The following is a 57671-nucleotide window of genomic DNA, read 5'->3' as shown; positions in this document are numbered from 1 at the left end:
CATCAGGGCGCGGTTGGCGTCATCGTTTTCCAGGAACGGGATGAGCGATGCCGCGACCGAAACGAGCTGTTTCGGCGAGACGTCCATCAGCGTGACCGTTTCACTCGGAGCCATCAGGTTGTCGCCGGCCTGACGCGCCGAGATCAGTTCCTCGACGAAAGTGCCGTCCGGATTCAGTTCGGCAGACGCCTGCGCGACAGTGTGCTTCTGCTCTTCCATCGCGGAGAGATAAATCACATCGCCGGTGACGCTGTTGCCTTCGACCTTGCGGTACGGGGTTTCGATAAAGCCGTATTTGTTAACCCGGCTGAACGACGCCAGCGAGTTGATCAGACCGATATTCGGGCCTTCCGGCGTTTCAATCGGGCAGATGCGGCCATAGTGGGTCGGGTGAACGTCGCGGACTTCAAAGCCTGCGCGTTCACGTGTCAGACCGCCTGGGCCAAGCGCAGAGACGCGGCGTTTGTGCGTCACTTCTGACAGCGGATTGGTCTGATCCATGAACTGCGACAGCTGCGAAGAGCCGAAGAATTCACGAACAGCAGCAACAGCGGGTTTCGCATTGATCAGATCGTTCGGCATGACAGTCGAAACATCGACGCTGCTCATGCGCTCCTTAACGGCGCGCTCCATGCGCAACAGGCCGACGCGGTACTGGTTTTCCAGCAGCTCACCGACCGAACGCACCCGGCGGTTGCCGAGGTTGTCGATGTCATCGACTTCGCCCTTGCCGTCCTTCAGGCCGACGAGTTCCTTGACCACGGCGAGGATGTCTTCTTTGCGCAGGGTGGTCACGGTGTCTTCGGCGTCGAGTTCGAGGCGCATGTTGAGTTTCACGCGGCCAACAGCGGACAGGTCATAGCGTTCGCCGTCGAAGAACAGGCCTTCGAACAGGGCTTCGGCGGTTTCCTTGGTCGGTGGTTCGCCCGGACGCATGACCTTGTAGATAGCCTCAAGGCCTTCATCACGGTTTTCCGCCTTGTCCACCGCAAGTGTGTTGCGGATCCACGGCCCGGTGTTGATTTCATCAATGTCGAGCAGTTCGAGGCTGTCGATCCCGGCATTATCGAATGTCTCGACATGCTCAAGCGTCAGCTCGTCGCCCGCTTCAACATAGATGCGGCCGGTGCTTTCATCGATCAGGTCGCGCGCAGCATAGCGACTGACCACCTCTTCGGTGGGCAGGAGCAGATGGGTCAGGCCATCCTTCGCAGCCTTGTTGGCGGCGCGCGGACTGATTTTTTGACCGGCCGCGAAAATTTCCTCGCCGGTTTTTGCATCGACCAGGGCGAATGCCGGTTTTTGGCCGCGCCAGTTTTCAGCGACAAACGGGATCTTCCAGCCGTCTTTCGCACGTTCCCACGTTACTGTGTCGTAAAAGTGGTGCAGGATGCCTTCGCTATCGAGGCCCAGCGCATAAAGCAGCGCGGTGACCGGCAGCTTACGCTTACGGTCGATGCGAACGTTGACGATATCCTTGGCATCGAATTCAAAATCGAGCCAGCTGCCGCGATACGGAATGACGCGGGCAGCAAACAGCAGCTTGCCCGAGGAGTGCGTTTTACCGCGGTCATGATCGAACAGCACACCGGGCGAACGGTGCATCTGCGAAACGATCACACGCTCAGTGCCGTTGATGATAAAGGTGCCGTTATCCGTCATGAGCGGCATGTCGCCCATGTAAACGTCCTGCTCCTTGATATCGAGGACGCTGCGGGTTTCGGTTTCCTGATCGACTTCGAACACGATCAGGCGAAGGGTTACCTTCATCGGAGCAGCATAAGTAATGCCGCGCTGACGACACTCGGTCGTGTCGTATTTCGGCTCTTCCAGAACATAGTGGACGAAATCAAGCTCGGCAGTTCCGGCGAAATCGCGGATCGGGAAAACGCTGCGGAGCGTTTTTTCAAGACCGGAGACATAACCTGTCTCTTTGTCAGAGCGGAGGAACTGTTCGTAGCTCTCGCGCTGCACTTCGATCAGGTTCGGCATGTCCACCACTTCGTGAATGTCGCCAAAAATCTTGCGGATACGCTTCTTCGCCGTGCCCTCTGCCTTGCGGCTGCGGAGCTTGTTCGAAGTGCGCAGTGCCTTCGCCTTGGTTGCCATGGAGGAGATTCGCCTCTTTTTTAATGCGCGCAGGAAGGAGACCCGCTCGCTGGGATGTGTTCACGTCACGCGAAACGGAGGGCCATATGAGACGCAAAAGAGCCGCACGCCTCTGCGCAGTCCTGTCCGGACTGCCGGGGTGCAGCTATCGATAACGTCGCGAATATGGCTAGCGCCGCTTCTATTCTGGGACCGATCCCCGCGTATGAATCGGCCTGTCTCGAAGGTGGCGTGTGCACACTATGTAGGATTGCTGGACCGAAGCGTCAACAGGCTGATGAGATGAGCGCTGGTCTCTTGCTTGTTTGCCTTTTCACGTAGCATCTGCCGGGCGGCCAATACTGAAAAACGATACCTCTCATATTGTTTTTCAATATTATTGATTGACAATAAATCGAATCGCTCATAGATCGTGATTATCGATAAACAATATCACACATCAAGGAGTTCGATATGTCACCGCTTTTCAATCAATCGCTCGCCGTTTTTGGGGCGCTGCTGCTTACGCTCAGTTCTATCGGCGCAATCGTCACCGTCCCGCCGGCCCACGCCGCGCCCGCTTTTCCAGCCAGCATCGAACTGGCCTGATTGGCCGGAGACAGGAGAATGGAAATGCGTAGCAAACCCAATGACGTCCTCTTGCTCGCCGGAAAGGTTCTGACATTCCTGATGCAGGGTTTCATGGCAATCGCGGCTGTGGCGATTCCTATCGCTGCAGCTGTGGTCCTCTTCATGTCGGACACGATCAATGACGAAATTACAGCGGAGTTTGCCGGCGCTGTCGGACCTCTACCTTTGCTTGCTGTGCTGGGGTTCCTGGCGCTGGCTCTGGCGGCTGTCGTGATCATCTTTGTCTTCTTCGGCAAATTGCGGGCCATCATTGAAACTGTCGGAGACGGTGACCCGTTCGTGCCCGAAAATGCCGAACGTCTTACCGTAATGGCTTGGCTGCTGTTGTTTGTTCAGGCGCTTTCGATCCCGATGGCCGGACTCCTCCTGCTCGTCGCAAAATGGGCAGCGCCGATGGAGAATGCAGACGTGACCGTGGATGCCGGTTTCGATCTGGTCGGTATCACCATGGTTGTGGTGCTCTTCATCCTCGCCCGTGTGTTCAAGCATGGCGCCGAAATGCGCGATGATCTGGAAGGAACCGTGTGATGCCAGCTGACGAAGAAGGAGCAACGATCATGGTCAAACTCGATGACCTGCTGCATGACCGGCGCATGACGCTGACCGAACTGGCAGAACGCGTCGGCCTCACCCTCGCCAACCTCTCGATCCTGAAAACCGGTAAGGCGAAGGCGATCAGGTTTAGCACACTTGCCGCCATATGCCGCGAACTGGAATGCCAGCCGGGCGATTTGTTGAGCTACGCCGACGGCAGCGAAAGCGTATAATAACTTGACTCTCGGGGCGCGGCGTCTATTTGCCCGCCCCGACTGCTTTGTCTTTGGATCAGGCAGTCATCCGTCCAAGACAGTTGGTGAAGGCAATTGGGTCTTCTTAATTTCCAGCCTAGACGGGGAACAGAGATTTACCGGCTCGCTTCAATGCGGGCCAACCTGATGCCGGATCGGCATCCTCCTTCCCCATCATTGGACCTTCGGCCTTGTCGGTTAGCGGCAGGGCCAGATGTGAGCCGGTCGTCTGGACTGTTTTCAGACGGCCATAGTGAAGGAGTAAGGCATGGATCGTTCGCAAAAAGCCGACGCGGTTGCTCAGCTCAATGCTGTTTTCAACGAGGTAGGCGTAGTGGTTGTCACCCGCAATCTCGGCATGACGGTGGATCAGTCCACCGACCTGCGCTCGAAAATGCGTGATGCTGGTGCTTCCTACAAGGTTGCGAAAAACCGTCTCGCCAAGCTCGCCCTGAAAGACACCGATTACGTCGGCATCGATGAGTTTCTCACCGGTCCGACTGCACTGGCTTGGTCGGAAGACCCGGTCGCAGCTGCAAAGGCTGCTGTCGAATTCGCAAAGTCGAACGACAAGCTGGAAATCGTCGGTGGATCGATGGGTACGCAGGTGCTCGACGAAGCAGGGATCAGGGCGCTTGCCTCGATGCCGAGCCTCGATGAGCTGCGCGGCAAACTGGTTGGTCTCGTCAACGCCCCGGCAACGAAAATTGCCCAGGTCGTCAACGCGCCCGCCAGCAAGCTTGCCCGTGTATTTGGTGCCTACGGCGCCAAGGACGCTGCATAAGAGCCTTTGGACAAGACGATTTCGCAAACGCGATTTTGAACCACGTTTTTGGGTTGGCGAACTGAATTTGCCGCCCTGTATATATTGGAGTGAACATCATGGCTGATATTGCCAAGCTTGTTGAAGAACTTTCGAAGCTGACCGTCCTTGAGGCAGCTGAACTTGCAACCGCTCTCGAAGAAGAGTGGGGCGTAAGCGCCGCTGCTGCAGTTGCTGTAGCCGGCCCAGCTGCTGGCGGCGCTGCCGAAGCAGTCGAAGAGAAAGACGAATTCGACGTCATTCTCACCGGCGACGGCGGCAAGAAGATCCAGGTCATCAAAGAAGTCCGTGCCATCACCGGCCTGGGCCTCACCGAAGCCAAGGGTCTTGTCGAAGGCGCACCGAAGCCTATCAAGGAAGGCGTCAACAAGGCGGAAGCCGAAGAGATCAAGGGCAAGATCGAAGCAGCCGGCGGTACCGTCGAGCTCAAGTAATCTTGTTACAAGTTTTGCAGGTGTCTTGAAGCGCCTGCAGATGGGGGGCGGCGCCAGCAATGGCGTCGCCCTTTTTGTTTCCCGCGCCGTTCAATGGTGTTTGTGACAGCGCCCTGACATCATTTCCAATCGGCGTAAGACTGGCTGGATCGCACCTGCGCGCTGTTAACTACTTGAGTTACCTTTAAGATGCCCGGCCAAGGTGCGCTTTAACGAACCACATCAGGGGCGCGACTGCGGTGATTCGTGGTTTATTCGCGATGATACATGGCAAAAACACGGCAAACTGATCCAAAGTTAACTGCGAACGTTAACACGCCCCCCGACTAACCCCTTGTTTTGGAAAGGACTGTAACCCGACTAAATTTTGCATTTAACCAATGCCTAACAAATCGTGAACTCTCAGGGTGTTCCAAAAGTACAGAGCGCGTGAAGCGGCGTGAGCCGTTTAATAAAAATAAGGTCGCGCCGATTCTCCGCAATGAACCAAATGGAATGGGACGAGCCGGAAATAGAAGCCGGAGTTCCAACCGATTTGAATGCCCGGATCACTTCCGGGTCACATGTGAGGGAAAATACCATGAACACCATCAAAAACTTCGTCCGTGACGAATCCGGCGCTTCGGCTGCTGAATACGCTCTGATCCTCGCAATCGTAGGTGCAGGCATCGCTGGTGCAGCTCTGACCCTTGGCAATGCAATCAGCGGCTCAATGAGCAGTGCTGCAAGCACGATCAATAGCTAATCGCTGAAGTGGGCCTGCGGATCGTTCGGTCCGCGGGCCCATTTCATCAAATGATTGTGTGAGCTTACAATAAACTTTTGGGGGGAAGCGTGATGCAGACCAGAAATCTGGTCGCCATCGGCGCGGCGCTGGTTTTGGCGCTAATCGCAGTGTTTTTGCTGAACAGCTATTTCAGCGGCTACGAAGCCGCGCAGGAACAGACAGCAGAAGAACAGCAGATGGCAAGGATTGTCGTGGCCAGTCAGGACCTGACTTTTGGCGAGACGATCACGTCGACAAACTCCCGACTGGTAAACTGGCCCGGTAACTCGGTGCCGACCGGCGCTTTCTCCACACTCGAAGGCGCATCACAAGGCGGCCGGGTCGCATTGCGGCCGATGGTAGCCGGTGAACCCATTTTATCGAGCAAGGTCAGCGGCGAAGGCGGCCGCGCCACGCTCTCATCCATCCTTCCCGAAGATCGCCGTGCGATTTCCATCCCGGTCAACGCCGTTGCGGGTGTTGGCGGGTTTGTGCGTGCAGGCGACGTCGTGGACGTCATGCTGACCCGCCAGATCCCCGGTGACGGAGCAACGTCCATCGACAAGATGACTACGGTTGTCCTGGAAAACACGCTCGTCCTGGCGATCGACCAGATTGCCGATGAGAACAACACCGAAGCAGCCATCGCAAACACCGCCACATTGCAGACGGATGCGTTTGGCGCGCAGAAACTGGCGCTGGCAACGCAACTGGGAACACTCAGTCTCGCTCTGCGAAACGTTGAGAATCAGGTCGTTGGTGAAAGCCGGGCGGTCCTGCCGCGCGATCTTGGCGGCGAAGGGATCTTCATCGCAGACCGCTCGAACCGCGCGGCCACAGTTGCCCGTTCCGCGCCCGCGCGTACCCAACAAACGCAGCCAACCCAAAATACGGCGGTCTACCGCCCCTCAGGCCCGTCCATGACAGTCGTGCGCGGCGTTGAAAGTGAACAATATCAGGTGAACCGCAATGTCGGGAATTAAGAACATTCGCAATTTGGCAGGGGCAGCATGCCTCGCAGTGACAGCCATCGCCGCTGTCCCGGCCTACGCCCAGGATGACACCGTTTCGGTTCATGTTGGCGCGGTCGAAATCCCGATGAACAAGAGCCAGGTCGTGTCGGCAGACCGGCCCATCGCGAGGGCGCTGATCGGGAATGACGAGATCGCCGATATCTTTCCGATTTCGGACCGGTCCGTCTATGTCCTGGGCAAGCAGATGGGCACGACCAGCCTGACGCTGTATGATCGCAGCAACAACGTGATGGCGGTGATGGATATCGCAGTCGGTCCCGATGTGATCGGCCTTCGCGACCAAATCGGCTCGCTGATGCCCAATGAAGAGATCGACGCCCGCATATCGAACGAATCCATCGTGCTCAGCGGACTTGTCTCCAATATCGGCAGCGCCGACCGCGCTGTGCAATTGGCGCGGGCCTATGCCGGCGATAACGTCGTCAACTTGATGACACTAGGCAGCAGCCAGCAGGTCATGCTGGAGGTGCGATTTGCAGAGGTTTCGCGCAATGTCGGCAAAGAGCTTGGCGTAAGTTCATTTTTCCGGTCCAACGGCGGCGCATTTGATGGCGCGTTCGGAAATGGCGCGCAGCTGGTGCCCGATCCCGATACCGGACAGGGCATTTTCCAACTGGATTCCATCACTGGATCGTTCGGCATTTTCCGCCGTCTGTTCAGCGATGTTGCCGGCCTCGATATCGATCTCGTGCTCGACGCGCTTGAAGATAAAGGCCTTTCAAAAACGCTCGCCGAACCAACCCTCGTGTCGCTCTCTGGCGAACGTGCATCGTTCCTTGCAGGCGGAGAATTCCCGGTTCCGATTGTTCAGAACAATGGCGGCGGCGGCGGTGGTGACGGCATTAGCGGTGCGGTCACGGTCGAGTTCAAACCATTTGGCGTCAGCCTCGCTTTCACCCCAACCGTGCTTGGCGATGATACGATCAACCTGCTTGTCGAACCGGAAGTCAGCTCAATCGACCCGACCGCTTCGCTGCAGCTGAACGGCGTCAGCATTCCTGGTCTGCAGACCCGCCGGGCAAGCACGGTGCTGGAACTGCGCGATGGAGAAAGCTTTGCGATTGCCGGGCTTTTGCAGCGCGATTTCCAGACAACGGTGCGTCAGGTCCCGCTGCTCGGCTCGCTGCCGATCATCGGCTCGCTGTTCCGCTCAACCGAGTTTCAAAAGGGCGAGACCGAATTGCTGATTGTGGTCACGCCGCGGCTGGTCGCCCCGATCAAACCTAGCCAGGTGCGCCTGCCGACAGATCGGATCGAGGATCCGGTGCAGGCAGACGTCCTTCTCAACGGCACAGCCTATCGTCCGAAAGCGGACGCCGCCGGCAGCACCGCAACTGAAAGCGAAAGCGATGACTATGAATACTAAACCCATCTTCGCCATCGCGCTGCTCGCCGTGCCTCTGGCAGGCTGCTCCGTCTCCGATAAGGAATTCCTCGGATATCAGGACCCGACCTTTGGAGAGGCCAACAGGGCAACGATGGCCGCGCAGGTGATCAATCCAAACCCCGAATACGACACGCTCGTTCCGGAAACGAGCGCCAACAATGCCGTGCAGGCAATCGATCGCTACCGTGATGGCACCGTCGAACAGCCTGAACGGCAGAGCACAACAGACCCGGTCTCCGGCGGACCGAACTAAGTGGAGCCTTGCAGCTGTGAAAAACGGAATTCCATCCCAGTTCTATCGCGATGAAAGCGGTGCGGTTGCCGCGACTTATGGTCTGGCGCTGATCGGCCTGGTTGCGGTTGCCGGTGTCGGGTTCGATTATTCACGGCTCGCAGGGATGGATTCAGAATTGCAAAACGCGGCAGACCAGTCGGCTCTGGCCGCCGCGACGCAGCTGGATGGCAAGTCTGGCGCCTGCGCACGCGCATCGGCAGCCGCTGTCAGTCTGGTCGCAAACGAAACGCTGCTCGCAAGCGGAGCAACTGCCATCACCGTCCCGTCCGAGACGACCTGCGATGCGACGGGTCAGATCCGATTCTGGCAGGACAAGGGAAAAGCCACTGCGGCAACCAATGATTCCAACGCGAATTACGTCGAAGTGTTCGTGAACGCACGATCGGTAGATTATGCGCTGCTCCCCGTTACCGGACTGCTGCGGTCCGATACCATTCAGGGTATTGCATTGGCCGGGCTGGGTTCGGCCATCTGCAAGGTTCCGCCGGTCATGATGTGCAACCCGCAGGAAAGCTCGGACCCCAATTTCACAATCGCAAATTACATCGGGGACGGCGTCAGGCTCGTCGCGAACGATGGCGGCGGATACACACCGGGCAATTTCGGTTATCTTGAAACCAACGCCGGCAATGGCGCCATCGCCACTGGACGAACGTTGGGCCGATTGGAAGTGCCGGGGGACTGCATCGCCGCCGATGGTGTCACGACGAAGCCGGGTCAGCAGATCAGCGTGCTCGACGCGCTTAACACGCGGTTCGATATCTTCGAAAACGGTCTGAACAATACGTGTGCAAACGCAGCGGAGTGCCCGCCGTCCAACAACACACGCAAAGACCTACTGAAAAAAGGCGGTCCCACTTGCGGCATCGGAAAGAATGGCTGGCAGGTCGGGGCTAACCCGTACCGCCCGGCATCTTCCACCGTTCCGCTGAGTGCGACCGAGGTCGCAGCGCTAGACCCGATGGGTTATCCGCGCGATATGTGCCACGCCGTCAGTGAAGAGGGCAGCTGCGCCCTTGACCGCGTTGGCGACGGCAATTGGGATCGCAACGCCTATTTTTCCAGCAATAGCCACATTTATCCGACCGCACCCGGCAACTCGACATTCGGATCGACCAGCGCACCAACGCGCTATCAAGTCTATAAATACGAGGCGCAAAACGCATCGCTGCTGGCCAGCACGATGTCCGGCGGATTGACTGCAGCCGGGGCCCCGATCTGCGCGGCGTCTGGCGTGGCAGGAGGCGGCGCGAACCCTGATCGCCGCGTTCTGAGCGTCGCTGTGATCAATTGCCAATCCGAAGGCGTGATCGGCAAAACAGTAGACGTGGATGTCGCCGCATGGGTGGATGTATTTCTGGTCGAACCGTCTGCCACTCGCGGACAGGGAAATGACCGCATCACGGAAAAAAGCGATGTCTATGTCGAGATCATCGGTGCGACCACATTGGGCGGCGGCTCAACAGCAGGGCAGGAGATCCGCAAGGATGTCCCGTATCTGATCGAATGATGCGGGCGCTTCACCTTTTCCGGCGCGATCAGCGCGGGGCAGCAGGCGCTGAAATGGCGCTTATGCTTCCGCTGATGCTCGTCTTGATCTTCACCACATTCGAAGCGGGCCATTATTTCTATTCCGAGCACAAGATCATCAAGTCTGTGCGGCAAGGTGCCCGATATGCCGCACGGTTGCCATTCGACAATTTCACCTGCCCCGCGAGCGTGGATGCAGGTGCGGTCACTCAAATCCAGACAGTGACGCGGACCGGCAGCCCGAACGGGACAACTTCGCGCATTTCAGGCATGGAAAACAGCAATATAACCGTCACGGTCGCCTGCAACAGCGGGACGACGACTGGAATATATCAAGGCAAAGCAGGCGGCGCGCCCGTCATTACGGTTGCCGCCCGCACCAACTATACCAGCCTGTTTTCGTTCTTGCTCGACGAGGGTGAAATGCCCGTCATCCGGGCCTCGGCGCAGGCAGCGGTGAACGGCATATGATCAGGCATTCTCTCCTCCGCCGTTTCGGCAAAAACCAGACCGGGGCAAGTGCGGCTGAATTCGCGCTGGTGCTGCCGCTGCTGATCCTGTTCCTTATCGGCACGATCGACGTCGGCCTTTACAGCTGGTCGATCAATCAGGCGGAAAAGGCCACGCAAGTCGGCGCACGGCACGCCGTTGCGACCGATATGTTGCCGGGCGGCCTTGCCACCTACAGTTTCGCAGTCTCTGGCGGCATACCGCAGGGCACAGTCGTCCCCGTCAGCGCGTTTCCGGGGGTAACCTGCACCGAAACCGGCTGCACCTGCAACGGATCCTGCGCCTTTGGCACGGCGATGAATGACGCAGCCTTTACCGGCATCGTCACCAGAATGCAGCGCATCAAAAGCGATATAGAACCGTCTAACGTCACGGTCCGATACGACCATTCCGGCCTTGGTTTTTCGGGTGATCCGAACGGCCCCGATGTCGCCCCGATCGTGACTGTCGAGCTGAACGACATGGAATATCAATCCATCACGACCGTCATGTTCGCCGCGACGCTCGATCTACCCGACCTCAGCTATTCTCTCACAGCAGAGGATAGCGAGGGCACAGTATCCAATTGAGGCAACCCGAACGTGACCAGAATCGACAAGGTATATGAGACATCGATGAACCGAGCGATTGAATTGCCCGGCCGCGTTACTGTCGCTGCCCGCCGACCAACCCTATCCGGCCTGCAGGAGCTCGCCTCCAGCGTCGAAATGATCGAATTCGCATATCAAATGCCAAAGCCAGAAACGGTTGCGACAGGCGATATCATGGTGGTCGAGGTAAACCCTGACGACCCTGTTTCGATGAATTGGCTATCCGAATTGAAAGCCATTGCGCCCGGCAGCCCGCTGATCGCGGGGGTGGCAGAGTTGGACATCGCAAAGACACGTGCCCTTTTGAAACGCGGTGTCGATGATGTGCTCAAAATTCCGTTTTCGATCGATGAATTTCTGGGCGCGCTCGCCGATGTCGATCAACAGGCGCTCACCAAAATGCCGAACGTAGCGCACCGCGCTCCGCTCGTGGCATGCCTTGGCTCATCGGGCGGTATCGGCACGACCACTGTGGCGACGCATCTGGCCGCCGCGTGGCAAACAGACGGATCGAGCGCGACCGTGCTCGACCTTGATCTTCAACAGGGCGATGCCAGCAGCTATCTCGGCTATAGCCACAGCTTGACGCTTCAGGATCTGCTCGATGCCGACAAACGGCTCGATGCGGAAATATTCACATCTGTTCTGGCGAAGAAGCCCGGCGCGCCCAGCATCGTGCTCGCGCCCGATGACATCCTCCCGATCGAAGAGATCAATTTCGACCGCCTCTCACCCATTTTTGAAGCGGCACAGGCGCAGACCGATCTCGTCGTGCTCGACATGCCGGTGTGCCTCACGAATTGGGGGCTTTCGGCGCTTTTTGCTTGCGACAAGATCGTGCTTGTCGGGGCCCTTTCAGTACATTCGCTTCGTAAAGTGCGGCGGCAGCTCGATTTCCTCGTGTCGATGGGCATCGCCCGCGCGAATATCCTGATCGTTCTCAATCGCGCGTCATCGGGCCTTTTCAAGCCGATCAAGGTGGACGAGGCAGCAGACGCTTTGAAACATTCGGTTTTCGCCGTTTTGCCTGATGAGCCAGCCCCCTTGTCCGAAGCGCAAGATCGCGGTGAATTCGTCTGGGAGGTGAGCAAGCGGGGCAAACTCAGCAAGGCGTTTTACGCGCTTGCCGACGACCTCCATTCGATACTGGATGAAGGGATTTGTAGATGTGGAAGGTTAATCGCAAGCCGGAAGAAACCGAGCTTCAGAGCGACAACGAAAGCCAGGAAATCGCGGCAAGCGAAGACCCTGCCGTGTTGCTGCACCCGTCATCAAACAAGCGCGATGAACGCCTGCTCGAAATCAAGATGGCGATCCACCAGGGTCTGCTGGACAAGATCAATCTGTCGCTGCTCGACAAGCTGCCGCCGGATCAGGTCAAGTCGGAGGTTAGCGGCCTCATCCCTGAACTGCTCGCCGAATTCGATCATCCGCTCAACCGCGACGAAAGGGCCGCTCTTGTCCAGGATGTAATGGACGAGCTTCTTGGCCTTGGCCCGATTGAGCCATTGCTGAAAGACGAATCTGTTACCGATATTCTGGTGAATGGCTGCGAGACTGTGTTCGTTGAGCGCCAGGGCGTCCTGAGCCGTGTCAACACACGGTTTCAGGATGAAAAGCACCTGATGCGGATCATCCAGAAAATCGTTAGCGCCGTCGGCCGCCGGATTGATGAATCCTCGCCATTTGTTGACGCGCGCCTGGCCGATGGCTCGCGTGTGAACGCGATCATCGCACCGCTCGCTTTGGATGGATCGCTGCTGTCGATCCGTAAATTCGCCAAAGTGCCGATCACGATGGAGAAACTGGTCAGCCTTGGCAGTGTGCCGCGTGAAGTTGCAGTGGTGCTGGAAGCGGTGGTCAAATCGCGCCGCAATGTCCTGATTTCAGGGGGTACCGGCTCGGGTAAGACAACTATGCTCAATGCCATGTCGTCTTACATCGATTCCCGCGAACGTATCGTCACGATCGAGGATTCTGCGGAACTGCAAATGCAGCAGGAACATGTCGCACGTCTCGAAACGCGTCCGCCCAATATCGAGGGCCGCGGCGAAGTCAGTCAGCGCGATCTTGTCAAAAACGCGCTTCGTATGCGCCCTGATCGCATTATCGTTGGCGAAGTCCGCGCCGGGGAGGCATTCGACATGCTTCAGGCCATGAACACCGGTCACGATGGGTCAATGACCACGGTTCACGCAAACTCGGCCAGAGATGCGCTCTCGCGTGTCGAACAGATGATCGGGATGGCCGGGATCGACATCACCGCCAAATCCAGCCGCAACCAGATCGCCTCTGCCGTGCACATCGTGCTTCAAGTCGCTCGGCTCTCCGACGGCAAACGCCGTGTTCGCAGCGTCTCGGAAATCACCGGCATGGAAGGGGAAACCATCACCATGCAAGAGATCTTCCGCTACAAGACAACCGGAGTTGGCGATAATGGCGAGATTATCGGCCATTTCGAGGCGACCGGCATCCGGCCGCGCTTCCTCTCCGTGGCTGAGGAACATGGCATTCACCTGTCGGCGGACTTGTTCCGTCCAGATATGCGGTTTTCCTGATCATGAGCCCGGACATCATCCGCATTCTAATTCTGCTTACAGTCTTTGCCGCGCTGTTTCTGATCCTGAGCCTGGGCCTGGACGAGCTTGCAAAGCGCCGCTCCCGGTCAAAAGCCGTCAATCAGCGCATGGATCTGATCGGCCGCGGCGTGGAGCGCGAGAAAGTAGTGGGCGAGCTTATCAAACAGCGGCCCACAGATATGACCGGTGTGCCAGACTTTCTACGCAGCCCTCTGCTGAGTTTGCAGCGCCTAATATTCGCCTCGGGCATCCAGGCGACTTTCAGAACCGTGATCATCGGTATCGCAATCGCGATTGTCGCTGCATTCTTCCTGGTGCTGATTGCGATGCTGGTTGGCGGCATTGCGATCACATTTGGCGCGATACAACTTGCCATGATTTTCGCGATCGCAATCGGCGGGGTGCTGCCCGTTCTCATCATTCAGCGCATGGCCCAAACGCGGCGCAAAAAGATGGAGCAGCAATTCCCGATCGCTCTCGGCATATTTGTGCGCGCACTCAAGACCGGGCACCCTGTTGCATCGGCCATCGACTTGCTCACCACAGAAATGGAAGATCCGATCGGCAGCGAATTTGGCCTGGTTTCGGATGAGGTCGCGTACGGCGCGGACCTTATCGACAGCCTGCAATCCATGGCGGAACGCTGGGACATCGATGACATGCGCATGTTCGTGGTCTCGCTTTCGCTTCAGGGGCAGACCGGCGGCAACCTTGCCGAAATCCTCGAAAACATCTCCAAAGTCATCCGGGACCGGGCAAACATGTTCATGAAAGTCCGGGCGCTTTCATCGGAGGGCCGCATGACCGGCTGGATGCCGACCGTCCTGCCGATCTTTGCCTTCGTGATGATCTTCGTCACTTCGCCCAGCTATTATATCGACGTGATGGACGATAATATTTTCCGGGTGGGGAGCATCGGGCTGCTGTGCGTCTACGCGCTTGGCGTCTATATCATCCGCCGCATGATCGATCTGAAGGTTTGATATGATTGACCTTATTGTATCGAACTGGATTTACCGTCTCGTCATCCTGATCGCGGTTTTCGCTGCGGTGACGGTCGTGGCTGTCTTCCTCGTCAATTATGTCTCCAACCGGATCGCGGTCCACCGGGGACTAAAAACGATCAAGGACACCGATGTACTTGGCCGGAGCGCGGTATTGACCAACCGTACAAAAGAGACGGCGTGGTCCAGAATTGTCGAACGGATTGAATCAGGCGGGTTAAACCTGGATGACACGCGCAATTCCGAACTGCAGGAACTGATGCGCGCTGCAGGTTACGACGCCTCGCATTCGGTCAGAATTTATACACTGGCGCGGATTTGCATGATCTTCGTCCTGCCAGGATTGTATCTTGCCTATGCGTTTCTGATCGCAAGCGAACCGCCGTCTCTTCTCGTTTTGTATCTGGTCTGCGCGACCCTTGCGCTCCTCGGCATTTACTTGCCGCTGCTGTTTGTCCGCCTGAAAGCGCGCGGCAGACAGCGGGCCATTTTGAACGCGTTCCCCGACAGCCTCGACCTGATGCTGGTGTGCGTCGAAGCTGGCCTTGGACTGGAGGCCGCTCTTGACCGGGTCAGCCGCGAAAGTGCGACCACCCATCCGCAGATCGCCGCTTTGTTTTCGGAAACAGTACTGCTCATGCGGGCCGGTGCCTCACGCGATGATGCCATGCGCAAACTGGCTTATAATGCGGGCATCGATGAAGTGCGGTCGTTTACCACACTGATGATCCAGTCGGACAAGCTGGGAACCAGCATCGCCACGACCTTGCGCGTATATTCCGCCGAGATGCGCGAAGCGCGCAAGCTTCGGGCCGAAGAAAAAGCGCACCGGCTTCCCGTTCTGATTTCCATTCCGCTGGTGGTTTGCATGCTGCCAACGATGATCGGCGTGCTGGCGTTACCTGCAATTGTACTTACCATCCGGGATGTTCTCCCCGGACTGGCTGGAGGAGGATGACTATGAAGACCTCGATACGGTTCCTGATGTGCGGCCTTGCCGCTGTCAGCCTGAGCAGCTGTCAAAGCCTTTGGTCCGATCTGGGCTTTGGCCCGAAAAAATCGAACGACGAAGCCGCGATGGCATCGGATACGCTACGTATTGATCGGGGCCGTCAGGCGCTTCGGATGCAATCTCCCGGCACAGCAATCCATCATTTCGAACGCGCAGCACTGGATGCAGAGCACGCGCCTGAGGCTTTCAATGGCATGGGCGTTGCCTACGCGATGCTTGGCCGGGAAGACCTGGCCGAGCGGTTTTTCAATGCAGCTCTAATGCTCCGTCCGCAAGATGAACGCTACACGCGCAACCTTGCCCGCCTCTACAATTCCGACATTGGCAATTCACGGCGCGCCCGCGCCAAGGTCCAGACCGACACCTTGCAAGCCTTGGCCGATGCCAAGGCGGCAGCGATTGGCGACGGGCTGCTTCCTGCTGCGGTGAAAGATACAGGCCGCCGCGGCGCGATCACCATCGGCCAGCCCCGCCGTGCATCGGTCCGCAGGACTTCAAGCGGGGAAATCCTGATCCGGAGCGCGCAATCAACCCAGTCAGCGGCATCCTCCATCGAAGTCGCATCGCGGCGCAAGGCGGAGCCTGCACCCCCTGCCAAGAATGATGCCGCGATCGTTGAAGATGCCGAGGCCGCTCCACCGAAGACGGCCAGCGCCCAGCCCAAAACGGTCCGGTTCGCGCTGGATCGCAGCGCATCGGCGATTTCCGCAAAGCCTCTTAAGGCAGGCCAGGCCGGCAATCCGGTCAAGATCCAGATCGGCGCTGATTGACACGTTTGATCGGAAACCAGCCGAAATGACTGATCGAAACAGCAGGGTCTGCTGATGGAAATGACTGCGCCGATTATCGCGACGGCATTGCTGCTGGTCGCGGCCTGGCTTGATGTGAGCAAACGGCTGCTGCCCAATTGGCTGGCACTGATCTTATTCCTTGTCGGGATTGGCGGAGCACTGCTCGGCTCGACCATGGAAGGTGCAGGCTTGAACCTGCTTCATTCGGGCATCGCACTTGCCGTGGGTTTCGGATTGTTTGCAATCGGTTGGATCGGGGGCGGCGATGCAAAAACATATGCCGCGCTCGCAGCGAGCTTTCCTCTCGCCCAGGGTTTCTCGCTGCTGGGACTGGTCGCGCTTTGCATGGGTGTCATTTCGTTTTTCTGGATAGTAATCGCGCGCTGGCGGCGTAGGCGAAAACGGGCAGAAGGTACGCTCCCGAAAGACCAGCAATTTGCAAAAGTACCCGTCGGCCTCGCCATTGCGGCAGGTGGTATCACGATGTTCTGGGGTCACCTGACCCCGTAATACGGACATTTTTCTGGCGCTGGTACACGCGTCCCATACGCATCACTTCTCATGGGTTTAGTCGGCGGCATCCAGTTTCCGCTTTCCGAGAGTTAAGCGCAGGCGTAGTCGCACCGGCTGAATGGCCAAGATTGCAGACCTTGAAACGCCCAGTTGGCGGCAGGAATTGCGCGCGACGACATTGCTCGCCGCGCCCCTCGCACTTGCCAATCTTCTGCAAATGCTCACCTACGCGGTGGACGTCATCTTTATCGCCCGCCTCGGCGATGAAGAACTGGCCGCATCGGCGCTGGCCGTTTCGCTGTTCGGCCTTGTCCTGTGGGCGATGACTGCACTTACGGGAGCGGTCGCACCGCTTATCGCAGAGGCGATCGGATCGCGTTCGCCTTCCTTTCGCCCGGTGCGAAGGGCCACCCGGATGGCTTTGTGGCTGGCAGTCATCGCAGGCATTATCGGGATGGGCATTTGCCTGCTGCTGGAGCCGTTGATGCGCGTGACAGGTCAGCAGGAAACCATCATCGGCTTAGCTGCTGAATACAACGCCGTTATCATTTTTTCGATGATCCCGATGCTGCTGGCGGGTGTCCTGCGCAATTACGTGTCAGCTCTTGGGCGGCCGATTTTTGCGACTGCAATCACCGGGCTGGGAATCTTTGTGAATGCCCTTGCCAATTACGCGTTTATTTTCGGCAATCTCGGGGCGCCTGAAATGGGGCTGACCGGGGCGGCAGTGGCAACCATCATCACCGCGATCTTCACGCTCGTCATTTACATTCTGGCGATCTTTGCTGACCCGGCGCTGGCGCGGTACAATATCTTTTATCGTTTCTGGCGGCCCGACTGGCAACGGTTCTGGCTGATCATCCGCATCGGCACGCCGATTGCCCTGACGGTCACAGCCGAGGCAGGCATTTTCGGCGCAGCGGCATTCATGATGGGCCGGTTCGGAGCCGCTGAACTGGCGGGCCATACCGTCGCCTTGCAATTGGCGGCTCTCGCGTTTCAGGTGCCATTCGGCGTTGGCCAGGCGGTGACGATCCGGGTCGGTTATTTCTATGGCGCACGCGACCGCGAAGGTATCCGCCGCGCCGGGTGGGTCGCTCTCGCCCTTGGCACCGGATTCATGACTTTGACGGCCAGCGCAATGCTGCTCGCACCGCACGCGCTCTTATCAATCTATGTCGATCCCTATGCTGCAAAGAACGCCGCGCTGGTGGCTTTTGCCCTGCAATACCTCATGCTCGCCGCGGCATTCCAGATCGTTGACGGTATTCAGGCCGTCGCAGCGGGTGCTCTGCGCGGATTGCAGGACACACGGGTGCCGATGTGGATCGCGATTTTTAGCTATTGGGTCCCGGGTATTGGCTTTTCAATCGGCCTAGGGTTTTTCACGCCGCTTCAAGGGATCGGTGTCTGGATCGGCCTTGCAACGGGCCTTTCCTGCGCAGCAGTCTTCATGACGTGGCGCTGGATTTTGCGCGAGCGGTTGAACCTGACGCTGCGCCCGGCCTGATCGCATTTCGACCGCCATCCGCGGGCGAGGAAAAAAGCGCAAATTTTTCACATGGGCACCTGTTGACTCCGTCAACGCGCATTCACATATGCAAGTCGCTGGCACTCTTAAGAGGAGAGTGCCAATCGACACATCAACTCAATTGAAAGGTCATCAAATTATGGCATTTCGTCCGCTGCACGACCGCGTAGTCGTCCGCCGCATCGAAGCCGACCAGAAAACTGCTGGCGGTATCATCATCCCAGATTCAGCCCAGGAAAAGCCGAGCGAAGGCGAAATCGTCGCAGTTGGCGAAGGCGCCCGTGACGACGACGGCGACCGGATTGCTCTCGACGTGAAAGCCGGCGATCGCGTCCTTTTCGGCAAATGGTCCGGCACCGAAGTCAAGATCGACGGTGAAGACCTGCTGATCATGAAGGAAAGCGACATCATGGGAATCATCGGCTGAGCCGATTGACCCGCACGCTGTTCCAATTAACCAAGAATTTCAGGAGAAACAATCATGGCTGCTAAGGACGTAAAGTTCGGCCGCGATGCCCGTGAAGGCATCCTTAAGGGCGTCGATACGCTCGCAAACGCTGTTAAAGTGACGCTCGGCCCGAAAGGCCGCAACGTTGTCATCGACAAAAGCTTTGGCGCACCACGCATCACCAAGGACGGCGTTACCGTCGCCAAGGAAATCGAGCTTAGCGATAAGTTTGAAAACATGGGCGCGCAGATGCTCAAGGAAGTTGCGTCCAAGACCAACGACCTCGCTGGTGACGGCACCACAACCGCAACCGTACTGGGTCAGGCCATCATCCGTGAAGGCATGACCGCTGTTGCAGCTGGTATGAACCCGATGGATCTGAAGCGCGGCATCGATGCTGCGGTGACCAAAGTCGTCGAAAACCTCAAAGGCCGTTCGAAAGAAGTCGCTGGATCGTCGGAAGTATCGCAAGTCGGCGTTATCTCTGCCAATGGCGACCGTGAAGTCGGCGAAAAGATCGCTGAAGCCATGGAAAAAGTTGGCAAAGAAGGCGTGATCACCGTCGAAGAAGCGAAGGGCCTTGAATTCGAGCTCGACGTTGTCGAAGGCATGCAGTTCGACCGCGGTTACCTGTCGCCGTACTTCATCACCAATCCGGACAAGATGACTGTCGAACTCGACAACCCGTACATCCTGATCCACGAAAAGAAGCTGTCGAACCTCCAGTCGATGCTGCCCGTTCTCGAAGCGGCAATGCAGAGCGGCCGGCCGCTCCTCATCATCGCTGAAGACATCGAAGGCGAAGCACTTGCGACCCTCGTCGTAAACAAGCTGCGCGGCGGCCTCAAGGTTGCTGCGGTCAAGGCACCGGGCTTTGGCGATCGTCGCAAGGCGATGCTGCAGGACATCTCGATCCTTACCAAGGGCGAAATGGTCAGCGAAGATCTCGGCATCAAGCTTGAGAATGTCACGCTCGGCATGCTCGGCGAAGCCAAGCGCGTCACCATCGACAAGGACAACACGACCATCGTCGACGGTGCTGGTTCGCAGGATGACATCAAAGCCCGCGTCGGTGAGATCAAGGCTCAGATGGAAGCGACCACCAGCGATTATGACCGTGAGAAGCTGCAAGAGCGTCTCGCAAAGCTGGCTGGCGGCGTTGCCGTGATCAAGGTTGGCGGCGCTTCGGAAGTTGAAGTGAAAGAACGCAAAGACCGCGTCGATGACGCGCTCCACGCAACCCGCGCCGCTGTCGAAGAAGGCATCGTCCCGGGCGGCGGCACTGCGCTGCTTTACGCTTCGAAAGTGCTCGAAGGGCTGAAGGGCGAGAACGACGACCAGACCCGCGGTATGGACATCGTCCGCCGCGCGATCCTGGCGCCGGTCCGTCAGATCGCTGAAAACGCCGGTCACGACGGCGCGGTTGTCTCTGGCAACCTGCTGCGTGAAGGCGACGAAACGCAGGGTTTCAACGCTGCGACCGACACCTATGAAAACCTGGTGGAAGCTGGCGTGATCGACCCGACCAAGGTTGTCCGCACCGCGCTGCAGGATGCAGCTTCGGTTGCCGGCCTGCTCATCACCACCGAAGCGGCGATCACCGACGCTCCGGAAGACAAGAGCAGCGGTTCAGGCATGCCCGATATGGGCGGCATGGGCGGCATGGGCGGCGGCATGGGCTTCTAAGCCCACACGCCATCCGGCCAATCTGGCTGATACCAAAACAACCCCGGGGGACATTCGTCCCTCGGGGTTTTTTGTTCGCCGATTGACACCTTCCCATTTGTCCCTGCGTATCGCATGATCGCGGCAGGATCGTATTATTGAAGGGGACTCACATTGAAGACGAAATTCGCAGCAATTCTGCTCGCATCGGTTACGCTTACGGGATGCGAGGCAGTGATGGGCGCGCCCACTGCAACCGTCGAATGCACAGCGACACAGACAGAATGCATCAACACGTGGTTTGACGAAAAGTTCGAGGAATTCCTCGCCTTCAGTCCGATCCAGCAAACTGCCCTTGGCCGTAAGACGGATTACGACAAGATCGACGATCTCAGTCTTGAGGCGCAGATGGAGCAGCTCGAATGGATGCGCGCTGCCACCGCCGAAATGGAAGCAAATTTCGATTACGATGAGCTTTCGCCAGACGCAAAACTATCGTGGGACGTTTGGCAATATCGCCTCGACCAAATGGAAGCCGGCGCCAAGTTCACCGATCAGGCATACATCCTCCATCAGATGAGCGGCGCGCACACGTCGCTGCCAAGTTTCTTGTTGAGCCAGCACACCGTCGAAGATGAAAGCGATATGACCGCCTTCATCGCCAGGCTTGGCGCGATGGGCACGGCGATGGATCAATTGCTCGAACGCGCGCAAAACAATGCCGAGGCCGGCGTTCGTCCGCCGCGTTTTTCATACGATGCGGTCATTGCAGAAACGGTTAAACTGACAACCGGCGCGCCGTTTGATGACGGTGAACCATCCGCGCTTTGGACTGGCGTCCAGGGGCATCTTGCCAAACTGGTCGAAGACGGAACGATCACCGAAGATCGCGCCGGCGAACTGCGCGAAGAGGCTCGCACCGCGCTCGTGGAACAGATGGCTCCCGCGTATCAGCGGGTCAATGAATGGTACACGAAGGACCGCGCGAACACCGATGAAGTCGCGCGCGGCGTCACCACGCTGCCAGGCGGCGAGGAATTTTACGCCTACAATCTCAACCAGATGACCACGACGGATCTCACCGCTGATGAGATTCACGAGCTTGGCCTGTCGGAAGTAGCCCGCATCCGGACCGAGATGGAAGCCATCATGGACACCGTCGAGTTTGACGGGACATTGCAGGAGTTTTTCGTCTTCACCCGTGAAGATCCGCAATTCTTCTTCTCTCAGGACGAAGCGGGCGCGCAGGATTACATCGACCGCGCGACCATGCACATCAATGAGCTGACGGAGCGCCTGCCAGAGTTTTTCGGTACCCTTCCCAAGGCTCCTCTGGAAGTGCGCCGGGTCGAGGCTTTCCGCGAACAGGATGGCGCTGCGCAGCATTACCGCGCGGGCACCCCTGACGGATCGCGTCCCGGCATCTATTACGCGCATCTTTCCGACATGAGCGCGATGCCAATCCCGCCATTGGAGGCGATTGCCTATCACGAAGGCAATCCGGGTCACCACATGCAGGTATCAATCGCTCAGGAGCTGGAAGGCGTGCCCAAATTCCGTTCGCAAGGCGGATTCATTTCTGCCTATGGCGAAGGCTGGGCGCTCTATTCCGAAGCCTTGGCAAAGGAGATGGGCGGATACGAAGACCCCTATTCCGATTTTGGCCGCCTACAAAGCGAAATGTGGCGTGCCATCCGGCTCGTGGTAGATACCGGCATCCATGCCAAAGGCTGGACCGAGGACGAAGCGGTTGCGTACTGCCTTGAAAATTCGCCCAATCCCGAAACGGTCGCCCGCAGCGAGGTGCAGCGTTATTTCGTGCTGCCCGGACAGGCGACATCGTACAAGATTGGCATGATCCGCATTCAGGAGCTGCGCGCGAAGGCCGAGCGAGAGCTTGGCGAAGACTTCGACATTCGCGGTTTCCACGACACGGTGCTGGGCGGCGGTGCTGTCCCTCTCTCCATCCTTGAAAAGCAGGTCGATAACTGGATCGCCAGCGTCAAGGAAACCTGAAGCAAGCGCCGATACGGCAACGAAAAAGGGCGGGATGGTCAATGCCATCCCGCCCTTTTCTTACGCCAGTGGCAACCGCGTTAGCCGCCTTTGCGACTTGCTACGGCAGCTTCGATTGTGGCGTCATCCCATGTGACCTGCGTCTGGGTCTGGGGATTAAAGCGGGTGTTGGCGTACGATGCCGCCTCGGCCGCTGCGATTTCCGCTTCGGTCAGATACTCGCTCGGCTCAAGCGCGAACACGTCGATCCCGCGGGTGATCTCAGTTCCGTAGATCCGGCCATTGTACCAGTATGACGACCAGTAACCGCCAACGACCAGCTGTTCGTCATTGATCGGCCCGCGATCGAAGAACGCGATCTCTTTCGGGTTTGCGCTGTCGGTGAAATCCATCACGCTGATGCCGCCCTGATACCACGACTGGACGAACAGGTCGCGGCCCGGAACCGGAATGATCGAGCCGTTGTGCGCGACGCAGTTTTCCTTTTCACCCTGCGGTCCGGGCATCTTGTAATGGCTCTGGAATTCCAGCTTGCCATCCTTGATGTCGTAAATTGCATTCGCACCCCAGGTCATAGGATCAGAGGCACGGCAACGCGGACGCCCGCCGCCGCCCCACTCGTCGGTGAAGATCACTTTCGTGCCGTCATTGTTGAATGTGGCCGAGTGCCAGTAGGCAAAGCCTTTATCGAACACCGCATCGATCCGAACAGGGTTCATCGGGTCGGAGATATCCATCAGGATGCCGTTGCCCGAACATGCGCCGGCGGCAAGGTTCAGGCTGGGGAAGACCGTGATGTCGTGGCACTGGTTAGTCTGAGCGGTGCGCTGAGTGCCCTCTCCGCTATCGCCGCCGAGCCAAAGGCCCGCAATTTCGCCCGTTTCATTGTCGGCGAATACGCGCGGGCTGCTGATGATGCGAGAAGCGGCAGGATTTGCGACCGGGATTTCGATTACGTCGATGCTGAACAATGCGGTGCGCGAATTGCTGGGATTTTCGATGCAGCGCGCCAGCTCTTCCTGATCGCGAACACGCGACGTGCCTGAATTGTAGACGATGATCTTTTCGTCATCGGCGCTCACGACCGAGTGGGTGTGACTGCCGCGGCAGGTCTGCACCTGGCCCACCTGGCGAACTGCGCTCAGGTCAGAGATGTCGAACACACGCAGACCGCGAAAACGCTCTTCGCTGACATCGCCCTCGACCCCCTGCAGGCCGCAATCGACACGCCCGCGCGTCTGCTCCACGCTCATGATAAGGATGTCGCCAACGACGGAGACGTCGCCTTGTCCTCCGGGACAGACAACCGAGCTCATCAAGTTCGGCGTGCCGTCCGCGCCAAGGCGGTAGATGTTGAAACCGTGATAATTGCCAGCAACCATGATGTCGTCAAAGAACGCCATGTCGGTGTTTGCAAAGTCCAGCAGCGGGCTGCGCTCTGCGAACTGCGTCAGGCTGTCCTCTTCCTCGCGTTCAGGGTCTGCGGCCTCTGGGTCTGCCGCAGCCACGGTCTCGTCATCCGCATCGCCGGTTTCGACGGCAACCATATTGCCATCGGCAAGCTGTGCCTCCTCGATGATTGCTTCGACTTCGGCTTCGCTTACTTCGTCTTCGCTTTCACGCGGAGGAACCACGGCGCGCAGGTCCGCAGGGTTGGCCGGATCGAAAAAGCCGGCCGGTTTACGCAGGCTTGCGACTTTGCGCAGGTTCATGATTGCCTCACCGGCATCTTCGAAACCCGAAGCCAGCATTGCACGCGGATCGGTTGACAGGCTGGCCAGCGCACCGTCCATCCGGTCCAGCTCGGCATTCTGGTCACTTTCGACATCACCGATAAAGCGGAACAGGATCGGATCAGACGCGCTGCCCGGCTGACGCAGCAGATTGTCGACCATGTCGATTGCGCCTTCGTGATGGGCAATCATCAAGGTCAGGAACTGGCGGTCGAATTCGGTGCCCTGAGCCGCTGCCAGAGATGCAAGCTGGTCGGCGGTTGCCATACCGGCCATCTGCATGTGCGCGTCGTGGTCATGCCCTGCGCCATGCATTGCTGCCATCATCGGTTCACCGCGGGCGGCGAGCCATTCTTTCATGAACTCGATCTCATCAGCCTGGCTGGCGAGGATGCGGCCGGATATTGCCACGATATCTTCATTGTTCGTCCGGTCACCAACCAGCTCTGACATTGCAACGGCCTGCTGATGGTGGACGATCATGTCCTGCATGAATTTGACATCGGCAGGGGTGTATTTCGAACTGGCCAACTGGACGGCTTCGTCGGCGCTAAGCGTTTTGCTCGATTGTCCCGGGGCACCCGGCTGCAAGATCGGGGCGCTCTGCGCAAATGCCAGGCTGGAGGTGCCCAGCAGCATGGCAGAGAGAATGACGCGGAATCCGCGAACGGCGTGGCTTTTGTTGGTCATGAAGTGTCCTGTTGTCGAAAAGTCCTCGCATAAACAGCGTTGCCCGACCTCCCAGTCAAGGCCAATTGCGCGTCAAGCCACATTGAAAGGCGCGGCGCGCAATCAACGGTCTTCAATAGCGTGAAAATCGGCACTTTCGTACTTTGTGGGCACTCGGTCGCTCTTCTGCCTCTTTTCAGCGTTAGCGCCCAAATGAAGGGTTGCCGCGACGAATCGCCGCCGCGTAGAGCCTGTCATTAAGTTTGCCGAAACCATGATGTGAGTATCGTAGACCCATGAAATCAGTGAAACGTTTCTCCATAACCGCAGCTTTGGCGGCCGGTCTGGCCCTGTTGACGGCCCCCTCGGCCGCCCATGCCGAAACCGCCCAGAGAGGCGATCTTCAGGCCACTTTCGATGGTGCGTTTGGCACCGATATCCGCAATCCGCAGACATTCGAGGCGATTTACGAAACCGCTTTCGAACAGCGGATCGCCGAGCTGGCCAATGGCGACAAGGGGCGCATCGGCGTCGCCGCAGTTGACCTTGAAACAGGTGAAATGCTGACTGTTCTGGGGGATCAGATGTTCCCGATGGCATCCACCAGCAAAATCGCCGTTGCTGCCACATATCTGGAAATGGTCGAGCAAAACAAATATTCGCTCACGTCCGAATTTCCGCTGCTGATCCCGGTCCGCTCCGCAAAGTATTCCTCGCTCGCCGCGCCGGTGCGCAACGGGAAATATATGCCGGCAATCGACTTGATCGAAATCATGATCACCCGGTCCAGCAATCCCGCGACCGATGCCTTGCTGAAAGCGGTCGGCGGACCAGCGAAGGTCAATGACTGGATGAAACGTCAGGGAATCACTGAGTTCAGCATCGACCGGGATATTGCGACACTGGTGCGCGACGACGGCGAGTATGACCCGGCCACCTGGATCGACGAACGCGATGCCGCGACACCAGCAGCGATGGTCCGCCTTTTACAGGGCCTTTATCGCGGCGATTTCCTGTCGGCTGAAAGCCGGCGGGTGCTGCTGGGCGCGATGAGCCGCACAGTGACAGGCAAACGGCGTATCGTCGCCTATATGCCTGATGAAGCGCGTGTCAGTCACAAAACCGGCTCACTTAACAACACCTCGAGCGATATTGGCATCATCGAATACCCCGATGGCCGCGCAATCGCGGTTGCAATCTATGTCACGGGTCAGGGCGCACGGCGCGCCCGCGAAGCAAAGATCGCCTCGATTGCCCGCGCGCTTTACGACGGGTTCGATGCAAGAGCGCGCGCACGCCAGCGGCAGCAAACCTGGACCAGCGCCCCGCGCACAGGCGGCTGAGCTTTCCACACTTTGAATAGAAGCAAAAAAGGCGGCGCCGTAAGGCACCGCCTTTCTTGTTTTAAGCGCCTTCCGCCATGCGAAAGGGCGAAAACGTCTGAGACTTAGTCTTCAGCAGCTTCCATTTCGGTTTCGCCTTCGATGGCGGCTTCTGCGTCGACAGCAGCTTCTTCAGCAGCCATGCCAGCTTCGTCGGCAGCGCTGTCGACTTCAGCAGCAGCTTCGCCGGCAGCAGCTTCAACTGCTTCAGCGTTTGCTTCGGCGTCTGCAGCCATCGCGTCACCCATTTCGCCAGCCGAATCAGCGGTTTCGCCGCATGCAGCGAGGCCGAGAGCGGAAACTGCAACTGCGGTTGCGAGAACGATCTTACGCATAATATTAAATCCTTATTCAACTCGTGAATGAAGCAACGCAGCTAAATTTCTGCCCTGCTCAAGCCGGTTTCTGACCCCGGCCTGCGCTTCCAAATAGTGGCAACATTGTGGCATTGCAAGCGAATTGAGGCAGTCCTGCCCTATTCCAGCCGCTTTGCCGCCATATTTGAGGCGGGCCGTGTGCGCTGTGCGATACATGTCAAACTGGCTTACGCAAGGCTGCGGCGGGTGCTAGCACCGCCCCATGTCCAAGCAGCAACAGCACCTCTATCTCGTCGATGGATCATCGTATATTTTCAGGGCGTATCACCGCCTTCCGCCCCTCACCGATCCCGAAGGCACACCGGTTGGCGCGGTCTATGGCTACACGACCATGCTGTGGAAGCTGGCGGACGATCTGGATGCCGCCGATGGCCCCACTCATCTTGCTGTCATCCTGGACAAGGATTCGAAGAGTTTCCGCAATGAGATTTACCCGGAATACAAGGCCAATCGGCCCGAACCGCCCGATGACCTGCGCCCGCAATTTCCTCTGATCAGGGATGCGACCCGCGCGTTCAGCCTTCCTTGTATCGAAGAGCAGGGGCTGGAGGCGGACGATCTGATCGCATCCTATGCCCGCGCGGCCCAACGCGAAGGTTGGAACGTGACAATCGTGTCGTCGGACAAGGATCTCATGCAGTTGATCGGCGAGGTTGATGGCGCGCGGATCGACATGCTCGACACGATGAAGAGCGCGCGAATTTATGTGCCAGAAGTAGAAGAGAAATTTGGCGTCGCGCCTGAACTGGTGGGCGATGTGCTCGCATTGATGGGCGACAGCGTCGATAATATTCCAGGCATTTACGGCGTCGGGCCGAAAACCGCGAGCAAGCTGATATCGGAGCACGGATCGCTGACCGCCGCGCTCGATTCGGCCCCTGATATGAAAAAGTCCAAGCTGAAAGAGCGCCTGCTGGACGGGCGCGGCGATGCCGAACTCAGCCGCATCCTTGTGACGCTGAAAGAGGATTGCGACCTGCCGCAGGCTCTGGATGAAATGCGGATTGAGAAAATCCCGGAAGAGCCGCTCACAGCGTTTCTCGAAAAGCACGGGTTCACGTCGCTGCTAAGACGGCTCGGCACCGGGTCAGGAAGTCCCGAGCGCACCAACAACCTCCATCCCGCTGCCGCAGATAAGGCGGGTGATGCCGGAGATGCCGAAGGAAATCGCCAGCCGCTGCCGGAAATGCCTGGAGTTGATCGGTCTGCCTATGTGACCGTGCAATCGTTGGACGAACTGCAAAAATGGGCTGACAGGTCGGTCAAGGCGCGCCTTGTCGCGGTTGATACCGAAACCTCTTCGCTCGACGCGATGCGCGCGGACCTCGTCGGGATGAGCCTGGCCCTGGGGCCAAACGATGCCTGTTACATTCCGTTTGATCATGGCGGCGCTGACATGTTCGATGAACGGCCAGAGCAAGTGGACCGGGCCAAGGCGCTCGAAATCTTGCGTCCGATGCTGACCGATCCCAGCGTCGTGAAGGTGTTCCAAAACGGCAAATACGATCTCAACGTGCTGGCGCGTTACGACACCGAAGTCTCGCTGATCGAAGACACAATGGTCGCCAGTTTCGCGCTTGATGCGGGACGCGGGCAGGACGGGATTGGCGGCGGTCACGGGATGGACGAGCTTTCACAGCGCCATCTTGATCACAAACCGCTCGCTTTCAAAGACGTGTGCGGAACAGGCAAGAAAGCGATCCCGTTCGGCCAGGTGCCGTTGGACCGTGCGACCGAATATGCGGCGGAAGACGCCGACGTCACATGGCGATTGTTTCGGCACCTGAAACCACGCCTCGCCGAAGAAGGCGGCACCCGCGTTTATGAGCGTGTAGATCGTCCCCTGATACCTGTAGTCGCCGCAATGGAGCGCGAAGGCATCAAGGTAGACCGCGCACAGCTTGCCAAGCTTTCAGAGGAGTTTGCCAAAGAGATCGGCCGGCTCGAAAAGGAAATTCACGCCGATGCCGATCAGGAATTTTCGGTTGGCAGCCCCAAACAGCTTGGCGAGATATTGTTCGACAAGCTGGGCTATAAAGGCGGTAAGAAAGGTAAGAGTGGGCAGTATTCTACGGATCAAAGCGTGCTGGAAAGGCTGGCCGGTGAGGGCGCGCCAATCGCCAATAAAGTGCTGGAATGGCGCCAGCTTTCAAAACTGAAATCAACCTATACGGACGCTCTGCAAGAGGCGATCAATCCTGATACGGGGCGCGTACATACAAGCTATTCGCTGGTCGGCGCGCAGACAGGCCGGCTTTCTTCGACCGATCCCAACCTGCAAAATATCCCGATTCGCACGGCGATAGGCCGCCAGATCAGGGAGGCATTTGTGCCGGAGACGGGCAACATCCTGCTCGCGGCTGACTATTCGCAGATCGAGCTACGCCTTGCGGCGCACATGGCCGGGGTGGACACCTTGAAAGAGGCATTCGCGAACAATGAGGACATCCACTCGCGCACCGCGCGGGAAATGTTCGGCGAAGTCGACCGCGATACCCGCGCCCGCGCAAAAACCATCAATTTTGCGATCCTTTACGGCATATCGCGATGGGGTTTGGCCGGACGACTGGAGGTCGAGCCGGATGAAGCGCAGGACATGATCGACACCTACTTCAAACGCTTCCCCGGCATTCAGCGTTACATCATGGAGACGCTGGAGACTGTGCGGGAGCGGGGGTATTCCGAAACGCTGTTCGGCCGAAAAACCTGGTTTCCGCGCATCAAATCAAAGAACCAGGCCGAAAGGCAGGGCTCGGAACGCGCGGCAATCAATGCGCCGATCCAGGGCACCAGTGCCGATATTATCAAGCGCGCAATGGTGCGCATGAAACCTGCACTGCGCGAGGCCGGGCTGCCCGATGTACGCATGTTGCTGCAGGTGCACGACGAACTCGTGTTTGAATTGCCTGAAGGTGACGCAAAAAAAGCGGCGCCGATTATCGAGCGTGTGATGGCGGAGGCTGCGCTTCCCGCGGTCGAACTGGACGTGCCGCTTGCGATTGATATCGGGACTGGCATGTCATGGGATGCCGCGCATTAGGTTGTATTGACGCAGCGATACCCATAGGGGCGCAACCATGTTTGATGATTTTGATCCGACCGGTTGGGACATAGACTGGAACCTGCTCGTATATGATGCGGCGGTATCGGCGCTCGTCGTCCTGATAGCTGTCGTATTGTCCTACACTACATACCGGCTCGTGTTCGCAGTTGTGAACCGGTTTACTCACATGTCCGAAAACGATGTCGACGATCACATCATCGACCGTGTGCGCGGCCCGATAAAATGGTCATTCATCGCCATCGGGGTCACAATGGCGGCACAATTAGATGAGTCGCTAGGCTTGCTGTGGGAGCCGTTCGCCCAATTCCTTCGCCCCGCTCTGCTTGGCTGGATCGCATACAATGTGGTGCGCGGGCTGACCGCCGCAATGGAAGCGCGGATGGAGATGCACTCCGATCCGGTTTCAATCCGCAGCAGACGGACCCGGATCGCCGTTTTCTCACGCATTGCAACTTTTGCGATCATCCTGATCACCATCGGTTTGATGCTATTTTCGATCCCCGAGGTGCAAGCCATCGGGACCACGATGCTGGCGTCTGCGGGTCTGGCCGCGCTCGCCATTGGCGCGGCCGCCCAGCCTGCCCTCAAATCGCTGATCGCAGGGTTGCAGGTGGCCCTGACCGAACCGATGCGCATTGGCGACCTTGTGAAAGTGGATGGCGATGCAGGGCGCGTAGAGGAAATTCACATGAGTTTTGTGACGGTCAGGACTTGGGACGAGCGGGTCATCATTGTGCCAACCTCACGGTTTCTCGATGACAGTTTCGAAAACTGGTCACGCCTGAGTGAGCGGTTGACCGGACCGGTGTTTCTGCACCTCGATCCTGCTACGACGGTGGCACCGATCCGGGAGGAATTTGAACGTTTCGTGCGAGATCACGAGCTGTTTGACGGGCGCAATATCGGCGCACTGCTGACCGAGGCCTACCCCGAAAGCATCGAATTGCGCCTGTCGATGAGCGCAAAGACAATTGGCGAATTGTGGGCTCTTCGCTGCGAAACGCGTGAGCATATGGTCGATTGGTTACGGGAAAACATGCCGGATGCGCTGATCCGCCACCGGCTCGAAGTGCCCGGCGGACATGAAAAAGCAGGCGAAGCCGCCTCGCCTTAAAGGCAGGCGGCCCGGCATCGCGCCGGACCGCCCGAACCATTTTATGAGTCGTGTTTTTTCGCGCGAACGGGTTCCAGCGTATCGGGCGCAAAAAACCCAATTGGATTGGCCTCTGCCGCGCGCTTTTTTAGCTCGCCGCGCATCTTGCGATATTCGGCTTCCATTTTGGCGGTCACGGTCGCTCGCGAATCTTCCAGCGCGCTGGCAAAGTCTTCCGCTGCAACCTCGCTAACTTCATCACCGACGCGGCGCAGCGCGCCAAGTCCGGCGCGCCGTACGACATCTTCGAGGTCCGCACCGGTAAACCGGTCGGTCTTGGCGGCGACCGCAGCCAGATCGACATCATCCGCCAACGGCATGGCCGATGTGTGGATTTTGAGGATATGCTCACGCCCTTCGACATCGGGTGTGCCGACGTAAACCAGCTCATCGAAACGCCCCGGCCTCAAAAGCGCAGGGTCTACCAAAGTCGGGCGGTTGGTCGCCCCCATGACGACGACCGATTGCAGTTCTTCAAGCCCGTCCATTTCGGCAAGGATTGTGTTGACCACGCGGCCCGTGACCTGCGGCTCTCCCTGTCCAGACCCGCGTGCAGGCACGAGGCTGTCGATCTCGTCGATAAAGATTATACAGGGCGCGACAGCGCGGGCACGCGCGAACAGGCGGGCGATCTGCTGCTCACTTTCGCCATACCATTTCGACAGCAGGTCGGAGCTTTTCATCGAGATGAAATTCGCTTCCGCCTCCTTGGCGGTGGCCTTTGCGAGCAACGTCTTTCCGGTTCCCGGAGGGCCATACAGTAGGAACCCCTTGGCGGGCCGAATCCCGAGACGGCGAAACGCTTCGGGTGTCTTGAGCGGGAGTTCGACCCCCTCTTTCAGCTTGTCGATTGCGTCCGCGACACCGCCAATATCGTCCCACGTGACATTGGGGACCTGCACCATAACTTCGCGCATGGCCGATGGCTGGATACGTTTAAGCGCAGAGAAGAAATCCTCGCGGGTGACGCACAGATCTTCGAGCACGTCCTGCGGGATTGTGCGCTCGTCGAGATCGAGCCGCGGCATGATCCGCCGAACCGCATCGATGGCGGCTTCACGGGCAAGTGCGGCGATATCAGCGCCGACGAAACCGTGCGTGACCTTAGCCAGCTCATCCAGTTTCACCGCGCTTTCCAGCGGCATTCCGCGCGTGTGAATCGCTAGGATTTCCCGCCGGCCGCTCTGATCAGGCACCCCGATAACGATCTCGCGGTCGAAACGGCCCGGACGGCGCAGCGCCTCATCAATGGCGTCAGGCCGGTTGGTGGCCGCAATCACGACAAGATTTGCGCGCGCCTCAAGTCCGTCCATCAATGTCAGCAATTGCGCGACGAGGCGTTTCTCAGCCTCTCCCGGCACCTGCGTGCGTTTGGGCGCGATGGAATCGATTTCATCGATGAAGACAATTGCGGGCGCAGCGCGGGTGGCTTCTTCAAAAACTTCACGCAGGCGTTTTTCGCTTTCGCCGTAACCCGATCCCATGATTTCGGGACCGTTGATGGTGAAAAACTCCGCGTCGCTTTCATTCGCGACCGCTTGCGCAAGGCGAGTTTTGCCGGTGCCGGGCGGGCCGTGCAGCAACACACCCTTGGGCGGATCAACGCCAAGGCGGGTGAACAATTCGGGATAGCGCAGCGGCAGCTCAACCATTTCGCGCAGCTGGCGGATTGTCTCCTCCATCCCGCCGACATCGTCGTAATTGACTGCCGCACGGGCATCGCGTGGTTCTTCGAATTCGGTGCGCAGCTCCACCTCGGTATTCTCGTCGATATGGACGATACCCTTGGGGCTGGTGGAGGCGACAGACAGCCTGATCTGGGTCAGCGCATATGCAGGCGCGCGCAGCAATTGACGCACGTCAGGCGGCATGTTCTGCACGGGCTGCTGGCCGGTCGTCGCGACCAGATCGCCGGCAACCAGTGGCTTGCGAAAGAAGTTGCGTTTCAACGCCTGTGTTGGCCCCTGCAAACGCATCTCCCGCTGGGCCGGTGCGAAGACGACGCGGGTGGCAGGGCGTGTTTCGGCCACCTTGATCTCCACATGCTCTCCCGAACCAGCTTCGGCATTGCCGCGTTGCAGACCGTCGAGGCGCACCACATCGAGAGTTTCATCTTCGGCGTAGGTCGCCATGGCGATTGCAGCGGTGGCGCGCTTGCCGATGATCTCGACCACGTCGCCTTCGGTAATTCCGAGTTCCTGAAACGCCGAACGCGGCATCCGGGCGATCCCCTGCCCCGATTCTTCCTGCCGGGCGGCCGCAACCTGTAGTCGGACGGTCTTGGCGGGTGTGGCGGCATCGGCGTCAGCCATTGGCAAATCCTCTCGGCAATTCGTTCTGAGTCTAGCGGCACCACGTAGCTAGGCGGCGCGCGTTTCATTTACAAACGAGGTGCGCCAGAATGCGATCCGAAAAACTGCGAATGAAGCCGATAAGAAAAAAGCCCGGCACAAAGGCCGGGCTTGAAAAGTTTGGGAGAGGATGCCTGAAAGGCACGGTCATGTATGAGCAGGTGAGCCGCTCTTCGCAAGTGCGAAAGGCGCATTCTTTGGTGCATAAAGCGCAATGGTGACACGATTTTGAAGCAATTGGTGCTGAAAAACGCACATTGGCTGTCTATTTTTTGATCATTTGGTCATTTCGCAGGCATTTCTGCCATTTCTCTATTGTGCGGCGCAGCACAAAGCCGGCCTGCAAAACCGACTTGCGCGGCAAGATGGGTGACACACGCCGCGAGACCCATTAATTACGCGCCTCAAGCGGACAGGCAGATAGCGGTTTACAGCCCATCAGCCTTTGCCCCCGGCCACAAGCCCGATCAGGTAGGTATATATGAGCAAGCTTTTCCCCTCTGCAGCAAGTGCACTCGATGACATTCTAAAAGACGGGATGCTCATCGCAGCGGGCGGTTTCGGTCTTTGCGGTATCCCGGAAAGGCTGCTGGACGCGATCCGCGATAACGGCGCCAGCGGGCTTACCTTTGCGAGCAACAATGCCGGTATCGACAATGAGGGCATCGGCAAATTGCTTCGAACGCGGCAGGTCAAAAAGATGATCTCGTCCTATGTCGGTGAAAACAAGGAATTCGAACGCCAGTTTCTGGCCGGTGAATTGGAAGTCGAGTTTTGCCCGCAAGGCACCCTTGCCGAACGGATGCGCGCAGGCGGCGCGGGCATCCCCGGCTTTTATACAAAGACAGGCGTCGGCACACAGGTTGCCGAGGGCAAGGAGCACAAGGAATTCCGTGACCCCGACGGCGTAATGTCGACGTACATCATGGAAGAAGGCATCTTCGCCGACCTTTCCATCGTGAAAGCGTGGAAGGCGGATGAAACCGGCAACCTCGTTTTTCGCAAGACCGCCCGCAATTTCAACCAGCCAGCCGCAACTTGCGGGAAAGTCTGCGTCGCCGAAGTAGAAGAGATCGTCCCGGCAGGCGGTCTGAACCCGGACGAAATCCACCTCCCCGGAGTGTTCGTGAATCGGATGGTCATGGGCGCTCCGTACGACAAGAAAATTGAATTCCGCACGACACGGGAGCGTGTCGCCGCGTGATACCTGGCGGGATCTTCAAACCTCTTGCGCTCGCCGCGGCGGGCCTCAGCCTGTCGGGCTGCGTTGCAGCGGCGATCCCGCTGGTCGCGGGCGGCGCATTGGCTCGGACAACGACCGATGGCCGCGATGCACAAGTGACGGTCGAGGCGCCGGCGCCTCCAGAACCGGTCAGCGCAGAAGCCGCCGCGAATATGTCCGCCGAAATTGAAATGTCTGCGGGCGATACAGCCTTGTCGGGAACCGGGCAGGGTTCGCTGATGGCCGTGCCGGCCCCGTCAGGCGATCTGGCCTTCGCAAGCTCGCCTGCACTCGTCGATTTCGTCCGGTATGCAGGACAGCAGGCGTTTCTGGCCGCCGAAAGCGATAGCGCGCTGGCCACCGCTGTTCTTGATAATCCGGCAGCTCTTGATGGTAAGCGGCAGGAATGCACGGTTAGCGAAATTCGCCCCGCTTCTATCTTGATCGATCTGGATACAGGGGATGCGCCGTTTGATCCCGATACGCTGGGCCTCGCCTCTCAAGAACTTGCGCTTAGCCTGAAAGTGCTGCGCGCAGAAGGGGTGGAGGTTGCATGGATTTCGGCCAGTTCCGCTGGCAGTGCGGATGGTATCCGCGACGCCCTGTCGCGAAGCGGACTCGATCCGCAAGGTCAGGATCAATTGCTGTTGCTGCGTTATCCCGGCGACCGCAAACAGACGCGGCGCAAACAGCTGGCGCTCGAAACCTGCCTGCTGGCCATTGCCGGCGATGATCGAAGCGACTTCGATGAATTGTACGATTTTCTAAACAACCCCGACGCCGCGCTTGAGCTTGAGCCCCTCTTCAACAACGGATGGTTCCTGTTGGATAAAACCAAGGCCCAAGAGCCGGAACCGGACTTTCCCGCCCCTGCCCCCGACATCACCGAAGAAGAGCTTCCCCAATGACGCAAGAAACAACCGGCTGGACCCGCGACCAGATGGCAGCACGCGCAGCACAGGAGCTGGAGGACGGCTATTACGTCAATCTCGGCATCGGCATCCCCACGCTGGTCGCGAACCACATCCCCGAAGGTATGCTCGTCACCTTGCAAAGCGAAAACGGAATGCTGGGCATAGGTCCGTTTCCCTACGATGATGAAGTCGATCCCGACCTTATCAATGCCGGAAAGCAGACAATCAGCGAATTGCCGCACAGCGCGTATTTCGACAGCGCCACCAGTTTCTCGATGATCCGAGGGGGCCACATCGACCTGACCGTTCTGGGCGCGATGGAAGTCGCGGAGAATGGCGACATTGCGAACTGGATGATCCCTGGGAAAATGATCAAGGGGATGGGCGGAGCAATGGATCTGGTCGCAGGGGTGAAAAAAATCATCGTCGTCATGGATCACAATGCCAAGGACGGCAGCCCGAAATTCATTCCCGAATGCACGCTGCCGCTGACAGGTGCGGGCGTGGTGAGCATGATCATCACCAATCTCGGCGTCTTTCACCGGGCGGACAAAACATCGCCGTTCCGCCTGATCGAACTGGCCCCCGGCGTGACCGAAGACGAAATCGCGGAAAAAACGACCGCGCATTACGAAGTGGCGCTGCAAACGGCCTGATCGATGTGGTTTGACCAACCCCGCAATCCGGCCGCGCCGCTCGCCGGGGTCAAGGTGCTGGAGCTTGCCCGCGTCCTCGCCGGGCCGTGGGCGGGACAAATCCTCGCCGATCTCGGCGCGGATGTGATCAAGGTTGAAAGCCCGGAAGGGGACGGCACTCGCCAATGGGGTCCGCCTTGGGTCGAGCGCGAGGCCGCCGATGGTTCAATCCGCAGAGAGGCTGCGTATTATCACGCCTGCAACAGGGGCAAACGCAGCATAATTGCCGATTTCCGCGATACCGCTGATCTGGACCGCGTGCGCGCACTGTGCGGCGACGCTGACGTTGTGATCGAGAATTTCAAAACTGGCAGCCTTGCAAAATTCGGCCTCGATTATGCCGCACTGGCAGATGCGAATCCGGCGCTGGTATATTGCTCGATCACCGGCTTCGGCTTGACCGGCCCGCGCGCGCATGAGGCAGGGTATGACTTTGTTGTTCAGGGCATGAGCGGGCTGATGTCCCTCACAGGCGAGAAACAGGGCGATCCGATGAAAGCGGGCATTTCAGTGTCCGACCTTTCAACCGGAGTGTATGCGGCCAATGCAATACAGGCGGCGCTGATCCAGCGTTTTCGCACTGGCACGGGCCAGCAGGTTGATATCAGCCTGCTGGATTGCTCGGTCGCGATGCTCGCAAATCAGGCGACATATTATCTCAACACAGGCGAGAACCCGCCGCGCATGGGCAATGCGCATGCGCAGGTTGCGCCTTATGGTGTCTTTCCGGTCAAAGACGGTCACGTTATCCTGGCGCCCGCCAATGACCGCCTCTTTATTAAACTCGCCGCGCTGCTTGGCTGCGACCATCTTTCGCAGGACGCGCGGTTCCTCACCAATGGCGACCGGGTAAAAAATGCAGCTGCACTCGATGCCGAGATAGCGGCAGCGACCGGGAATTGGACAAAAGCCGCCCTGCTCGAAGAATGCCATGCGCAGGGCGTCCCTGCGGGGCCGATCAACTCTTTGGACGAGGTATTTGCCGATCCGCAGGTCATCTCGCGCGCAATGCGCGTCGATCTTGGCGGTATGCCGGGGGTGCGCTCTCCGTTTGTGTTTTCAGATGCCGAACTTGCTCTCGATTGCCCGTCACCGATGTTGGGCGAGCACGATCAGGGCAGGGATGACTAAGCCGCCGGTCCGCCAAGCTTTGTGATGAACCATTCGACAGGGCCATATGGCGCGATACGCAGCCACAGGGCCGACCAAAGCAGCGCCAACGCGGCCACGGCCAGTCCTATTGCGAGAACCTGAAGCCGCGTAAGCTCTGCAAACAGGCCTGCGCCCCAACCAGCGAACATTCCGGCCAGAAGCAGACTGGCAATCAGATAATTGCTTAAGGCCATCCGCCCTGCGGCCGCCAAGATGCCCGTCACGCGCGCCGCCGGGACGAGAAATGCCACGCCAAGTACAGCATAGGTCATGGCAAGAAGAACGTCGAACGGAGCAGAGAGTACCGCCAAGCTGACGCCGATCAATGCGCCGGGAAAACCTTCGCTGGCAGGCCACCACGCCAGCGCGATCAATGCGGGGATAGCGATCACCGCGCAAATGCCCGCGAGACGCTGCATCCGGAAAATCCGCCATTCACCTGCAAACAGCCGATCCTTTGCCAAGGCCATGCCAAGAACGGCCCCTGCAAGGTTGAGAGGAAGCGCGCCGACCAGTTCGCTAAGCGCGTTCCCGATATCGCCGCGGGCGCGCGCGATCCGCTCATCCAGCCCCTCACGCCCGTGCGCGGTGGCATCGGCCAATGCCGGTCCGTCGCTTCCGTATGCACGCTCTGCAAACAGCGCAGCGTCAGTCCCCGTGCGTCCCTGATAGAAATCAGCGACGCTGCCGCCCAGCATGACCATGGTGCCGCCGACATGCAGCGCAACCAGTCCGATCGCAGCGGCGTAAAGGGCGCGGCTGGGAAGGCCTGCGAACAGCGTCAGGCATATGCCCGCCAATGCTAGGCCTCCCATCAAATTGCCTGCCAAGAACACAGCCCAATGGGCCAGCCCAGCGCAAAGCAGGACAGCCATCACGAAATGGTATCGCAGCCATCGCCGGCGCTCCCCGCGTGCCAGAACGTCGCGGCATAGCGCCCCGAAAAGGATGGCTGTCAAAAGACCGAACTTGTTTTGTGCGAAGACGAAATACGCAGACCAGACGAAAGTATCGCTTCGATCCGGGGCGCCGAGGGCAGCAGGGTTGAAAACCGCCTGTGGCGGCAATGCGAGATCGAACGTCAGATCGAAAATGATCCCGATCAGCGCCAACCCCCAAAGCGCCAGGAATACCGTCTGCGGCTGATGACAGGCAGGGCGCGCAGCTGGAGCAGCGCCCATGTCAGATCACGCCAAGGCCGCTTTCAAATCGTCGATCAGGTCGGTTTTCTCCCACGGGAAGAATTCGCCCGATGCGATGCGCCCGAAATGACCATAAGCGGCGCTCTTGCGGTAGATCGGCTTGTTCAGACCGAGATGCGTGCGGATACCGCGCGGAGTAAGGCCGCCCAGCTTTCCGATGGAGCCGATAGCGTGTTCGATCGACGCGTCCGAAACGCCGTCTGCAGCCGTGCCGTGCGTATCGACATAAAGCGACAGAGGTTCAGACACCCCGATGGCATAGGCAATCTGGATCGTGCAGCGTTTGGCAAGCCCGGCTGCCACCACGTTTTTGGCCAGGTAGCGAGTGATATAGGCGGCGCTGCGATCCACCTTGGTCGGGTCTTTGCCGCTGAACGCGCCGCCGCCATGCGGGCTGGCGCCGCCATAGGTGTCGACGATGATCTTACGACCTGTAAGCCCGGCATCGCCATCAGGTCCGCCGATTACAAAACTGCCGGTCGGATTGATGTGCCATTGCGTCTCGTCAGAGATGAACCCGTCGGGCAGCACATCAGCGACCACGCCTTTAACGTAGGATTTGAGTTCGGCTTCCTTCTCGCCCTCATCATAACCCACCGCATGCTGGGTGCTGACGACTATGGCGGTGCAGGCAACCGGTTTTCCGCCCTCGTAGCGTAAGGTCACCTGGCTTTTTGCGTCAGGTTCCAGAAACGGTGCAGCGCCGGAATGCCGATCAGCAGCGAGCCGTTCCAGTATCTTGTGGCTGTAATCCAGCGTCGCCGGCATCAGGTCGGGTGTTTCATCGCATGCAAAGCCAAACATTATGCCCTGATCGCCTGCGCCTTCGTCCTTGTTGGACCCGTCCTCACCTGCATCGACACCTTGGGCGATATGCGCCGACTGGCCGTGAAGGTGGTTTTCAAATGTCAGGGTCTTCCAATGGAATCCGTCCTGTTCGTAACCGATGTCCCGCACCGTAGCGCGGACGGCTTTTTCGATTTCTTCCTTGGCACCCGGCGCCCAGCCGCCATTGACTGCCCAATCATCATTGGCCTCGTCATACATCGGCGCGCAGCGGATTTCGCCGGAGAGGATGACGCGCTGTGTGGTGGTCATCGTTTCACATGCAATGCGGGCCTCTGGATCCTTGCCCAGCATCAGATCAACAATAGCATCGGAAATCTGGTCGGAAACTTTATCGGGATGGCCTTCGGAAACACTTTCCGATGTGAAGAGATAGTCGCTGCGCATGGAGCCTCCCGGGGCAAAATCGGTGTCTGAGAAAGCCCCCTTATGCAGATATAAGGAAACCTTTATGTCTTGCCCACTGCCCTACCCGCGCATCCTGCGCAGTGCAAGCACTCTTGGCAGCAGAAAGCCGATCAAAAGCAGGAGGCCCGCCCAGCCAACGGCAAGCGCGTTCCCGGTCCTGGCAAACAGCGTTGGCGAGGCAGGAGCAGGCACCGTCCCGCTGATCGCATCCGCAACTCCGTAAGGGATCGTTTGGAGGACAACACCGCGCGAATCGATCACCGCGCTGATACCCGTCGTAGTGGATCGCAGCACTGGCAGTCCCTCCTCGATCGCGCGCATCCGGGCCTGCGCGAGATGTTGTGGCGGCCCCCACATGCCGAACCACCCGTCATTCGATGGATTGAAGATATAATCCGGCCTGTTCGCCCGGTCCGCGACCTGACCCGAAAACACGATCTCATAACATATCTGGATGCCGGCCTTGCCGTGCCTGCCAAGATCCAGCGTTCTCGCCCCCGGCCCGGGCAAATAGTCAATCGAGCCGGCAACCAGCCTGCGAAACCCCAGCGGTTCAAGCAATTGGCGCATTGGAAGGTATTCGCCGTAAGGGACCAGATGCGCTTTTGCATAATGGCCTTCGATGGTTCCGTCGCCATCTATCGCAAGCACGGAATTGCGGGCGCTCACCACGCGTCTGATACCGTCGCCTTCAGTGAAATCGAGGTTGACCACGCCTGTCAGCAGGGTCGCATCGGGGCCAATCACCCCGCCTATCCGTTTGCGCGCAAAAACTGGGTCGCCGCCCGCCGTCATCCGGTCATAATATCGCTGCGGATAGCCATCTTCGAGATAGTCGGGCACCGCGCTTTCCGGCCACAGGACCAGTCTAGACTGGTCGCGTCCGGGAAGGGTCAGATCGGTTATCCGCGCGAATTGCTCCTCGAACTTGGTCGGATCATTGATCTCGTCCTGCGTCAAAAGCGGCTGGACGAGCCTGTACGCGAACCTGTCAGAAGCCGGCTGGGTAGGGCCATCTGAAAAAGCCGGTGCGAACATAAGGGCGATTAGCGTCGCACTGCCTGCCACGAGCGCGATCCAGCGCCGCGCCGATACGCAATAAAGCAGCAGCCCGGCCAATAGAGCCGCCAGCCCGGACAGCGCGTATGTGCCCATCCACGGCAGCAGGCGCGCAGCACCGGGCGTTTCCCAGCCGCCGAGCAGCATCAATCCCAGCGGCGGCCAGGGATAGCCGGTGAACGCCCAGCTGCGCAGCCACTCTGTTAATATCCAAAGGCCTGCGAAAATGAATGTATAGCCTAGCGCGCCTCGCCGTTTTGCAAGGAGGTGCGCCCCTAACGCCGCCAAAGCGGGATAAACCGCGAGATAAAGGCAGAGGAGCGGAACGGCGAGCCAACCCAGAAACTCGGGCATCTTCGCCTGATGGGTGAACGCAGTTGCAATCCAGTTGTTCGCAAGCGTTAGATGCGACCAGCCGAACAGCCAGCCGAGCCACGCTGCGGAGCGCGCGCTTGGCGCATTGCGCAAAAGCGCCAGAAGACCCGCAAAGGCAGGCAGTGCGATCCACCATGCATGCGTTGGCGGATAACCGAGCGCCGCAACCGGGCCGAGCGCAATCGCGACAAGCCACGGATGTGAACGTATGTATGCCAGTGCCCTGTCAGCCATGCCCTGCATCGCGCCTACTCAAATTCCTTTGGTAGCCGCGAACGCCAGATCAGCCGACAGCTTCGAGGTTGTCGTCGCTGTCTTTATCGGAAAGGGCGGCACCGCCGATGGCTGGCGGAAGCACCGAAGAATCGATCTCTGCCGCCGGAGCCGCTTCACTCTTTTTCACACGCGGTTTGCGAGCGCGGGGTTTTGCGCTTGGCTCGCCCTCGCCGTCATTTTGCGTGTCGCGACGCGGTTTGCGGGCGCGGCGCTTTGGCTGCTCGGCATCGTCCGAGGTGTTCTCGTTGGACGCTTCGTCTTCGCCGGCATCGTCGCGCGAATCGTTGCTGGCAGAATTGCCCGCATCATCATGGCGCGGCCGCGAACGGCGATTGTTGCGGCGGCGGTTATCGCCATCCTCATCATCGCCGTCTTCACCTGACGGGCCGCGATCATCGTTTCGCTTGGCCCGCGCCTCATCCTGACGCGCTTTGTTGTCGGCGATGACGCGGAAATAGTGATCGGCAAATTGCAGGTAATATTCTGCCTGCACGCGGTCACCGTTGTGCTGAGCATCCTGAGCCAGCTTTTTATACTTGTCGAGCAATTGCGGCGCGTTTCCGCGTGCCCTGCTATCGATCCGGTTTATCTGGTTGCCACCACCGCCGCTCTGATTGCGATTTCCGCGACCGCGGCGACGATTATTACGATTGTTATTCAAGGAAATTCTTCCCTTTAGCGACCTTGCGCAATCATGGATTGCACGCTTGGCCAACAGACTGCTTCGTTGTGCGCAGCCAATAAAGGACGCGCGCTCCGCGCTGCCTTGGCCGGGGGCTAGCCCTTAGGCCGTATGACATCGAATTTGGAGCTGGGCCGATCGATTTGCGCAGTTCACAGATCGGTGGCCTGATTCGGAGGTAGCGACCCTGACCCTGTTTGCCAAGCCCTACCGGGTTTTTCATGTGTGGAACGTCAGACCGCGTGACCTATTTGCAAGGTCTCTGACCAAATTGACCGAAAAACCGGCTTTTTCTGCCATTTCGCTTACTGCATCGGCCTGCGTATGACCGATTTCGAAAATCGCGATGCCGCCAGGATTTAAAAGCTTGCGCAGTTTCGGGATCAACACGCGGTAGTCGTCAAGGCCCTCTTTTCCGGCAAACAGCGCGCCGGCAGGTTCAAATTCGCGCACATCCGGTTCGAGCGCGGCATCGCTTTCGACATAGGGCGGATTGCACAGCACGAGATCGAATTTGCCCAGTTTTTCAGTCCAGCCTTGTGCGTGCCAATCGGCAAGAACGAAGCGCACATCGCGGCCGCTGGCATGTGCGTGCGCATTCGCCTGAAAGACGGCCCTCACCGTTTCGGAGCGGTCGACCGCGACACCCGATGCAGACGCGAACACTGACATCGCAGCCAGCAAAAGAGCGCCCGAACCCGTGCCAAGGTCGAGGATAGTGCCGGGAGACCCGCGACCTTCAAACTCGCCGCGCGCAGCCTCTATCAACGCCTCGCTATCGCCGCGCGGAATCAGAATGCCCGGCGCTACCGCCAATTCAAGGCCGTAAAATTCGGTTTGGCCGGTTATGTAGGCCACCGGTTCATGCGCGGCGCGGCGATCAACCAGACGGGCGAAACCGGGCGGTTCATTATCCCTCATTGCGCGCAGCAGCATCTCGGAACGGCCCGCCCCCAAAGCGTGCGCCATCAGCAATTCTGCATCGAGCCGTGCGGTATCGCTTGTCTCGGCCAGCCGGGCTGTCGCTGCGCGGATCGCATCGGCGACATTCATTCGTTCAGCGCGGCGAGCCGCTTGCCCTCGTCTTCCGATATGAGTGCATCGACCAATTCGCCCAGCCCCGGCCCAGCGAGCACTTCTTCCAGCTTGTGCAGCGTCAGACCGATGCGGTGATCGGTCACCCGGCCTTGTGGGAAATTGTAAGTTCGGATGCGTTCCGAGCGGTCGCCGCTGCCGACCATGGCCTTGCGCGCTTCGGCCTCTGCTCCTTGCGCCTCATCGCGGGTTTTTTCGTAAAGCCGCGCGCGCAGGACCTGCATCGCTTTTTCGCGGTTCTTATGCTGGCTGCGCCCGTCCTGGCAGGTCACCACCAGCCCGCTGGGTTCATGCGTTATACGGATTGCGCTGTCGGTGGTGTTGACGTGCTGTCCGCCCGCACCGCTGGCACGGTATGTGTCGATTTTCAGGTCGCCCGGATCGATCTTTACATCGACATCGTCCGGTTCAGGCAGCACCGCAACTGTTGCCGCAGAGGTGTGGATGCGGCCGCCGCTCTCGGTCACAGGCACGCGCTGAACACGGTGGACCCCGCTTTCAAATTTGAGCTTCGCAAACACGCCCGATCCGGTCACGTTGACGACGATTTCCTTGAACCCGCCAACTTCCGAGGCGCTCATGCTGACAGGTTCAACCTTCCAGCCGCAATCGGCGGCGAAACGTTCATACATGCGGAAAAGGTCGCCCGCGAACAGCGCCGCTTCATCCCCGCCTGTGCCAGCGCGAATTTCCAGCATTGCCGGTTTGCTGTCCGCGGAATCGCGCGGCAACAAGGCAATGGCGAGAGCGCGCTCTTTTTCCGGCAGGCTTTCGCGAATGGCGGACAGTTCATCCTCCGCCATCGCCTTCATTTCGGGATCGGCGAGCATTTCTTCGAGTCCCGCGATCTCATCACGCATGGCTTTCACATTGGCAGCGATCTTCGCAACCGGCTCCAGCTCGGCATAATCGCGGCTGGCCTGCACGAATTCGTCGCCTTCGAGCGTGCCCGACGCCATGCGGGCCTCAAGCTCGGCAAAGCGGTTGGCGATCTGGTCGAGACGGGCGGCGGGGATTTGCATTTAGTTGAGCAGCGCCTCAATCCGGGCGGTATCGGCGTCGCTTGCCTTGATCCGGTGCACGGGTGCGCCATCGCATATATCGAGCGCAAGGATCGATTTCGCGCCCGATTTCACCGCTTTATCGAACCGTTTGCGGGTGCTGCCCGATGCGGCCAATTCCGCCGTCAGACCCGCTGCGCGAACTCTGCCGATCGCCGCGATGGCATCACCGATACGTTCGTCGTCTTCGACCACGACAATGACATCGGCGTCCGGTTCATGCTTGTCCCCCACCAGCATCGCCAGCCGCTCGATCCCGGCCGCCCAGCCGACTGCGGGGGTCGCAGGTCCGCCAAGCGATTCCATCAGCCCATCGTAGCGCCCGCCGCCCAGAACCGTGCTTTGCGCGCCCAAAGCGTCCGCCGCTGCCGATCCTTCGTCGGGAATGAATTCGAACGCGGTATGGCGGTAATAATCGAGGCCGCGCACCAGACTTTCGGCGCGTTTCCATTTCACGCCTGCCGCGTCCAGACCATCCGTCACAGCCTTGAAAAATGTCTGCGCGTCTTCTGTCAGGAAGTCGTCAATACGGGGCGCATCTGCCAAAAATTGCTGGTCGCGGCGGTCTTTGCTGTCGAGGATGCGGAGCGGATTTTTCTCCAGCCGCTCCTGCGAATCCTCCGATAGCTGCCCCTCGACCGCTTTAAAATAAGTGATCAGCGCGGCGCGCCATTGGTCGCGGCTATCCGCATCGCCCAGCGTATTGAGATGCAGGGTGACGCCTTCGATACCCAGCTCTTCCAGCAGCTGGTCCGCCATGCACAGCAGCTCGACATCGGCCTGCGGCTCTGCGGCTCCTATAATCTCGGCATCGATTTGGTGAAACTGGCGGTAGCGCCCTTTTTGCGGACGCTCGTACCGAAAAAGCGGGCCGTGCGTGCCGATTTTAAGCGGGGCGTGTTGCTGCCAGCCATTGGTAAGGAACGCCCGCGCAATGCCCGCAGTGAATTCCGGGCGCAGGGTCAGGGAATCCCCCCCGCGATCCTCGAAAGAATACATTTCCTTGGAAACAACATCGGTCGTCTCGCCGATGGCCCGGCTAAAGACCTCGGTCCTTTCGAACACCGGCATTTCGGTTCGGCGGAACCGATACAGCTTGCGCACACGCTCGAACGTTTCGACCACAAAGGCAAACGCCTCCGCCTCAGCGCCGAAAATGTCCTGCGTGCCGCGTATGGCTTTGGGTGTGTTCTTGCTCATCCCTGCGCGATTAGGGCCAAGGGAGCCCTTTCGCAACGCTCCATCAACCGCTAGAGGCGCGGCCAACATCTTTTTACATACCTATCGAAAGACCCCCACGATGCTAATCGACAAGATTCCTACCGGTACCAATCCGCCTGACGATTTGAATGTCATTATTGAAGTTCCCACCGGCGGCGAACCGGTAAAATATGAATTCGACAAAGAATCTGGCGCCCTGTTCGTGGACCGCATCCTGCATACGCCGATGCGATACCCGGCGAACTATGGCTTTGTGCCGCACACACTTTCGCCGGACGGCGATCCGCTGGACGCGCTCGTGATCGCGCGCTCCCCCTTTATTCCCGGATGCGTGGTGCGGTCGCGCCCGATCGGAGTGCTTAACCTTGAAGACGAGCATGGCGGCGATGAAAAGCTCATCTGCGTACCGGTCGACACGACTTTCCCGTATTATTCGGATGTCGGAGAAACGAAGGATCTGCCTTCAATCATCATGCAGCAGATCGAGCACTTCTTCACCCATTACAAGGATCTTGAAACGGAAAAGTGGGTCCGGATTGGCAAATGGGGCGACCGCGCCGAAGCGCGCGAAATCGTGCTGGAGGCTATAGAGCGCGCAAAGAAATAGCCTATTCAACAGGGCGCGAGGAATCGAGGAGATCCTTTTGCTGCTCTGGGCCGGATCGCCGTTCATTCTCGACCATTTCGTTGATCTTGCTTTCGGGGCGAACGTCGTCGTGCGTGGCTGATTGTTTCGCCCGCGATTTCGGCTGCGGTGGCGCTTTAGATTCGGCCGACGCTTTCGATCTGCCGATAGGCAGCGGATCGGTCCGCCCGTCGAACCGCAGGCGGTAAATCGGTTCCGGCAGGGCAAAGCCGGCGTCTTCCAGCGCATCTTTTACCGAAGCAATGGCGAGGCTGCGTGATTTTAGAAAGTCGGCCTCCCGCTGATCAACCCACGCAAGGAAGCTGATCACGATGTTGGAATCGCCAACCTGTTCGATCTTGGCCATTGGCTCAGGTTCTGACAGGACAAATGGAAGCGCCAGCATGGTGTCCCGGCCAAGCTGCATTGCATTGCGCGGATCGTCATCTGCATCAATGCCCAGTTCGAATTCGAATCGGCGCTGAGGATTCCGCGTAAAGTTGACGATGACAGCTTTGAACACCTGTGAATTGGGTATGCGAAGATGATTGCCCTCCAGCGTCATAAGAATTGTCGCCCGGCTGGTAAGGCGGATTACATGCCCCTCCAGATCATCAATCAGCACATGATCGTTGGCGCGAAACGGCTGGCGCAAACTTAGCATCAGCGACGCGACATAGTTCTCGATCGTGTCGCGCATCGCAAAGCCGAGCGCGATGCCCACCACTCCGGCCCCGCCCAGTACCGCACCCAGCAACGCACCAGCACCAATCATGTCGAGCGCGATAACAATGCCGCCCACGACAAACACAAATCGAATGGCGCTGCGGATTAGCTCTCCAAGAAAGGCGTTGGGCGCTATCCGGTCCCAAATAAATCGCAATCCCGCGATCAGATATCCGGTGGCGGCAAATGCAACCGCGACAAGCAACGCGACCGCGAACAGCGGCAATCCGGCCACAAAACCGTCGAACAGGTCCGACATTTTATTGAAGATCGACAGGTTCTGTTCGACCGACAGATCCCGCTCAATGCTGTTTTCTATCGTGACAACGCCTGACACACGCGCGGCAATTGCCTCTGCCCGCGCGATGGCGTCGGCGTTTGGCAAAGTGCCTTCAAGGCTGACAACGCCTTCGCTGGTCGATACCTCGACCGTTTCAAAGTCGGGAAGCTCGGAAAAGATACCCTTGATCCGCTGGGTGATGCGGCTGTCTTCGCCGGCGCTCTGCCCTTGCGCAATTTCGGTGTCGACGGTTTGCGTCTCCGCGCTTTCGCCGCCCTCTCCTTCAAGTCCGGGAAGCGCAGCATACGCGGGCACTGACAGCAGCAATGCAGAGACGATTAAGAGGAGACGGGAAAAGGTCACGCGAGCGCCATTGAAAGAACGCCAGAAAGCGGCGCACGCTGGGTCAACAGAACTGCGGCATATTGTGTTCCCCGGAAGCGGGAAAGGATTATCCGATGAGCGCGAAGGTGGCCTTGCACAACCCCGTCAGCGCAAGCGGAAGGCCGATGGCCATCGCCCACAGCAGGATCGCATCGCGGCGAAATGCCGGAGCGAGCGAAGGGTCGGACGCATCCGCATCAGACAAGCCGGTCCAGGGCCGCTCGAACCAGCGGCACGCAGGGATGATCGCCGCAACAAGAATGATCAGCACAATAAAGGGCAGGATCGAGGAGACGCCGCTCGATAACGCTTTCACAGTCGCGAAAATGTGCAAACCGGTGTAAACGAGCAGCGCGAAGGCGACATGGTCGCTCATCTTTTTGCGCCAGTCGATTGCGCCTGATCGATGCGCGGCGCTAACTGCGCTCTTGCTGTTGTGCTGCGAATAATCGCTCATAAACCGCTCCCCAACGGATTGTCTCTCTGCTGCGAATATCTCAAATACGGCGGGTTCTGGCAAGCGTGGTAACCAAAATGTAACGCTCGCATCGCCTATCAGGGGCGCGTTTTCGCCGGACTGGCAGGCGAAACAAGACGTTAGCTGGCGCAGCCTGTCCTGCGTATTGACGCGTAGAAAGCAAAAATCCTGCCAAAATGGCTGCGGGGGTCTTTCCTGTTAAGGCAATAATGCTAAAGCCGTGGGTATGAGCGACTCTTCCGCCCTCGACGATCTGGCTGCATCCGCTTCCGAAACCGCCGATGCCACCGCCCCGCTGCCCGATGGCGGCCTGGAAGTCGTTTCGATCGCCAAAAGTTATGACAAACGCGCGGTCCTTACCGACATATCGCTGACCGTTGGCAAGGGCGAAGTGCTCGGCCTGCTGGGCCCCAATGGCGCGGGCAAGACGACCTGTTTCTATTCAATCATGGGTCTGGTCAGACCCGATTCCGGCCGCATCCTGATGGACGGCGAGGATGTGACGAAACTGCCGATGTATCGCCGCGCGATCCTCGGCCTTGGATACCTGCCGCAGGAAACCAGCATTTTTCGCGGCATGACGGTTGAGCAAAACATCAACAGCGTGCTCGAAATGGCTGAGCCCGACCGCGATACCCGCGCGGCTGAACTGGAGCGGCTGCTGAGCGAGTTTGGCCTGACACGTCTTCGGACAAGTCCGGCGATGGCTCTGTCCGGCGGTGAGCGCCGCCGCTGCGAGATCGCCCGCGCGCTCGCGGCGAAACCTTCGATCATGCTGCTTGATGAACCGTTTGCCGGGATTGATCCGCTGTCCATCAGCGACATTCGCGATCTCGTCGCCGACCTCAAAACGCGCGGTATCGGCGTGCTGATCACCGACCACAACGTGCGCGAAACGCTGGAAATCGTCGATCGCGCCTGCATCATCTATGGCGGGCAGGTGCTATTCGCAGGCACACCACAGGAACTCGTCGCCGATGAAAATGTCAGGCGGCTTTATCTGGGAGAGAGCTTCACGCTCTGACGGTTACCGCAATGGCGCTCGGACCCAGACTGGACCTTCGCCAATCGCAACAATTGGTGATGACGCCGCAATTGCAGCAGGCGATCAAGCTGCTGGCCGCGTCCAATCTCGAAATCGAAACCTTCATCGGTGACGCGCTGGATAGCAATCCGCTGCTGGAGGCGGGCGCAGTTTCCAGTGAAGATCAGGGCGCCCCAGCGGAACCCGATGATATTCCGCGCGAAGAATTCACGTCCGACCAATTGATGGCGCAAGGTCAGGGCGAAAGCGAAGCGCCGCTGGACATCGACAACAGCGCGCTCGACAGGGACCGTGATACCGGGGATGCCGAATGGGGCGCCAGCAGCGCGGCCTATTCAGGCGATGCCGAATGGGGCGCCAGCAGCGCGGCCTATTCAGGCGATGCCGATCTGCCCGATGCCGGCGTCACGCAGTCGGCTGCATTATCGCTTGGCGATCATCTCAACGAACAAGTCGGCGCGATTGCGGTCAATCCGAAAGAGGAATTCATCGCGCGCCATCTGATCGGGCTGCTGGACGATGCCGGCTATCTGACCAGCGGGCTGCGCGAAATTGCCTATGATCTCGGCGTGAGCCTGGATGAAGTCGACGATGCGCTGACAGTTGTTCAAATGCTCGATCCCACCGGCGTGGGCGCGCGCAGCCTGGCGGAATGCCTTGAGCTTCAGGCGCGCGATGCCGACCGGTACGACCCGTGTATGCAAAAACTCATCGCGAACCTCGAGGCGCTCGCGCGCGGCGAGGTCGATCGGTTGAAGAGGCTTTGCAATGTCGATGACGAGGATTTTGCCGACATGCTGGGTGAATTGCGCAGCTATGATCCGAAGCCCGGCCTCGCCTTTGCGCCGGGTGCGGACAGCGCGGTGGTCCCCGATGTTTTGCTGAGTGCTGCCGAAGATGGCGGCTGGGACATCCGCCTGAACGAGGAAACGCTGCCGCGCCTCGTCGTAAACCGCGATTATTATGTCGAGCTGAAATCGAGCGCTGGCGATACGGACGCGCAGGGCTGGCTCAAGGAAAAGCTGGCCGATGCGCACTGGCTGATCCGGGCGCTTGACCAGCGGCAGAAGACGATCCTCAAGACATCGGCAGAGATTGTGAAACAGCAGGACGGGTTTTTCCGCCGCGGTGTGTCCGAACTGCGTCCGCTGACCCTGCGCGAAGTCGCCGAGCAGATCGACATGCACGAAAGCACGGTCAGCCGCGTCACCAGCAACAAATACCTGCACTGCGAACGCGGCTGCTTTGAACTGAAATACTTCTTTTCCAGCGGCGTTGCCTCCAGCGACGGCGAGGGGGCATCGTCCGAGGCGATCAAGGCCCGGATCAAGGCGCTGACCGATGCCGAAGACCCTAAGAAGGTGCTGTCGGACCAGAAACTCGCCGACATGCTTAAAGACGAAGGTTTCGATCTTGCAAGGCGCACGGTCGCGAAATATCGCGAAGCCATCGGCATCGGTTCGAGCGCGCAGAGGCGGCGGCAGAAGAAACTGGCCAACCTTTAGACCGCTGGCGAAACCGCGTGAAAAGACCTGTTGCCCAAAAGACTCGCATCATTTTGGGCCGCCCGTTTACGGCACGTTAACCTTTTCCGTTCAGTTCTTGTGTGGTTAATACACGGCAACACCTCTTAGCGAGGCGTTACCAAACCGGCCTGCCAAACGGTGGGCCTGCCAAAATTTTGGTCAAACAGGGGACCAGATATGCGAGTGCTGTTGATTGAGGACGAGCCAACAACCGCGAAAGCGATTGAGCTTATGCTCACCACCGAAGGCTTTAATGTCTATTCGACCGATCTGGGCGAGGAAGGCCTCGATCTGGGCAAGCTGTATGATTACGATATCATCCTGCTCGACCTCAACCTGCCGGACATGCACGGCTATGACGTGCTGAAAAAGCTGCGCGTAGCCAAGGTGCAGACGCCTGTTCTGATCCTTTCGGGTATCGCGGAAATGGACAGCAAAATCCGTTCGTTCGGTTTTGGCGCTGACGATTACGTGACAAAGCCGTTCCACCGCGAAGAACTGGTTGCCCGCATTCACGCTGTGGTGCGCCGTTCCAAAGGGCACAGCCAGTCGATCATCCGCACTGGCAAGCTCGCCGTGAACCTCGATGCGAAAACCGTCGAAGTCGATGGCGCCCGTGTTCACCTGACGGGCAAGGAATACGCCATGCTTGAGCTGCTTAGCCTGCGAAAAGGCACGACCCTGACAAAGGAAATGTTCCTCAACCACCTCTATGGCGGAATGGACGAACCCGAACTCAAGATTATCGACGTGTTCATTTGCAAGCTGCGCAAAAAGCTGAGCCATGCATGCGGCGGCGAAAACTATATCGAAACCGTCTGGGGCCGCGGATATGTGCTGCGCGATCCCAATGAAGAGGCCGAAGCGGCCTGATTAAAGTCTTCCTGACTCAAAGACACCCGGGATGCGTAACGCGCGTCCCGGGTGTTTTCGTATGTATCAGCGAGAACTGCCGAGCGCAGCGAAATCGCGGCCGCTCGGTTCCTGGAACACGGTAAGACCGAATTCGGGCACGATTGCGAGCAGGTGGTCGAAAATATCGGCCTGAATATCCTCATATTCGCCCCAAGCGGTGGTGTCGGCAAAACAGTAAATCTGGATTGGCAGGCCCTGCGGCCCCGGATCCAGCTGACGCACCAGCAGCGTAAATCCCTCGCCAATGCGGGGATGCCATTTGAGATAGGCGGCAATCTCATCCCGCTTTGCCGCGAGATAGGGTTTCAGGATGCGGAATTTCTTCAGATCGACCACCTCTTCATCGCTGAGGAAGCGGATCGAATTCTGATCAAGCACAATCGAGCGTTTGATTCGCCGGCCGCCGCTTTCGCTCATGCCGCGCCAATTGCGATACGCATCGGAGACCAGTCGGTGCGTCGGAATTGTGGTGATCGTCTTGTCGAAATTCTGGACCTTCACCGTGTGCAGAGAGATGTCGATCACGTCGCCATCGGCCTGCATGCTAGGCATTTCGATCCAGTCGCCAACCCGCAGCATATCGTTCGACGTCAGCTGCACGCTCGCCACCAGCGACAGGATCGTATCCTTGAACACCAGCAGCAGAACCGCTGTAATCGCGCCAAGGCCGGACAAAAGCAGCAGCGGGGACTGGTCGATCAGGACCGAAATCATGATAATCGCCGCGCCGCACAGGACGATGATTTTTACGACCTGCACGAACCCCTTGATCGGCCTATTTTTTGACCGCGGCAGACGTTCATACAGCTCATTGCCGTATGCCAGCGCCTTCACAATCGCCATCGCGACCGAAATCACGATCAGCGCCTGCGCGACATTGGTGATGACGGTGTAAATAGCCTCGGGCAAATGAGGGACCAGGCGGATGCCCTGCGAAATGACCATCAAAGGCGCGACCGTCGCGGCCCATGCGGCCGACTTGTCGATCGTTTTGGTGGACCGGTCCAGATACGGCGCCAGCACTCGCAGGATCACGTGTTTGAGCACATAGTTGACTGCCAGTGATGCAGCGATCAGCGCGGCGAGACCAACCAGAGACTGCACCCAGGGCGCTTGCTCTTCGAAAAAGGTGATGAGGGTGTCCATGCCGAACTGCGTTAGCGTGTGGCAGGTGCATTGCTCAAGTCCCCAGCACTTACCAGCGCATCCGGTCTGGACAAGCCTGCCCCTTCCCCATTACCGCGCGCAGCATGAGTGCGTTTAAAGAAGGCGATCCCACCACCCTGAACCGGCTGTATGGTCGCAGCATCGGCAAGCCGCTGCGCGGGCGGCAGCAAGGTCTGGTCGACGATCTCCTGCCGAAAATTGCGGTTCCTGAAACCGGCCCTGTCACAGCCGAGGGGCTGTTTGGCGAAGACTGCCCGCTGCATTTCGAAATCGGCTTTGGCAGCGGCGAACATCTTGCCTACCGCGCAGACCTGCTACCCAACCACGGATTTATCGGCGCAGAACCGTTTCTTAATGGAGTTGCGGCGGCGCTTGCCCATGTGGATGACGAGCGGCTCGCCAATGTCCGTTTGCACCACGGCGATGCGATCGACGCGCTACAGCGGATACCCGATGGCGCGCTGACGATGTGTTACCTGCTCCACCCCGATCCGTGGCCAAAGAACAAGCACGCCAAGCGGCGGATGATGAATGACGGCCCCGTTTCGCTGATTGCGCAGAAACTGAAACCGGGCGGCGAATTTCGCTTTGGCACCGATCACGACATCTATCTGCGTCACGCGCTGATGGTGATGCAGCGGCATATGGATAAATTTGAATGGGTCGTCGAAGGTCCATCCAGCTGGCAAAACCGCCCGAGCGGATGGAGCGAGACCCGTTACGAGCACAAGGCACGCACCGTTTTCGGCCACGAGGTGTGGTACTTTCGATTCAGGCGACGCTAGACTACGCTGATGTTGTAAAAACAACGACTTGGCCAAAAACATCTACGCCAGGATTGCCTCCAATTCGCCCCTTTTTCCGCTTGCGTGATTACCCGGTGATTGCCAGAAAAAGGCCACGAGGTATCGCATGGCAACAGGAAAAATCAGCAAGCGCACGGTCGATTCGCTCCCGGTTGGACCAAAGGAAAACTATCTTTGGGACACCGATCTTAAGGGCTTTGGCGTCAAGATTACAGCTGCTGGATCAATCAGTTACATAATCCAGTTCCGAATGGGCGGACGAGAAGCGAAGACCCGTCGTTTCACGATCGGATCACATGGATCGCCCTGGACACCGACTACTGCACGCTTGGAGGCTGAGCGATTGTTGGTGATTGTTGCGCAGGGCATTGATCCGGTTGATGCGGAAAAGCAGCGCCGACGGGAAGCTGTCGACCTCGCCTTCTCGAATTACGCTGACCTCTTCACCCGCTCCTGCAAACGCGAGGGATGGCGTCGCCTCGTGGAACGATCCATTCGCCTCTACCTCAAGCCCACATTCGGAATGAAGGCGCTGCCAGCGATTACGAAGATCGACGTCGTATCGGTTCTCGATCAGATGCCGCCCAAGCAGGTGGCAAACCGGCGAAATGTCTTTGCCGTTATGCGCCGCCTGTTTCGCTGGGCCGTGAGTCGCGGAGATATCGATCGCAGTCCGATGGAGGGCATGGAAACGCCGCCTCCGGTCAAGCCACGAGAGCGCTGGCTCAAGGATGGCGAACTCCGCCATATCTGGGACGCGGCACCGGAATGTCATCGATGCTTTGGTCCAATTGTCAGACTTCTGATCGTGACCGGACAGCGCCGTGAAGAAGTCTCCGGGATGCAATGGCAGGAGCTCAGTCGCAGCGAAAGATTGTGGACCCTGCCCGGATCTCGGACCAAGAACGGAGAACCAAACTCCATTCCGCTCAACGATCTTGCAATCGCCGAGCTCGACCGGGAGGCTCGCGGCGAGAAGTGGCCACGCAAAGGCCGGGTCTTTGCGACAGCTAGTGGGGCGGGCTTTACGGGATACGCCAAGGGGAAGGTGAAGCTCGACAGCCTGATCGAGGAACGTCGCGAAGAGCCGCTCGACGCCTGGCGCCTTCATGATCTACGACGAACCCTCGCCACGAACTTTCAGCGGCTTGGCGTTCGGTTTGAAGTCACCGAAGCCGTTCTCAACCACGTCGGCGGATCTCGTGCCGGAGTCGCCGGCATCTACCAGCGCCACGATTGGAAGGACGAGAAGCGCCAGGCACTCGATGCCTGGAATGATCACCTCGCGACGGTTCTGTCCGAGAGTGGAGAGACCACCTAACTCATTGGCGAGGGCTAGGCGGTCTGCTGGTTCAAACGTCCGACCAAAGCGGGTACCAGAGCCTCGATGTGTTGATGATATGCGCGTACCGCCCGGGTTGAGCCATCGAAACCCTGCTGAGCTGTTCGCTCAATTTGCTCAAGGGCATGCGACGCCCCAGGCCAAATCTCCGGCTCGAGTTCACGTATCGGGTGGAGTCTGTCGCTAATGCGTTCGACCAAATGTACGCGAAACCGATTGCCTGAGTTTGCCGCGATGTCTCTGAAGACATGCGCCAATCGGTCGGCATAAGCACCCTGAGTGACGTTGGATCCTTCGTCGATTTCCAGTGATTTGCGGTCGGTGTCGGAAGTGTGCTCCAAAAGCAGCGCGTTGACTTGCAGGATGTCGCGCAAGGCCTGTTCGGTAAGCAGCGGTACGCGAAATCCTTCGCCGGGCGTGAGGTCGACCAGCCCTTCGCCGACAAGCTGGTTCAGGCTGTCTCTTACCGGCGTCATGCTTACTCCGAAATCGTCAGCCAGTCGCATCGCCTCGAGCTTCGCACCGGCCCGGAAGCGCCCTTCCAGCAATGCATTTTTAAGCCGCCTATACGTAGGCTCGAGGACGTGAGCGGGACTCATCGCCCGCTGCGGCGCGTCTCGGCGAACTCACGAACCGCTTCTTTCTGGTCGGGGCGCAGACTATCGGTTGCCTGCGGGAATTCGGGCACCTCGTCACGCAGCAGAACCGACGGGCATTGCCCTTCGAAATTACCCAGGTTCGGGCGGTGCTGCACATAACCGGCCAGTTCGGCGAGTTCGGGCGAGAACTCTTTTGCTACTGCTGGCGGATAGGCCAGCCAGAGATTCTCGTAGGGTTTGAGCCAGCCGAGACTGTAGCCGATTACGACACCGCGGCGGACATCCTCGGTCTGGTTTGGCCCCGCTCCATGGACGGTGGAGCCAAGAAAGCAGATGGCATCGCCGGGCTTGCAAACTGCGACTATGGGATCGTCGAGACTTTCGAGATTGTCGACAGGCTTCCTGTGCGTCCCGGGGTAGATGCGTGTCGCGCCATTGAGGCGAGTAAATTCGGTCAGCGGCCAGATGACGTTGAGAAGATATTCGTGATCGCCCTTGCGGCCTGCCCACATATCCTGATCGCAATGCGGAAACTGTTCTATCTCGCCGGGATGGATCGCGATCGCCTGGGCGACATTGAGCTGTATCCGGTCGCAGGCGCTGCCGAGAATTGCGCGGGCGAGCGATAGGACTAGCGGCTGCAGGACCAGATCGCCCGCGACCTGCGAGCGGCGAAGCAGGCTTCCAAACCGTTTGGTCCGATGCCCATAGAAGTCTCCCTTCCCGAGGGGCGCCTGCGCAAACGCACCTTCCAGGTCGGCATCGAGTGCGGCGATCTGTTGCTCGGCGACAAGCTGCGGAATGATGCAATAGCCATCCTCTTGCAGCTGTTCGAGCCAATACGCCTCGCTCGGCCCAGTCATGCTGCCAGCTCCATGCCGCCATAGGCTTCCGGCTTAGGATTGCGGCAGTAGATCCCTGCGTTGGCGAGTTGCGCGCGTGTATTCTGGTCGATGTCGATGCGAAGAGCGACAAGCTTCTGCCCATCGATAGAAACGCACGGTCCAAGCTGCTGGCAGCGCCAGCCGAACTGGGCGATCTGTCGGAACCAGGGCACCGGGGCGACCGCCGAATAACCAGCGATCCCTTCCGATATTGCAAAATCGGCGAGGGCGGAGACGAGCTGGTTGCGGACACTCCGGCGATCAGCGCGCGGCAACGTGGGATCGATACAGAAGCGGGTAATCTCGCGAAATGCCTCATCCTGCGGAACAGGTCCGCTGCACAGCTGCGGAAAAAGATCGCGCAAGATATGAGGTCCGTCAGAACGCAGGAGCCGGGCCGATGCGCGATGCTCGCAATTTTCGCCGGTGAGGACGAGATAGGCGGCCGAGGGCGTATCGAACTGGTCGATTTCAAAGGTCTCGTCGAGCACCGGAACGTCCCACCCAAGAAGATCCACGAACACGCGCTTGCGCGCCTCGAACATGGCGCGAAGTGCCGGATCGACCAGGCTTGCACCACTTATACCGCTGCTTTGCTGCATGAAGATTACCTGTGAACTTGATGACTGCTCGCATCTCATCAAATCCGGATAGGCAGCGACATACCAAGAATTGGGGAGGGCCACATCTGGCGCTCTACAGGGCGAGTTTACTGACCGCCCCACCTGTGCGATGAGCTTCAGCGTTTGAAAATCAACAAGATACGACAGGTATCCTATCGGTCCGATTCTGTTCATCCCGAGAAGGTCACAAGCTGGCTATGAATGCAAAAGTCATCACGAATTTCCAGCTTGGCAGCCGCGAATCCTCCTCGGCGCCGGATGTCTTGCCCCTGGCTACAGAGCATGCGCTGCAATCCGCCGGAGCTGCTTTCCATGCGCTCGCCGACACCATGCCGCAGATGGTTTGGTCGACTCTTCCCGACGGCTCCCACGATTATTACAATGCGCGCTGGTATGAATTCACGGGTGTCCCTGTCGGATCAACCGACGGCGAAGGATGGGCCGGGATGTTCCATGAGGATGACCAGGCCGACGCATGGAAGAAATGGAACCACAGCCTCGCTACCGGCGAACCGTACGAGGTTGAATATCGCCTGCGGCATCACAGCGGTGATTATCGCTGGATGATCGGTCGTGCGCTGCCGATCCTGAACGAGCAGGGTGAGATCCAGCGCTGGATCGGCACTTGCACGGATATCGACGAGCAGAAGCGCACCGCTCTCCAAAACGACATCCTGAGCCAGGAGCTCAGCCATCGCATCAAGAACATCTTCGCGATTGTTTCCGGTTTGATCAGCCTGACAGCGCGCGCAAATGAAGCGTTCGGTGAAGCGTCGCGCGATTTGCTAGGCCGGATTTCCGCGCTGGGGCGCGCGCACGAATTCGTCCGGCCGCACAGCGAAAAGTCCCAGCCCGAGGGCAAGGAAGTGACCCTCGCCA

53 protein-coding genes (1 of these 53 running past the window's edge) are annotated in these 57671 nt (G+C 58.7%); 36 read left to right on the top strand and 17 right to left on the bottom strand.

What is annotated here, in order from left to right:
* Nucleotides 1-2142, bottom strand: partial view of a DNA-directed RNA polymerase subunit beta gene (gene rpoB, locus ACGHU1_RS03015; RefSeq protein WP_390583916.1) — the 5' portion only. Its footprint begins 2094 nt before the window's first position; only the first 2142 of its 4236 coding nucleotides appear in the window; it begins with the start codon at nt 2140-2142; the stop codon falls past the left edge of the window.
* Nucleotides 2143-2562: 420 nt separating this feature from the next.
* Here rpoB and ACGHU1_RS03010 point away from each other — a divergent pair, with 420 nt between their 5' ends.
* From ACGHU1_RS03010 to ACGHU1_RS02905, 22 genes are all read left to right on the top strand, one after another.
* Nucleotides 2563-2697, top strand: coding sequence for a hypothetical protein (locus tag ACGHU1_RS03010; RefSeq protein WP_390583306.1), 135 nt, complete (start codon nt 2563-2565; stop codon nt 2695-2697).
* A 24-nt stretch (nt 2698-2721) separates the two neighbouring features.
* Nucleotides 2722-3267: a DUF2975 domain-containing protein gene (locus ACGHU1_RS03005; protein WP_390583304.1), complete on the top strand. Its 546-nt coding sequence runs from the start codon at nt 2722-2724 to the stop codon at nt 3265-3267.
* A complete protein-coding gene (locus tag ACGHU1_RS03000) occupies nt 3267-3506 on the top strand; it encodes a helix-turn-helix domain-containing protein (RefSeq protein WP_390583301.1) in 240 nt (79 codons plus the stop codon). The genes ACGHU1_RS03005 and ACGHU1_RS03000 overlap by 1 nt, the downstream gene beginning before the upstream one ends.
* Nucleotides 3507-3795: 289 nt before the next feature.
* Nucleotides 3796-4311: a 50S ribosomal protein L10 gene (gene rplJ, locus ACGHU1_RS02995; RefSeq protein WP_390583299.1), complete on the top strand. Its 516-nt coding sequence runs from the start codon at nt 3796-3798 to the stop codon at nt 4309-4311.
* Nucleotides 4312-4409: 98 nt separating this feature from the next.
* Entirely contained in the window at nt 4410-4784 is a 375-nt protein-coding gene (gene rplL, locus ACGHU1_RS02990; RefSeq protein WP_390583296.1) for a 50S ribosomal protein L7/L12, read from the top strand.
* A gap of 580 nt (nt 4785-5364) precedes the next feature.
* Nucleotides 5365-5529 carry a Flp family type IVb pilin gene (locus tag ACGHU1_RS02985; protein ID WP_390583293.1) on the top strand — a complete coding sequence of 55 codons (165 nt, stop codon included), beginning with the start codon at nt 5365-5367 and terminating at the stop codon, nt 5527-5529.
* Between the two features lie 92 nt (nt 5530-5621).
* On the top strand, nt 5622-6533 hold the full coding sequence (gene cpaB / locus ACGHU1_RS02980) for a Flp pilus assembly protein CpaB (RefSeq protein ID WP_390583290.1): 912 nt from the start codon (nt 5622-5624) through the stop codon (nt 6531-6533).
* Nucleotides 6520-7950, top strand: a complete 1431-nt coding sequence (locus ACGHU1_RS02975) for a type II and III secretion system protein family protein (protein WP_390583288.1) — start codon at nt 6520-6522, stop codon at nt 7948-7950. Before cpaB ends, ACGHU1_RS02975 begins: the two co-directional genes overlap by 14 nt.
* Complete coding sequence (locus ACGHU1_RS02970) at nt 7940-8224, top strand: hypothetical protein (RefSeq protein WP_390583285.1); 285 nt, start codon at nt 7940-7942, stop codon at nt 8222-8224. Before ACGHU1_RS02975 ends, ACGHU1_RS02970 begins: the two co-directional genes overlap by 11 nt.
* A 16-nt stretch (nt 8225-8240) precedes the next feature.
* On the top strand, nt 8241-9776 hold the full coding sequence (locus ACGHU1_RS02965; RefSeq protein ID WP_390583282.1) for a Flp family type IVb pilin: 1536 nt from the start codon (nt 8241-8243) through the stop codon (nt 9774-9776).
* Nucleotides 9773-10267, top strand: a complete 495-nt coding sequence (locus ACGHU1_RS02960) for a TadE/TadG family type IV pilus assembly protein (RefSeq protein WP_390583279.1) — start codon at nt 9773-9775, stop codon at nt 10265-10267. Before ACGHU1_RS02965 ends, ACGHU1_RS02960 begins: the two co-directional genes overlap by 4 nt.
* A complete protein-coding gene (locus ACGHU1_RS02955) occupies nt 10264-10875 on the top strand; it encodes a TadE/TadG family type IV pilus assembly protein (RefSeq protein ID WP_390583276.1) in 612 nt (203 codons plus the stop codon). The genes ACGHU1_RS02960 and ACGHU1_RS02955 overlap by 4 nt, the downstream gene beginning before the upstream one ends.
* A 138-nt stretch (nt 10876-11013) precedes the next feature.
* The gene (locus tag ACGHU1_RS02950) at nt 11014-12369 is read left to right on the top strand and encodes a CpaE family protein (RefSeq protein WP_390583273.1); all 1356 of its coding nucleotides are present in this window, start codon (nt 11014-11016) and stop codon (nt 12367-12369) included.
* Nucleotides 12258-13454 (top strand): CpaF family protein, encoded by a 1197-nt coding sequence (locus ACGHU1_RS02945; protein WP_390583913.1) that lies wholly within the window; start codon nt 12258-12260, stop codon nt 13452-13454. Before ACGHU1_RS02950 ends, ACGHU1_RS02945 begins: the two co-directional genes overlap by 112 nt.
* Before the next feature lie 2 nt (nt 13455-13456).
* On the top strand, nt 13457-14458 hold the full coding sequence (locus tag ACGHU1_RS02940) for a type II secretion system F family protein (RefSeq protein WP_390583270.1): 1002 nt from the start codon (nt 13457-13459) through the stop codon (nt 14456-14458).
* 1 nt (nt 14459) lies between these two features.
* Complete coding sequence (locus ACGHU1_RS02935) at nt 14460-15437, top strand: type II secretion system F family protein (protein ID WP_390583267.1); 978 nt, start codon at nt 14460-14462, stop codon at nt 15435-15437.
* 2 nt (nt 15438-15439) lie between these two features.
* Complete coding sequence (locus tag ACGHU1_RS02930) at nt 15440-16261, top strand: hypothetical protein (protein ID WP_390583265.1); 822 nt, start codon at nt 15440-15442, stop codon at nt 16259-16261.
* Nucleotides 16262-16315: 54 nt separating this feature from the next.
* On the top strand, nt 16316-16792 hold the full coding sequence (locus tag ACGHU1_RS02925; RefSeq protein ID WP_390583263.1) for a prepilin peptidase: 477 nt from the start codon (nt 16316-16318) through the stop codon (nt 16790-16792).
* A 121-nt stretch (nt 16793-16913) separates the two neighbouring features.
* Nucleotides 16914-18305: an MATE family efflux transporter gene (locus tag ACGHU1_RS02920; protein WP_390583260.1), complete on the top strand. Its 1392-nt coding sequence runs from the start codon at nt 16914-16916 to the stop codon at nt 18303-18305.
* A 160-nt stretch (nt 18306-18465) separates the two neighbouring features.
* Nucleotides 18466-18753, top strand: coding sequence for a co-chaperone GroES (gene groES, locus ACGHU1_RS02915; RefSeq protein ID WP_390583911.1), 288 nt, complete (start codon nt 18466-18468; stop codon nt 18751-18753).
* Nucleotides 18754-18807: 54 nt separating this feature from the next.
* Nucleotides 18808-20460 (top strand): chaperonin GroEL, encoded by a 1653-nt coding sequence (gene groL, locus ACGHU1_RS02910; RefSeq protein ID WP_390583256.1) that lies wholly within the window; start codon nt 18808-18810, stop codon nt 20458-20460.
* Between the two features lie 153 nt (nt 20461-20613).
* On the top strand, nt 20614-22455 hold the full coding sequence (locus ACGHU1_RS02905) for a DUF885 domain-containing protein (RefSeq protein WP_390583253.1): 1842 nt from the start codon (nt 20614-20616) through the stop codon (nt 22453-22455).
* 80 nt (nt 22456-22535) lie between these two features.
* Here the strand turns inward: ACGHU1_RS02905 and ACGHU1_RS02900 are convergent, their stop codons facing one another.
* Nucleotides 22536-24878, bottom strand: coding sequence for a DUF305 domain-containing protein (locus ACGHU1_RS02900; RefSeq protein ID WP_390583250.1), 2343 nt, complete (start codon nt 24876-24878; stop codon nt 22536-22538).
* A gap of 275 nt (nt 24879-25153) precedes the next feature.
* On the opposite strand from ACGHU1_RS02900, the gene ACGHU1_RS02895 reads away from it, so the two are divergent.
* Entirely contained in the window at nt 25154-26200 is a 1047-nt protein-coding gene (locus ACGHU1_RS02895) for a serine hydrolase (RefSeq protein WP_390583248.1), read from the top strand.
* Nucleotides 26201-26304: 104 nt separating this feature from the next.
* On the opposite strand, the gene ACGHU1_RS02890 is transcribed toward ACGHU1_RS02895, so the two are convergent.
* Nucleotides 26305-26574: a hypothetical protein gene (locus ACGHU1_RS02890; protein ID WP_390583246.1), complete on the bottom strand. Its 270-nt coding sequence runs from the start codon at nt 26572-26574 to the stop codon at nt 26305-26307.
* Nucleotides 26575-26818: 244 nt separating this feature from the next.
* Between ACGHU1_RS02890 and polA the strand changes: the two genes are divergently transcribed.
* Both polA and ACGHU1_RS02880 read left to right on the top strand, forming a co-directional pair.
* Nucleotides 26819-29656, top strand: coding sequence for a DNA polymerase I (gene polA, locus ACGHU1_RS02885; RefSeq protein ID WP_390583243.1), 2838 nt, complete (start codon nt 26819-26821; stop codon nt 29654-29656).
* A 37-nt stretch (nt 29657-29693) separates the two neighbouring features.
* Nucleotides 29694-30794: a mechanosensitive ion channel family protein gene (locus ACGHU1_RS02880; protein ID WP_390583240.1), complete on the top strand. Its 1101-nt coding sequence runs from the start codon at nt 29694-29696 to the stop codon at nt 30792-30794.
* 41 nt (nt 30795-30835) lie between these two features.
* On the opposite strand, the gene ACGHU1_RS02875 is transcribed toward ACGHU1_RS02880, so the two are convergent.
* Nucleotides 30836-33145 (bottom strand): CDC48 family AAA ATPase, encoded by a 2310-nt coding sequence (locus tag ACGHU1_RS02875; RefSeq protein WP_390583237.1) that lies wholly within the window; start codon nt 33143-33145, stop codon nt 30836-30838.
* 520 nt (nt 33146-33665) lie between these two features.
* Between ACGHU1_RS02875 and ACGHU1_RS02870 the strand changes: the two genes are divergently transcribed.
* The 4 genes from ACGHU1_RS02870 to ACGHU1_RS02855 are packed head-to-tail and all read left to right on the top strand — an operon-like array spanning nt 33666 to nt 37146.
* Complete coding sequence (locus tag ACGHU1_RS02870) at nt 33666-34388, top strand: CoA transferase subunit A (protein ID WP_390583235.1); 723 nt, start codon at nt 33666-33668, stop codon at nt 34386-34388.
* On the top strand, nt 34385-35314 hold the full coding sequence (locus ACGHU1_RS02865) for a hypothetical protein (protein ID WP_390583232.1): 930 nt from the start codon (nt 34385-34387) through the stop codon (nt 35312-35314). Before ACGHU1_RS02870 ends, ACGHU1_RS02865 begins: the two co-directional genes overlap by 4 nt.
* Complete coding sequence (locus tag ACGHU1_RS02860; RefSeq protein ID WP_390583230.1) at nt 35311-35976, top strand: CoA transferase subunit B; 666 nt, start codon at nt 35311-35313, stop codon at nt 35974-35976. The genes ACGHU1_RS02865 and ACGHU1_RS02860 overlap by 4 nt, the downstream gene beginning before the upstream one ends.
* Nucleotides 35977-35979: 3 nt before the next feature.
* Complete coding sequence (locus tag ACGHU1_RS02855) at nt 35980-37146, top strand: CaiB/BaiF CoA transferase family protein (protein ID WP_390583228.1); 1167 nt, start codon at nt 35980-35982, stop codon at nt 37144-37146.
* On the opposite strand, the gene ACGHU1_RS02850 is transcribed toward ACGHU1_RS02855, so the two are convergent.
* From ACGHU1_RS02850 to hisS, 7 genes are all read right to left on the bottom strand, one after another.
* Entirely contained in the window at nt 37143-38348 is a 1206-nt protein-coding gene (locus ACGHU1_RS02850; protein WP_390583226.1) for a DUF418 domain-containing protein, read from the bottom strand. The two genes, ACGHU1_RS02855 and ACGHU1_RS02850, sit on opposite strands and share 4 nt — an antisense overlap.
* 6 nt (nt 38349-38354) lie before the next feature.
* Nucleotides 38355-39602: a methionine adenosyltransferase gene (gene metK / locus ACGHU1_RS02845; protein WP_390583224.1), complete on the bottom strand. Its 1248-nt coding sequence runs from the start codon at nt 39600-39602 to the stop codon at nt 38355-38357.
* An 81-nt stretch (nt 39603-39683) separates the two neighbouring features.
* The gene (gene lnt, locus ACGHU1_RS02840; protein ID WP_390583222.1) at nt 39684-41291 is read right to left on the bottom strand and encodes an apolipoprotein N-acyltransferase; all 1608 of its coding nucleotides are present in this window, start codon (nt 41289-41291) and stop codon (nt 39684-39686) included.
* A gap of 49 nt (nt 41292-41340) precedes the next feature.
* Entirely contained in the window at nt 41341-41994 is a 654-nt protein-coding gene (locus ACGHU1_RS02835) for a DUF4167 domain-containing protein (protein WP_390583220.1), read from the bottom strand.
* A gap of 240 nt (nt 41995-42234) precedes the next feature.
* Entirely contained in the window at nt 42235-43068 is an 834-nt protein-coding gene (gene prmC / locus ACGHU1_RS02830; protein WP_390583218.1) for a peptide chain release factor N(5)-glutamine methyltransferase, read from the bottom strand.
* The gene (prfA, locus tag ACGHU1_RS02825; protein WP_390583216.1) at nt 43065-44132 is read right to left on the bottom strand and encodes a peptide chain release factor 1; all 1068 of its coding nucleotides are present in this window, start codon (nt 44130-44132) and stop codon (nt 43065-43067) included. The genes prmC and prfA overlap by 4 nt, the downstream gene beginning before the upstream one ends.
* Nucleotides 44133-45371, bottom strand: a complete 1239-nt coding sequence (hisS, locus tag ACGHU1_RS02820; protein ID WP_390583214.1) for a histidine--tRNA ligase — start codon at nt 45369-45371, stop codon at nt 44133-44135.
* A 100-nt stretch (nt 45372-45471) separates the two neighbouring features.
* Here hisS and ppa point away from each other — a divergent pair, with 100 nt between their 5' ends.
* A complete protein-coding gene (gene ppa / locus ACGHU1_RS02815) occupies nt 45472-45999 on the top strand; it encodes an inorganic diphosphatase (protein WP_390583212.1) in 528 nt (175 codons plus the stop codon).
* A gap of 1 nt (nt 46000) precedes the next feature.
* Here the strand turns inward: ppa and ACGHU1_RS02810 are convergent, their stop codons facing one another.
* Complete coding sequence (locus ACGHU1_RS02810) at nt 46001-47386, bottom strand: mechanosensitive ion channel domain-containing protein (protein ID WP_390583210.1); 1386 nt, start codon at nt 47384-47386, stop codon at nt 46001-46003.
* 88 nt (nt 47387-47474) lie between these two features.
* Entirely contained in the window at nt 47475-47864 is a 390-nt protein-coding gene (locus ACGHU1_RS02805) for a hypothetical protein (protein ID WP_390583208.1), read from the bottom strand.
* 247 nt (nt 47865-48111) lie between these two features.
* On the opposite strand from ACGHU1_RS02805, the gene lptB reads away from it, so the two are divergent.
* From lptB to ctrA, 3 genes are all read left to right on the top strand, one after another.
* Nucleotides 48112-48909, top strand: coding sequence for an LPS export ABC transporter ATP-binding protein (gene lptB, locus ACGHU1_RS02800; protein ID WP_390583206.1), 798 nt, complete (start codon nt 48112-48114; stop codon nt 48907-48909).
* Nucleotides 48910-48920: 11 nt separating this feature from the next.
* Nucleotides 48921-50435: an RNA polymerase factor sigma-54 gene (gene rpoN / locus ACGHU1_RS02795; protein ID WP_390583204.1), complete on the top strand. Its 1515-nt coding sequence runs from the start codon at nt 48921-48923 to the stop codon at nt 50433-50435.
* Between the two features lie 198 nt (nt 50436-50633).
* Complete coding sequence (gene ctrA, locus ACGHU1_RS02790; RefSeq protein WP_142787809.1) at nt 50634-51329, top strand: response regulator transcription factor CtrA; 696 nt, start codon at nt 50634-50636, stop codon at nt 51327-51329.
* A 66-nt stretch (nt 51330-51395) separates the two neighbouring features.
* Here ctrA and ACGHU1_RS02785 read toward each other — a convergent pair whose 3' ends face one another.
* The gene (locus ACGHU1_RS02785) at nt 51396-52517 is read right to left on the bottom strand and encodes a mechanosensitive ion channel family protein (RefSeq protein WP_390583202.1); all 1122 of its coding nucleotides are present in this window, start codon (nt 52515-52517) and stop codon (nt 51396-51398) included.
* A 104-nt stretch (nt 52518-52621) separates the two neighbouring features.
* Here ACGHU1_RS02785 and ACGHU1_RS02780 point away from each other — a divergent pair, with 104 nt between their 5' ends.
* On the top strand, nt 52622-53323 hold the full coding sequence (locus tag ACGHU1_RS02780; protein ID WP_390583200.1) for a tRNA (guanine(46)-N(7))-methyltransferase TrmB: 702 nt from the start codon (nt 52622-52624) through the stop codon (nt 53321-53323).
* A gap of 127 nt (nt 53324-53450) precedes the next feature.
* Nucleotides 53451-54665, top strand: a complete 1215-nt coding sequence (locus ACGHU1_RS02775) for a site-specific integrase (RefSeq protein WP_183309189.1) — start codon at nt 53451-53453, stop codon at nt 54663-54665.
* A 14-nt stretch (nt 54666-54679) separates the two neighbouring features.
* Here the strand turns inward: ACGHU1_RS02775 and ACGHU1_RS02770 are convergent, their stop codons facing one another.
* From ACGHU1_RS02770 to ACGHU1_RS02760, 3 genes are read right to left on the bottom strand one after another with little or no spacing between them, the layout of a single operon-like run.
* A complete protein-coding gene (locus ACGHU1_RS02770) occupies nt 54680-55285 on the bottom strand; it encodes a GntR family transcriptional regulator (protein WP_082134998.1) in 606 nt (201 codons plus the stop codon).
* Nucleotides 55282-56148: a phytanoyl-CoA dioxygenase family protein gene (locus ACGHU1_RS02765; protein WP_390583197.1), complete on the bottom strand. Its 867-nt coding sequence runs from the start codon at nt 56146-56148 to the stop codon at nt 55282-55284. Before ACGHU1_RS02765 ends, ACGHU1_RS02770 begins: the two co-directional genes overlap by 4 nt.
* Nucleotides 56145-56771: an acyl-homoserine-lactone synthase gene (locus ACGHU1_RS02760; protein WP_390583195.1), complete on the bottom strand. Its 627-nt coding sequence runs from the start codon at nt 56769-56771 to the stop codon at nt 56145-56147. Before ACGHU1_RS02760 ends, ACGHU1_RS02765 begins: the two co-directional genes overlap by 4 nt.
* Before the next feature lie 218 nt (nt 56772-56989).
* Here ACGHU1_RS02760 and ACGHU1_RS02755 point away from each other — a divergent pair.
* Nucleotides 56990-57671 (top strand): PAS domain-containing protein (locus ACGHU1_RS02755; RefSeq protein WP_390476925.1); only part of this gene is annotated, 682 nt, incomplete at its 3' end.

The sequence above is a fragment of the Erythrobacter sp. MTPC3 genome (genome assembly GCF_042854385.1).
In the GTDB taxonomy this organism is placed as follows: Bacteria; Pseudomonadota; Alphaproteobacteria; order Sphingomonadales; family Sphingomonadaceae; genus Erythrobacter.
Note: the sequence above shows the minus strand (reverse complement) of the source record. Positions and strands in the feature narration are given on the sequence as shown.

Bases quoted from the DNA above. Each gene is read 5' to 3' on its own strand.
- ACGHU1_RS03010 (WP_390583306.1), top strand. From the start codon at position 2,563: ATGTCACCGCTTTTCAATCAATCGCTCGCCGTTTTTGGGGCGCTGCTG.
- ACGHU1_RS03005 (WP_390583304.1), top strand. From the start codon at position 2,722: ATGCGTAGCAAACCCAATGACGTCCTCTTGCTCGCCGGAAAGGTTCTG.
- ACGHU1_RS03000 (WP_390583301.1), top strand. From the start codon at position 3,267: ATGCCAGCTGACGAAGAAGGAGCAACGATCATGGTCAAACTCGATGAC.
- rplJ (WP_390583299.1), top strand. From the start codon at position 3,796: ATGGATCGTTCGCAAAAAGCCGACGCGGTTGCTCAGCTCAATGCTGTT.
- rplL (WP_390583296.1), top strand. From the start codon at position 4,410: ATGGCTGATATTGCCAAGCTTGTTGAAGAACTTTCGAAGCTGACCGTC.
- ACGHU1_RS02985 (WP_390583293.1), top strand. From the start codon at position 5,365: ATGAACACCATCAAAAACTTCGTCCGTGACGAATCCGGCGCTTCGGCT.
- cpaB (WP_390583290.1), top strand. From the start codon at position 5,622: ATGCAGACCAGAAATCTGGTCGCCATCGGCGCGGCGCTGGTTTTGGCG.
- ACGHU1_RS02975 (WP_390583288.1), top strand. From the start codon at position 6,520: ATGTCGGGAATTAAGAACATTCGCAATTTGGCAGGGGCAGCATGCCTC.
- ACGHU1_RS02970 (WP_390583285.1), top strand. From the start codon at position 7,940: ATGAATACTAAACCCATCTTCGCCATCGCGCTGCTCGCCGTGCCTCTG.
- ACGHU1_RS02960 (WP_390583279.1), top strand. From the start codon at position 9,773: ATGATGCGGGCGCTTCACCTTTTCCGGCGCGATCAGCGCGGGGCAGCA.
- ACGHU1_RS02955 (WP_390583276.1), top strand. From the start codon at position 10,264: ATGATCAGGCATTCTCTCCTCCGCCGTTTCGGCAAAAACCAGACCGGG.
- ACGHU1_RS02950 (WP_390583273.1), top strand. From the start codon at position 11,014: ATGATCGAATTCGCATATCAAATGCCAAAGCCAGAAACGGTTGCGACA.
- ACGHU1_RS02940 (WP_390583270.1), top strand. From the start codon at position 13,457: ATGAGCCCGGACATCATCCGCATTCTAATTCTGCTTACAGTCTTTGCC.
- ACGHU1_RS02935 (WP_390583267.1), top strand. From the start codon at position 14,460: ATGATTGACCTTATTGTATCGAACTGGATTTACCGTCTCGTCATCCTG.
- ACGHU1_RS02930 (WP_390583265.1), top strand. From the start codon at position 15,440: ATGAAGACCTCGATACGGTTCCTGATGTGCGGCCTTGCCGCTGTCAGC.
- ACGHU1_RS02925 (WP_390583263.1), top strand. From the start codon at position 16,316: ATGGAAATGACTGCGCCGATTATCGCGACGGCATTGCTGCTGGTCGCG.
- ACGHU1_RS02920 (WP_390583260.1), top strand. From the start codon at position 16,914: ATGGCCAAGATTGCAGACCTTGAAACGCCCAGTTGGCGGCAGGAATTG.
- groES (WP_390583911.1), top strand. From the start codon at position 18,466: ATGGCATTTCGTCCGCTGCACGACCGCGTAGTCGTCCGCCGCATCGAA.
- groL (WP_390583256.1), top strand. From the start codon at position 18,808: ATGGCTGCTAAGGACGTAAAGTTCGGCCGCGATGCCCGTGAAGGCATC.
- ACGHU1_RS02900 (WP_390583250.1), bottom strand. From the start codon at position 24,878: ATGACCAACAAAAGCCACGCCGTTCGCGGATTCCGCGTCATTCTCTCT.
- ACGHU1_RS02895 (WP_390583248.1), top strand. From the start codon at position 25,154: ATGAAATCAGTGAAACGTTTCTCCATAACCGCAGCTTTGGCGGCCGGT.
- ACGHU1_RS02890 (WP_390583246.1), bottom strand. From the start codon at position 26,574: ATGCGTAAGATCGTTCTCGCAACCGCAGTTGCAGTTTCCGCTCTCGGC.
- polA (WP_390583243.1), top strand. From the start codon at position 26,819: ATGTCCAAGCAGCAACAGCACCTCTATCTCGTCGATGGATCATCGTAT.
- ACGHU1_RS02880 (WP_390583240.1), top strand. From the start codon at position 29,694: ATGTTTGATGATTTTGATCCGACCGGTTGGGACATAGACTGGAACCTG.
- ACGHU1_RS02875 (WP_390583237.1), bottom strand. From the start codon at position 33,145: ATGGCTGACGCCGATGCCGCCACACCCGCCAAGACCGTCCGACTACAG.
- ACGHU1_RS02870 (WP_390583235.1), top strand. From the start codon at position 33,666: ATGAGCAAGCTTTTCCCCTCTGCAGCAAGTGCACTCGATGACATTCTA.
- ACGHU1_RS02860 (WP_390583230.1), top strand. From the start codon at position 35,311: ATGACGCAAGAAACAACCGGCTGGACCCGCGACCAGATGGCAGCACGC.
- ACGHU1_RS02855 (WP_390583228.1), top strand. From the start codon at position 35,980: ATGTGGTTTGACCAACCCCGCAATCCGGCCGCGCCGCTCGCCGGGGTC.
- ACGHU1_RS02850 (WP_390583226.1), bottom strand. From the start codon at position 38,348: ATGGGCGCTGCTCCAGCTGCGCGCCCTGCCTGTCATCAGCCGCAGACG.
- metK (WP_390583224.1), bottom strand. From the start codon at position 39,602: ATGCGCAGCGACTATCTCTTCACATCGGAAAGTGTTTCCGAAGGCCAT.
- lnt (WP_390583222.1), bottom strand. From the start codon at position 41,291: ATGGCTGACAGGGCACTGGCATACATACGTTCACATCCGTGGCTTGTC.
- prmC (WP_390583218.1), bottom strand. From the start codon at position 43,068: ATGAATGTCGCCGATGCGATCCGCGCAGCGACAGCCCGGCTGGCCGAG.
- prfA (WP_390583216.1), bottom strand. From the start codon at position 44,132: ATGCAAATCCCCGCCGCCCGTCTCGACCAGATCGCCAACCGCTTTGCC.
- hisS (WP_390583214.1), bottom strand. From the start codon at position 45,371: ATGAGCAAGAACACACCCAAAGCCATACGCGGCACGCAGGACATTTTC.
- ppa (WP_390583212.1), top strand. From the start codon at position 45,472: ATGCTAATCGACAAGATTCCTACCGGTACCAATCCGCCTGACGATTTG.
- ACGHU1_RS02805 (WP_390583208.1), bottom strand. From the start codon at position 47,864: ATGAGCGATTATTCGCAGCACAACAGCAAGAGCGCAGTTAGCGCCGCG.
- lptB (WP_390583206.1), top strand. From the start codon at position 48,112: ATGAGCGACTCTTCCGCCCTCGACGATCTGGCTGCATCCGCTTCCGAA.
- rpoN (WP_390583204.1), top strand. From the start codon at position 48,921: ATGGCGCTCGGACCCAGACTGGACCTTCGCCAATCGCAACAATTGGTG.
- ctrA (WP_142787809.1), top strand. From the start codon at position 50,634: ATGCGAGTGCTGTTGATTGAGGACGAGCCAACAACCGCGAAAGCGATT.
- ACGHU1_RS02785 (WP_390583202.1), bottom strand. From the start codon at position 52,517: ATGGACACCCTCATCACCTTTTTCGAAGAGCAAGCGCCCTGGGTGCAG.
- ACGHU1_RS02780 (WP_390583200.1), top strand. From the start codon at position 52,622: ATGAGTGCGTTTAAAGAAGGCGATCCCACCACCCTGAACCGGCTGTAT.
- ACGHU1_RS02775 (WP_183309189.1), top strand. From the start codon at position 53,451: ATGGCAACAGGAAAAATCAGCAAGCGCACGGTCGATTCGCTCCCGGTT.
- ACGHU1_RS02770 (WP_082134998.1), bottom strand. From the start codon at position 55,285: ATGAGTCCCGCTCACGTCCTCGAGCCTACGTATAGGCGGCTTAAAAAT.
- ACGHU1_RS02765 (WP_390583197.1), bottom strand. From the start codon at position 56,148: ATGACTGGGCCGAGCGAGGCGTATTGGCTCGAACAGCTGCAAGAGGAT.
- ACGHU1_RS02760 (WP_390583195.1), bottom strand. From the start codon at position 56,771: ATGCAGCAAAGCAGCGGTATAAGTGGTGCAAGCCTGGTCGATCCGGCA.